At 64.2% G+C, this 56664-nt stretch carries 53 protein-coding genes and 1 riboswitch (2 of these 54 cut by a window edge); of the genes, 21 read left to right on the forward strand and 32 right to left on the reverse strand.

The genetic code is table 11. The features are described 5' to 3' along the window. Both ABT23_RS08925 and ABT23_RS08930 read right to left on the reverse strand, forming a co-directional pair. Window positions 1-390: the 5' portion of a response regulator transcription factor gene (locus tag ABT23_RS08925; RefSeq protein ID WP_296633871.1), read on the reverse strand. Its footprint begins 252 nt before the window's first position; only the first 390 of its 642 coding nucleotides appear in the window; its start codon is at window positions 388-390; its stop codon lies off the left edge, out of view. Between the two features lie 101 nt (window positions 391-491). Further along, window positions 492-983 carry a thioredoxin family protein gene (locus ABT23_RS08930; protein ID WP_296633874.1) on the reverse strand — a complete coding sequence of 164 codons (492 nt, stop codon included), beginning with the start codon at window positions 981-983 and terminating at the stop codon, window positions 492-494. 81 nt (window positions 984-1064) lie between these two features. On the opposite strand from ABT23_RS08930, the gene hemC reads away from it, so the two are divergent. The 5 genes from hemC (at window position 1065) to ABT23_RS08955 (ending at window position 5547) form a co-directional block, all read left to right on the forward strand. After that, window positions 1065-1988, forward strand: a complete 924-nt coding sequence (hemC, locus tag ABT23_RS08935) for a hydroxymethylbilane synthase (RefSeq protein ID WP_296633876.1) — start codon at window positions 1065-1067, stop codon at window positions 1986-1988. Beyond that, window positions 1985-2767, forward strand: a complete 783-nt coding sequence (locus tag ABT23_RS08940) for a uroporphyrinogen-III synthase (protein WP_296633878.1) — start codon at window positions 1985-1987, stop codon at window positions 2765-2767. Before hemC ends, ABT23_RS08940 begins: the two co-directional genes overlap by 4 nt. After that, entirely contained in the window at window positions 2760-3788 is a 1029-nt protein-coding gene (locus tag ABT23_RS08945) for a uroporphyrinogen-III C-methyltransferase (RefSeq protein WP_296633879.1), read from the forward strand. The genes ABT23_RS08940 and ABT23_RS08945 overlap by 8 nt, the downstream gene beginning before the upstream one ends. Further along, the gene (locus tag ABT23_RS08950) at window positions 3788-4939 is read left to right on the forward strand and encodes a heme biosynthesis HemY N-terminal domain-containing protein (protein WP_296633882.1); all 1152 of its coding nucleotides are present in this window, start codon (window positions 3788-3790) and stop codon (window positions 4937-4939) included. The genes ABT23_RS08945 and ABT23_RS08950 overlap by 1 nt, the downstream gene beginning before the upstream one ends. An 86-nt stretch (window positions 4940-5025) precedes the next feature. Then, complete coding sequence (locus ABT23_RS08955; RefSeq protein ID WP_296633886.1) at window positions 5026-5547, forward strand: DUF302 domain-containing protein; 522 nt, start codon at window positions 5026-5028, stop codon at window positions 5545-5547. A 78-nt stretch (window positions 5548-5625) separates the two neighbouring features. Here the strand turns inward: ABT23_RS08955 and ABT23_RS08960 are convergent, their stop codons facing one another. Further along, entirely contained in the window at window positions 5626-6663 is a 1038-nt protein-coding gene (locus ABT23_RS08960) for a CDP-6-deoxy-delta-3,4-glucoseen reductase (RefSeq protein ID WP_296633888.1), read from the reverse strand. Between the two features lie 94 nt (window positions 6664-6757). Here ABT23_RS08960 and ABT23_RS08965 point away from each other — a divergent pair, with 94 nt between their 5' ends. Beyond that, a complete protein-coding gene (locus tag ABT23_RS08965; protein ID WP_296633890.1) occupies window positions 6758-7681 on the forward strand; it encodes an SDR family oxidoreductase in 924 nt (307 codons plus the stop codon). A 10-nt stretch (window positions 7682-7691) separates the two neighbouring features. Here ABT23_RS08965 and ABT23_RS08970 read toward each other — a convergent pair whose 3' ends face one another. Next, window positions 7692-8099 (reverse strand): FxsA family protein, encoded by a 408-nt coding sequence (locus tag ABT23_RS08970; RefSeq protein WP_296633895.1) that lies wholly within the window; start codon window positions 8097-8099, stop codon window positions 7692-7694. A 3-nt stretch (window positions 8100-8102) separates the two neighbouring features. On the opposite strand from ABT23_RS08970, the gene cutA reads away from it, so the two are divergent. Together cutA and dsbD are read left to right on the forward strand one after the other, a co-directional pair. Then, on the forward strand, window positions 8103-8426 hold the full coding sequence (gene cutA / locus ABT23_RS08975) for a divalent-cation tolerance protein CutA (protein WP_296633897.1): 324 nt from the start codon (window positions 8103-8105) through the stop codon (window positions 8424-8426). Further along, window positions 8419-10755 (forward strand): protein-disulfide reductase DsbD, encoded by a 2337-nt coding sequence (gene dsbD / locus ABT23_RS08980; RefSeq protein WP_296633898.1) that lies wholly within the window; start codon window positions 8419-8421, stop codon window positions 10753-10755. The genes cutA and dsbD overlap by 8 nt, the downstream gene beginning before the upstream one ends. On the opposite strand, the gene ABT23_RS08985 is transcribed toward dsbD, so the two are convergent. From ABT23_RS08985 to ABT23_RS09000, 4 genes are read right to left on the reverse strand one after another with little or no spacing between them, the layout of a single operon-like run. Next, window positions 10727-11794, reverse strand: coding sequence for a hypothetical protein (locus tag ABT23_RS08985; protein ID WP_296633900.1), 1068 nt, complete (start codon window positions 11792-11794; stop codon window positions 10727-10729). The two genes, dsbD and ABT23_RS08985, sit on opposite strands and share 29 nt — an antisense overlap. Beyond that, complete coding sequence (gene hemL, locus ABT23_RS08990) at window positions 11791-13068, reverse strand: glutamate-1-semialdehyde 2,1-aminomutase (protein WP_296633902.1); 1278 nt, start codon at window positions 13066-13068, stop codon at window positions 11791-11793. Before hemL ends, ABT23_RS08985 begins: the two co-directional genes overlap by 4 nt. A gap of 23 nt (window positions 13069-13091) precedes the next feature. Further along, a complete protein-coding gene (gene thiE / locus ABT23_RS08995) occupies window positions 13092-13727 on the reverse strand; it encodes a thiamine phosphate synthase (protein WP_296633905.1) in 636 nt (211 codons plus the stop codon). Between the two features lie 8 nt (window positions 13728-13735). Further along, complete coding sequence (locus tag ABT23_RS09000) at window positions 13736-14578, reverse strand: hydroxymethylpyrimidine/phosphomethylpyrimidine kinase (protein WP_296633907.1); 843 nt, start codon at window positions 14576-14578, stop codon at window positions 13736-13738. Window positions 14579-14897: 319 nt separating this feature from the next. Here ABT23_RS09000 and ABT23_RS09005 point away from each other — a divergent pair, with 319 nt between their 5' ends. From ABT23_RS09005 to ABT23_RS09035, 7 genes are all read left to right on the forward strand, one after another. Continuing rightward, a complete protein-coding gene (locus ABT23_RS09005) occupies window positions 14898-15080 on the forward strand; it encodes a rubredoxin (RefSeq protein ID WP_296633910.1) in 183 nt (60 codons plus the stop codon). Between the two features lie 264 nt (window positions 15081-15344). Next, window positions 15345-16148, forward strand: coding sequence for a hypothetical protein (locus ABT23_RS09010; RefSeq protein WP_296633913.1), 804 nt, complete (start codon window positions 15345-15347; stop codon window positions 16146-16148). Window positions 16149-16296: 148 nt separating this feature from the next. Continuing rightward, on the forward strand, window positions 16297-16710 hold the full coding sequence (locus ABT23_RS09015) for a response regulator (RefSeq protein WP_018507284.1): 414 nt from the start codon (window positions 16297-16299) through the stop codon (window positions 16708-16710). A gap of 21 nt (window positions 16711-16731) precedes the next feature. Next, window positions 16732-17097 carry a response regulator gene (locus ABT23_RS09020; RefSeq protein WP_018507283.1) on the forward strand — a complete coding sequence of 122 codons (366 nt, stop codon included), beginning with the start codon at window positions 16732-16734 and terminating at the stop codon, window positions 17095-17097. A 10-nt stretch (window positions 17098-17107) separates the two neighbouring features. Then, on the forward strand, window positions 17108-17629 hold the full coding sequence (locus ABT23_RS09025; RefSeq protein WP_296633916.1) for a chemotaxis protein CheW: 522 nt from the start codon (window positions 17108-17110) through the stop codon (window positions 17627-17629). A gap of 59 nt (window positions 17630-17688) precedes the next feature. Beyond that, window positions 17689-19803: a methyl-accepting chemotaxis protein gene (locus ABT23_RS09030; protein WP_296633919.1), complete on the forward strand. Its 2115-nt coding sequence runs from the start codon at window positions 17689-17691 to the stop codon at window positions 19801-19803. 68 nt (window positions 19804-19871) lie between these two features. Beyond that, the gene (locus ABT23_RS09035) at window positions 19872-26012 is read left to right on the forward strand and encodes an Hpt domain-containing protein (RefSeq protein WP_296633922.1); all 6141 of its coding nucleotides are present in this window, start codon (window positions 19872-19874) and stop codon (window positions 26010-26012) included. Window positions 26013-26061: 49 nt separating this feature from the next. Here the strand turns inward: ABT23_RS09035 and ABT23_RS09040 are convergent, their stop codons facing one another. From ABT23_RS09040 to dksA, 15 genes are all read right to left on the reverse strand, one after another. Beyond that, window positions 26062-27114 (reverse strand): Sfum_1244 family protein, encoded by a 1053-nt coding sequence (locus ABT23_RS09040; protein WP_296633925.1) that lies wholly within the window; start codon window positions 27112-27114, stop codon window positions 26062-26064. Between the two features lie 121 nt (window positions 27115-27235). Then, complete coding sequence (locus ABT23_RS09045) at window positions 27236-29068, reverse strand: hypothetical protein (RefSeq protein ID WP_296633927.1); 1833 nt, start codon at window positions 29066-29068, stop codon at window positions 27236-27238. A gap of 129 nt (window positions 29069-29197) precedes the next feature. Beyond that, window positions 29198-29731, reverse strand: coding sequence for a TIGR00645 family protein (locus ABT23_RS09050; RefSeq protein ID WP_296633930.1), 534 nt, complete (start codon window positions 29729-29731; stop codon window positions 29198-29200). A gap of 53 nt (window positions 29732-29784) precedes the next feature. After that, a complete protein-coding gene (hslU, locus tag ABT23_RS09055; RefSeq protein WP_296633932.1) occupies window positions 29785-31110 on the reverse strand; it encodes an ATP-dependent protease ATPase subunit HslU in 1326 nt (441 codons plus the stop codon). Between the two features lie 43 nt (window positions 31111-31153). Next, window positions 31154-31687, reverse strand: coding sequence for an ATP-dependent protease subunit HslV (hslV, locus tag ABT23_RS09060; RefSeq protein ID WP_296633935.1), 534 nt, complete (start codon window positions 31685-31687; stop codon window positions 31154-31156). A 149-nt stretch (window positions 31688-31836) separates the two neighbouring features. After that, window positions 31837-32091: an STAS domain-containing protein gene (locus tag ABT23_RS09065; protein WP_296634207.1), complete on the reverse strand. Its 255-nt coding sequence runs from the start codon at window positions 32089-32091 to the stop codon at window positions 31837-31839. Next, the gene (locus ABT23_RS09070; RefSeq protein WP_296633937.1) at window positions 32013-32924 is read right to left on the reverse strand and encodes a hypothetical protein; all 912 of its coding nucleotides are present in this window, start codon (window positions 32922-32924) and stop codon (window positions 32013-32015) included. Before ABT23_RS09070 ends, ABT23_RS09065 begins: the two co-directional genes overlap by 79 nt. A 24-nt stretch (window positions 32925-32948) precedes the next feature. Next, the gene (locus ABT23_RS09075) at window positions 32949-33734 is read right to left on the reverse strand and encodes a metal ABC transporter permease (protein ID WP_296633940.1); all 786 of its coding nucleotides are present in this window, start codon (window positions 33732-33734) and stop codon (window positions 32949-32951) included. Beyond that, window positions 33731-34630, reverse strand: a complete 900-nt coding sequence (locus tag ABT23_RS09080; RefSeq protein ID WP_296633943.1) for a zinc ABC transporter substrate-binding protein — start codon at window positions 34628-34630, stop codon at window positions 33731-33733. Before ABT23_RS09080 ends, ABT23_RS09075 begins: the two co-directional genes overlap by 4 nt. An 11-nt stretch (window positions 34631-34641) precedes the next feature. After that, window positions 34642-35988: a TonB-dependent receptor gene (locus ABT23_RS09085; protein WP_296633946.1), complete on the reverse strand. Its 1347-nt coding sequence runs from the start codon at window positions 35986-35988 to the stop codon at window positions 34642-34644. A gap of 63 nt (window positions 35989-36051) precedes the next feature. Continuing rightward, window positions 36052-36318: a hypothetical protein gene (locus ABT23_RS09090; protein ID WP_296633948.1), complete on the reverse strand. Its 267-nt coding sequence runs from the start codon at window positions 36316-36318 to the stop codon at window positions 36052-36054. 40 nt (window positions 36319-36358) lie between these two features. Continuing rightward, entirely contained in the window at window positions 36359-36598 is a 240-nt protein-coding gene (gene yidD / locus ABT23_RS09095) for a membrane protein insertion efficiency factor YidD (RefSeq protein WP_296633951.1), read from the reverse strand. Further along, window positions 36595-37650 carry a GTP-binding protein gene (locus ABT23_RS09100; RefSeq protein ID WP_296633953.1) on the reverse strand — a complete coding sequence of 352 codons (1056 nt, stop codon included), beginning with the start codon at window positions 37648-37650 and terminating at the stop codon, window positions 36595-36597. The genes yidD and ABT23_RS09100 overlap by 4 nt, the downstream gene beginning before the upstream one ends. A gap of 311 nt (window positions 37651-37961) precedes the next feature. Then, the gene (locus ABT23_RS09105) at window positions 37962-38393 is read right to left on the reverse strand and encodes a transcriptional repressor (RefSeq protein WP_296633956.1); all 432 of its coding nucleotides are present in this window, start codon (window positions 38391-38393) and stop codon (window positions 37962-37964) included. Window positions 38394-38480: 87 nt separating this feature from the next. After that, window positions 38481-38900 (reverse strand): RNA polymerase-binding protein DksA, encoded by a 420-nt coding sequence (gene dksA, locus ABT23_RS09110; protein WP_296633961.1) that lies wholly within the window; start codon window positions 38898-38900, stop codon window positions 38481-38483. Between the two features lie 189 nt (window positions 38901-39089). On the opposite strand from dksA, the gene ABT23_RS09115 reads away from it, so the two are divergent. Genes ABT23_RS09115 through ABT23_RS09125 form a run of 3 tightly spaced genes read left to right on the forward strand, consistent with a single transcriptional unit; the run spans window position 39090 to window position 43803 of the window. Then, window positions 39090-40166, forward strand: a complete 1077-nt coding sequence (locus ABT23_RS09115; protein ID WP_296633964.1) for an efflux RND transporter periplasmic adaptor subunit — start codon at window positions 39090-39092, stop codon at window positions 40164-40166. Continuing rightward, window positions 40163-43231 (forward strand): efflux RND transporter permease subunit, encoded by a 3069-nt coding sequence (locus tag ABT23_RS09120; protein ID WP_296633967.1) that lies wholly within the window; start codon window positions 40163-40165, stop codon window positions 43229-43231. The genes ABT23_RS09115 and ABT23_RS09120 overlap by 4 nt, the downstream gene beginning before the upstream one ends. Before the next feature lie 26 nt (window positions 43232-43257). Then, the gene (locus ABT23_RS09125; RefSeq protein ID WP_296633970.1) at window positions 43258-43803 is read left to right on the forward strand and encodes a hypothetical protein; all 546 of its coding nucleotides are present in this window, start codon (window positions 43258-43260) and stop codon (window positions 43801-43803) included. Window positions 43804-43855: 52 nt separating this feature from the next. Here ABT23_RS09125 and ABT23_RS09130 read toward each other — a convergent pair whose 3' ends face one another. Genes ABT23_RS09130 through ABT23_RS09165 form a run of 8 tightly spaced genes read right to left on the reverse strand, consistent with a single transcriptional unit; the run spans window position 43856 to window position 51898 of the window. Then, a complete protein-coding gene (locus ABT23_RS09130) occupies window positions 43856-46714 on the reverse strand; it encodes an EAL domain-containing protein (protein WP_296633974.1) in 2859 nt (952 codons plus the stop codon). A 52-nt stretch (window positions 46715-46766) separates the two neighbouring features. Continuing rightward, window positions 46767-47657 (reverse strand): tyrosine recombinase XerC, encoded by an 891-nt coding sequence (xerC, locus tag ABT23_RS09135; RefSeq protein ID WP_296633976.1) that lies wholly within the window; start codon window positions 47655-47657, stop codon window positions 46767-46769. After that, window positions 47654-48331 (reverse strand): DUF484 family protein, encoded by a 678-nt coding sequence (locus ABT23_RS09140; RefSeq protein ID WP_296633977.1) that lies wholly within the window; start codon window positions 48329-48331, stop codon window positions 47654-47656. Before ABT23_RS09140 ends, xerC begins: the two co-directional genes overlap by 4 nt. Continuing rightward, window positions 48331-49167, reverse strand: coding sequence for a diaminopimelate epimerase (gene dapF / locus ABT23_RS09145; protein WP_296633979.1), 837 nt, complete (start codon window positions 49165-49167; stop codon window positions 48331-48333). Before dapF ends, ABT23_RS09140 begins: the two co-directional genes overlap by 1 nt. 23 nt (window positions 49168-49190) lie before the next feature. After that, complete coding sequence (locus ABT23_RS09150) at window positions 49191-49610, reverse strand: CoA-binding protein (RefSeq protein WP_296633984.1); 420 nt, start codon at window positions 49608-49610, stop codon at window positions 49191-49193. Then, window positions 49607-50104, reverse strand: a complete 498-nt coding sequence (locus tag ABT23_RS09155; protein ID WP_296633986.1) for a GNAT family N-acetyltransferase — start codon at window positions 50102-50104, stop codon at window positions 49607-49609. The genes ABT23_RS09150 and ABT23_RS09155 overlap by 4 nt, the downstream gene beginning before the upstream one ends. After that, entirely contained in the window at window positions 50097-51011 is a 915-nt protein-coding gene (locus tag ABT23_RS09160; RefSeq protein WP_296633988.1) for a lipid A biosynthesis acyltransferase, read from the reverse strand. Before ABT23_RS09160 ends, ABT23_RS09155 begins: the two co-directional genes overlap by 8 nt. Further along, window positions 51008-51898 (reverse strand): lysophospholipid acyltransferase family protein, encoded by an 891-nt coding sequence (locus ABT23_RS09165; protein WP_296633989.1) that lies wholly within the window; start codon window positions 51896-51898, stop codon window positions 51008-51010. The genes ABT23_RS09160 and ABT23_RS09165 overlap by 4 nt, the downstream gene beginning before the upstream one ends. A gap of 219 nt (window positions 51899-52117) precedes the next feature. Here ABT23_RS09165 and metK point away from each other — a divergent pair, with 219 nt between their 5' ends. After that, window positions 52118-53284, forward strand: a complete 1167-nt coding sequence (metK, locus tag ABT23_RS09170) for a methionine adenosyltransferase (protein WP_296633992.1) — start codon at window positions 52118-52120, stop codon at window positions 53282-53284. A 77-nt stretch (window positions 53285-53361) separates the two neighbouring features. Here metK and ABT23_RS09175 read toward each other — a convergent pair whose 3' ends face one another. Beyond that, window positions 53362-54654: a PEP-CTERM sorting domain-containing protein gene (locus ABT23_RS09175; protein ID WP_296633995.1), complete on the reverse strand. Its 1293-nt coding sequence runs from the start codon at window positions 54652-54654 to the stop codon at window positions 53362-53364. Between the two features lie 144 nt (window positions 54655-54798). Beyond that, window positions 54799-54869, forward strand: a riboswitch (S-adenosyl-L-homocysteine riboswitch). A 28-nt stretch (window positions 54870-54897) separates the two neighbouring features. Here ABT23_RS09175 and ahcY point away from each other — a divergent pair. Together ahcY and ABT23_RS09185 are read left to right on the forward strand one after the other, a co-directional pair. Beyond that, window positions 54898-56316: an adenosylhomocysteinase gene (gene ahcY, locus ABT23_RS09180; protein WP_296633997.1), complete on the forward strand. Its 1419-nt coding sequence runs from the start codon at window positions 54898-54900 to the stop codon at window positions 56314-56316. A gap of 27 nt (window positions 56317-56343) precedes the next feature. Then, window positions 56344-56664 carry the 5' portion of a phage holin family protein gene (locus tag ABT23_RS09185; RefSeq protein WP_018507252.1) on the forward strand. The gene runs 27 nt beyond the window's last position, so 321 of the gene's 348 nt are visible here — the first part of the coding sequence; the start codon lies at window positions 56344-56346; its stop codon lies beyond the right edge, outside the window.

Consider the following 56664-nt stretch of genomic DNA (forward strand, 5'->3'; position numbering starts at 1 on the left):
GCCCAGGCAGGCCGGCACGAAAATGTTGCCTGCCAGTACCTGCCGCAGCGCGGACAGCATCACCGCGGTGGACGCGGCCTTGGGAATGTAGCCGAGCGCGCCGGCTTCCAGCGCATTGCGGATGTCGTGCGGTGATTCGGAGGCGGACAGGACCACCAGGGGAATGTCGGGGAAGCGGCTGCGATATTGCGTGATCCCTTGCATGCCGACGAAACCGGGCATGTTCAGATCCACCAGCGCCAGGTCGAGATCGGTATGCAGCGCCGTCTGTGCGAACAGGCTGGGGTAATCGTGGGCGTCGATGATCTCGACCGGCGGCTCCAGTTGCGATAACACCTGTCGCACGCCCTCGCGCATCAGCGGATGATCGTCGGCCAGGAGGGTTTTCATGTCTGCGCGTCCTGCATGGCGGGATTCTAGCAGCCTGCCTGCTTGGAGAATCGATGCGCGCGGAGGAGGAGACCGCTCGGCGGGCCGAGTCGGCACCGCCGCTATTTGCCGCGTACTTTGCTCACGCCGGCGTCGATGGCGTTTTCCAGATAGCCGAAGTAGTAGTCGGGGATCAGCAGGCCGACGATGGGATCACCGACCCCGTTGCCCTGGGTGTCGAAGACTTGGACGGTGGGCACCATGAATACCTTGTGCGCGGCGGCAAACGCGCCTTCGGTGGTGGGCGTGCCGTCAAAGTCGGTCATGGGATCGGTGGTGCCGATGGTGACCTCGCGGATGATGACGCGCTTGCGGTAGGCCGGGTCCTTGTGCATGGGAATCAGATAGTCGTGCTTGACGCGTTCGCAATACGGGCAGTGCGGCGTGGTGAAGACGACCAGGACGGGCACCTGCCGTTTGGCGGCCGTGCGCGCGTCGGCCTGGAAATCCTTGGCGTGGACCAGGCTGTCCGCCGCGCGGGCAGTGCAGGACAGCCCCAGGCCCCATGCTAAAATCAGAGCCCAGGCTGCGATCTGTCGTGCGATTGTCGCCATTCCTGCGGGTGGTTTCGGGTACGTCATAATCGCCAGTATCGCGCCATCATTTGCCAAATCAAACAGTTTATTCCTACCGCCATGCATACCCTGACCATCGCTTCCCGTGAAAGTGCACTTGCCATGTGGCAGGCCGAGCATATTCGCGATCGCCTGCGCGCGCTGCACCCCGGCTGCACGGTGAATATCCTGGGCATGACCACGCGCGGCGACCAGATCCTCGACGTCACGCTGTCCAAAATCGGCGGCAAGGGCTTGTTCGTCAAGGAGCTCGAGGTTGCGCTGGAGGCCGGCGAGGCCGATCTGGCGGTGCATTCGATGAAGGACGTGCCGATGGAACTGCCGCCGGGCTTCGCACTTGCCGTGATCGGCGAGCGCGAGGACCCGCGCGACGCCTTCGTGTCGAACCGCTATGAACGCCTGTCCGAGCTGCCGCCCGGTAGCGTGGTCGGCACCTCCAGCCTGCGCCGCGAAGCCCAGTTGCGTGCCCGCTACCCGCACCTGGCGGTGAAGCCGCTGCGCGGCAACGTCGGCACCCGCCTGAAAAAACTCGACGAAGGCCAGTTCGACGCGATCCTGCTGGCTGCCGCCGGCCTCAAGCGGCTCGGGCTGGGCGATCGCATCAAGAGCCTGCTTACCGTGGAAGACAGCATTCCCGCCGCCGGCCAGGGCGCCCTCGGCATCGAGATCCGCAGCGGCAGCAACGAGGTGGCCGCCATGCTGACGGCATTGAACCATCCTGAAACCGCCGCTTGCGTGCGCGCCGAGCGCCAGGTCAGCCGCGTGCTCGGCGGCAGCTGCCAGGTGCCGCTGGGCGCACATGCGGTGCTGCAGGCGGGACGACTGGTGCTGAACGGCTTCGTGGCGAATCCGGACGGCAGCGGCTTCATCCAGGATCGTGCCGAAGGCGATGCGGCCGATCCCGAAGCGGTCGGCCAGATGCTGGCCGACAAGCTGCTGGCGCAAGGCGCGCGCGCCATCCTCGACGCCCTCCCGGCCGCATGACGCAACCTCTGGCCGGTCGCACCGTGTTGGTGACGCGGCCTGCCCATCAGGCGGCCGGCCTGGCGCAGAAGGTTAGGGCGGCGGGCGGGACGGCGTTCGTGTTTCCCGCGCTTGGCATCGAGCCGGTTGCGGCGGATCGGCTGGCGGAGGCGCTCGCGTATCTGGCCGGGGCTGACATCGCGATTTTCATCAGCCCCAATGCCGCACAGTTCGGCATGGCGGCGATCCGCGCACGCGGCGGCTTGCCCGACGCGCTCCGGGTTTTTGCGGTCGGGCCCGGCACTGCGCGCGCGTTGGCGGAACAGGGCGTCGAAGAGGTCGTCACGCCGGACGGACAGGACAGCGAGGCCGTGCTGGCGTTGCCGCAATTGCAGGCGGTGGCTGGCAGACAGGTGGTGATCGTGCGCGGGGTCGGCGGCCGCGCGCTGATGGCCGACACCCTGCGCGCACGCGGCGCCGAAGTGCATTTCATGGAGTGCTACCGGCGTACGTGTCCCCACGCCGACCCCGCGCCCCTGCTGGCGCGCTGGCAGGCGGGCGGCATCGATGCGGTGACGGTTGCCAGCGCGGAGACGCTGCACAATCTGGCGACGCTGCTGGGCGAGCCGGGTACGCCCCTGCTGGCGGCCACCCCGCTTTTCGTCCCGCATGAGAAAATCGCCGATGCGGCTCGCCGCTTCGGCATTGCGCACGTCGTCGCCACTCCGGGGGGCGACGCAGGCCTGCTGGATGGTCTGGTTAACTGGTTCAGGAATAAGACAGGCTCTAAATATGAATGACACGCCCGAAACCTCCTCCGCACCGCCTGTTGCCACGCCCGTGGCAACGCCGCAGCCGCGCATGCATGCGCTGCCGCTCGTTGCCATGCTGGTCTCCGTGCTGGCGCTGGCTGCGGCAGGGTGGTCGTGGTCCGACAGCCGCGAACGCATCCGCGACCTGAAGACCGAGTTGGGACGCCGTCTGGCCGAATCGGGCAAGGACGTGAGCGAATCCCGCCTGCTGGCGCGCAACGCTGACGACGCGATGCGCCAGGTCAGCGAAAAGGTCTCGCATATCGAAAGCCAGATGGCGACCTCGCAGCAACAGCAACTGGCGCTCGAGTCCCTGTACAAGGATCTGGCGCAGGGCCGGGACCAGTGGACGCTGGCCGAAATCGAACAGGTGTTGCTGACCGCCGCGCAGCAGCTGCAGCTGGCAGGCAATGTGAAGGCGGCGATCATCGCGCTGGAGGGCGCCGATACCCGCCTGCAGCGTCTGAACAAACCCCAGTTCACTGCGTTGCGCCGTGCCATTGCCTCGGATCTGGCCAATTTGCGTGCGGCGCCCTCGGTTGACGAGGTGGGGATGAGCGCACGCATCGAGGCCTTGGTGGCACATCATATGGACTGGCCGCTGGCCAGCGCGCAGGCCTCCGAAGCGGTGCCCGCGCCGCGCAGCGTGCGGGCGGCCAACTTCGGCCAGGAACTGTGGTCGGAACTGAAGCACCTGGTGCAGATCCGCCGCGTGGAAGGCAACGAAGCGGTGCTGCTCCCGCCCGACCAGGCCTACTTCCTGCGCGAGAACCTGCGCTTGCGCCTGCTGTCGGCGCGGTTGGCGCTGTTGTCGCAGGATCAGGCGGCATTCCGCGCGGACCTGCACGCGGTGCTGCTCATGCTTGAACGCTATTTCAATACGCGCGATGCCGGAGTCTCCGACGCCATCAAGGAGGTCAAGCGCCTCTCCAGCCTGCAGATCGCCATCAAGCTGCCCGGCATCGACGCCAGCCTGGCCGCCCTCGATGCCTACAAGGGGAATCCGTGATGCGCTGGCTGATCTCGCTGCTCATCGTTGCCGTGCTGGCGGTCGCCCTGGCGATGGCGGGGCGTTACGACCCGGGCTACGTGGTGCTGGTCTACCCGCCGTGGCGGATGGAAATATCCTTCATCGGATTCGTGCTGGCGGTGGTCGGGATGATAGTCGGCGGCATCGTGCTGCTGCGGTTGGCCATGCTCACGCTCAATCTGCCCAGCATCGTGCGCGAGCAACGCGAGCGCCGCGCTGCCCGCAAGCGCGACGAGAATTTCGTCGGCGGCCTGCGGGCGTATGCCGAATATCGCTACCAGGATGCCGAACAATCCCTGGGGCAGTGGCTGGGCGACGAAGCCCGGATCGGCTTGGCACGCGTGCTCGCGGCCCGCGCGGCACAGGAAATGCGCGCGGTCGCGCAGCGCGAGCGACATATCCAGGAAGCCACCGAACACGGCGCCGAACTCGCGGCGCAGCTGTTCGAGGCCGAGGCGCGCCTCGACGCCAAGGACGCCACGGCGGCGCTGGTGGCGATCAACCGGGCCAAGGAAATGGCTCCGCAGCACACCGCGCTGCTGCGGCTCGAACTCAAGGCGAGGCAGATGACGGGACAGTGGGACGAAGCCGAGCGCCTGCTCGACGCGCTGATCCGCAGCAATGCGCTGGAACCGGGCGTTGCCGCACAGAGCCGGCGCATGGTGTACGCCGAGAATCTCAAGCGCCGCGCGGAGGATGATCGCGGGCTGCTGGAATACTGGAAGAAAATCCCGGCGGATTTCAAGGCCGACCCCTGGGTGGCGCGTGCCGGCGCACGTGCCTTCATGCAGCGCGGTGGCCACGATACCGCGCTCGATGTGCTGGAAACCGCGCTCGGGCGCGAGTGGAACGAGGAACTGGTGGCCCTGTACGGCGAAGTGCGCGGCAGCAGCCCGACCCGACAGATCGAACAGGCCGAAAAGTGGCTGCATGCACAGCCACGCGATGCGCAGTTGTTGCTGACGCTGACGCAGCTGTGCAGCGTGCAGCAGCTATGGGGCAAGGCGCAGCCGCCAGTGCCGACGGCCATATCCGCATGGCCGAGCTCAAAACCCAGAGCGGCCAACCCGGCGAAGCCTGTCTGCATTATCAGAAAGCGCTGGCATTGTGCCGTGCGCAGTAGGGTTTAGAGTAGGCGCCTGGCACGTTTGTACGGGGTTGCCATCCTGTGCAGCGTGTACCATTAGACTTTTCTAATATTTGGAAGGAGTGTCCCATGCGTCGTACCTTTTTTGCCGTGTTCGGGATCGTGCTGGGCAGCCTGGTATTGTCTGCGCCCGCCAGTTGGGCTGCCGCGCCCAAGGCCCAACAGTCGGGCCAGACTGCCGGCGTCTACAAGGTGGCCATCGACTCAGGCGTCAGTCTTGACGATGCGGCCCAATCGATGCGCCTGCGAGCCAATGCGCTGAATCTGAAGCTGGTCGCGGAACTGCCGTTGTCCAAGCAGGTGGAAGCGGTGACGGGCAAGCCGCAGCGCACCATCACCATTTTCCAGTTCTGCGACGCGGTCACGGCCAAGGAACTGATCGACATGAGCATGGACTTCGCCATCTACATGCCGTGCCGCATCTCGATGATTGAGGATGCCGACGGTAAGGGCTGGCTGATCATGCCGGACATCAACGTCGATCTGGTGGCGAAGGAAAAGAATCTGCAACAGGAATTGACTACGCGCATCAAGAAAGTGCGCGAAGGGCTGATCGAGATCATGCAGGCGGGCGCCCACGGGGATTTGTAAACCGGTCCGCTTCGAGCGGAACGCCATCCTTCAATCGTAAGAGACTCGAATCGAGATGCCCGCGTCAAGCGGGCATTTTTATTGTGCGGCGGCCGTTTCCGTGTCGGCCGCGTAGACGAAGGCGTCGGCGAAGAATTCATCCTCGGGCAGCTTGCGGGTCTTCACGAAGCTGTCGCGCGCGTTGTCCACCATGACGGGCGCGCCGCAGGCATACACCTGGTAGCCCGACAGGTCGGCAAAATCGGCCAGCACGGCCTCGTGCACGTAGCCGGTGCGGCCCTGCCAGTGATCGCCGGGCTGGGGGTCCGACAGCACCGGGATGAAGCTGAAGTTCGGCCGCTCGGCCAGCCACTGCTGTGGCAGTTCGGCCATGTACAGATCCTTCAGCGAGCGCACTCCCCAGTACAGCACCAGTTCGCGGTCGGTGTGTTCGGCAAAGGCGTGCTCCAGCATGCCCTTGATCGGCGCAAAGCCGGTGCCGCCGGCGATGAAGATCATCGGCTTGTCGGAGTCCTCGCGGATGAAGAAGCTGCCGAGCGGGCCTTTCAGGCGCAGGATGTCGCGTTCCTTCAGGGTGGTGAAAACCTGGTCGCTGAAGAAGCCGCCCGGCACGTGGCGGATGTGCAGCTCCAGCAGCGCATCGTCGTGCGGCGGGTTGGCGAGCGAATAGCTGCGCGTCTTGCCGTCCTTCAACTGGAAGTCGATGTACTGTCCGGCGAGAAACTGCAGGCGTTCGTTGGCGGGCAGCTTGATCTTCACCACCATCACGTCGTCGGCCCGCTTCTCCAGCTTTTCCACCCGGCACGGCAGGGTTTTCACCATGATGTCCTTGGCAGCGCCGATTTCCTTGGCCTCGATGACCATGTCGCTCAGCGGTTTGGCGCGACAGAACAAGGCGCGGCCCTGCGTTTTCTCCTCGTCCTTCAGCGCGTTGGCCGAATGCACGCCGTAGTCGAGCTGGCCGGACAGCACCTTGCCCTTGCAGGCGCCACAGGCGCCGTTGCGGCAGCCATAAGGCAGCGAGAACCCCTCGCGCAGGGCGGCTTCGAGGATGGTTTCGTCGTCGTTGACGGTGAATTGGTGCCCACTGGGCTGGACGGTGACCTGGTACGGCATGATGTGCGCTTAAAATACGGGGATAAACCGGCGGATTATCGCCTGAGTGGACGGGGTTTTCACCCTTGCAGCGCAAGGGTTACAGGCGGAGGCAATGAAAAAGATCTTGATCGTAGGGTTTGGCGACGTCGCCGAGCGACTGGTGGCACGCTACGCCGGCCAAGCCGACTTCATCGGCATGATCCGCCGGCCCGAGCGTGCCGCCGCGTTGCGTGCGTTGGGGGTGACGCCCTATATCGGCGACCTCGATGCGCCTGCCACGCTGAAGCGCCTGCCGCGCGTCGATGGCGTATTCCATTTTGCGCCGCCGCCCAATGAAGGCACGACCGATCCGCGCACGGCCCGGCTACTGCACGCATTGGCCCGGCGCGGCAAGCCGGGCGCGTTGGTGTACATCAGCACCAGCGGTGTGTACGGCGATTGCGGCGGCAACTGGGTCAGCGAAACGCGTCCGGTGGCGCCGGTGAACGGCCGTGCCGTGCGGCGAGTGGACGCCGAACGGCAGCTGCGCAGCTGGGGCGAGGTCCTGGGGGTGCAGGTGAGCATTCTGCGCGCACCGGGCATCTATGCCGCCGACCGTTTGCCGCTCGAACGCATCAAGCGCGGCACGCCCGCGCTGATTGCCCGTGACGACAGCTATACCAACCATATCCACGCCGACGACCTGGCGCGTCTGGCGTGGGCGGCGTTGTTCCGGGGACGCGCGCAGCGCGTCTACCATGCGGTCGACGCGCATCCGTTGAAGATGGGGGACTGGTTCGACAGCTGCGCCGACGCCTTCGACCTGCCGCGGCCGCCCCGCGTGAACCGCGCCGAAGCGGAAAAGGTATTGTCCGAAGCGCTGCTGTCGTTCCTGCGCGAGTCGCGCCAGTTGTCGAACGCGCGCACCACGCGCGAGTTGCGGCTGAAATACCGTTATCCGACTTCGGACGACCTGCTGCGCGAAATCCGGCAGGCGTACCCTGAAGGGCACAAGCACCCTGAAGGGCATCAACGCGGCCAGATGAAGCTGTTTTGAACGATCCGGTTCAGCGCAGCAGGTCGTCCGGTTCCCGCTTGAACTCGCCTTCCAGCACATCGTCGTTTGCCGGGCGCATCGGGTCCGCCTTGCGGCCGGCCCAGGTGCCCGGGATCAGCAGCAGCACGAGTGCGATGGCATCGCTGATGAAGCCGGGGAAGACAAGCAGGCCGCCCGCGAGGAGAATACGGCCGCTGGCGAAGAGGGAGGCCAGGGGATGCGCGCCCGACTGCAGCGAAAACAGCAGGCGCGGCCCCCAGACGGCGCGTTCGATGCGAATCAGCATGATGCCGGCAACGGCTGCCAGCAGCAGCAATAGCAGCACCCAGCTGCCGATGGCATGGGCCACCCAGAAAATACCGATGGCCTCCAGAACCGGAAACGACAGGAGCAGTAGCACAATCCAACCAAAGCGCATGACATGGAACCTTTGTTAATCTTGACGAATGTACCCGATGTTGCGGATGCCGAGAAACTGGCGCACGCATTGATCGAAAGCCGCGCGGCGGCATGCGTGAACGTTTTGGCGGCGTGCCGCTCCATCTACCGTTGGCGGGGTGCGGTGGAAACGGCCGACGAAATCCCGCTGCTGATCAAAACCACCGCGGCACACTACCCGCTGGTCGAGTCGATCGTCCGCGCGCACCACCCCTACGACGTACCTGAACTGATTGCCGTACCGATAACACATGGCCTGCCCGCTTACCTCGACTGGGTGGCCAAGGAGACTGAAAAGCATGATTAAGTGGATTCGTTTGCTGAGCGCACTATTTGCACTTGGGGGTGCGCTTGGGCATTTTCCAGTGGCCCACGCCGAAGATTTTCTTGACCCCGAAGCGGCGTTCAAGTTCTCGGCACGTGCGCTGGACGCCAATACGCTGGAAGCGCGCTGGCAGATCGCCGACGGCTACTACATGTATCGCGACAAGTTCAAGTTCGAGGTCGACGGCGCCACCCTGGGCACGCCGCAACGGCCTGCCGGCAAGGTGAAGCACGACGATAACTTCGGCACGGTCGAAACCTACCGCAAGGATGTGCGGATCGCATTGCCGATCCAGCGTGCTGCGGGCGTCACGTCGGTGACCCTGAAAACAATGTCGCAGGGCTGCGCGGATGCCGGCCTCTGTTACACCCCGCAAAGCGAAAGCGTCACGATCAAGCTGCCCGCGGCCGTCGCCGCTGCGGTGGCCCTGCCTGCGGCCAGTGCGGCGGCTCCCGCGCCCTCCGCGCTGGATCGGTTGCGCAGCCTGGGCGGCGATACCGGCATGCCGCAACTCCTGCCGCCGGACGAGGCTTTCCTGGTCAAGGCGGCCATGCCGGACGCGCAGACGGTCAAGCTGGACTATGCGCCGACCGCCAACACCTACCTGTATCGCGACAAGCTCGCCTTCGTCGTCAAATCGCCGGCCGACATCAAGATCACGCGTGTCGACACGCCTGCGGGCGACATCAAGGACGACCCGAGTTTCGGCCGCACCGAGGTATATCACCATGATTTTTCCGCCAGCCTTGCGCTGTCGCGCGCGCTGGCCGGCAACGAAACCCTGGTGTTGGCCGCAACCTGGCAGGGCTGCAATGAGGCGGTCGGCGTCTGCTATCCGCCGATCAAGCACGACTTTTCCCTGACGGCGAGCGGGGCGGCTGCGCCCGTTGCGACGAGCGACCGGGCTGCCTCGCCGGCCGAACCCGTTGCGGCCGAATCCGATACCTCGAAGATCGAGCGGGTGCTGAAGGGTGGCAGCTTCTGGGCGGTCGTCGCCACCTTCTTCGGATTCGGGCTGCTGCTGGCGCTGACGCCGTGCGTGTTCCCGATGATCCCGATCCTCTCGGGCATCATCGCCGGACAGAACAAGGAACTGACCAAGGCCAGCGGCTTCCTGCTTTCGCTCGCCTATGTGCTGGGCATGGCCATCACCTACGCGCTGGCCGGCGTGGCGGCGGCCCTGTCCGGCACACTGCTGTCGAATGCCCTGCAGAACCCGTGGGCGCTCGGCATCGGCGCCGGCATCTTCGTGCTGCTGGCGCTGTCGATGTTCGGCTTCTTCGAGCTCCAGCTGCCGAGCTTCATCCAGAGCAAATTCTCCGACGCCTCCAACAAGATGAAGGGCGGCAACTTCGTCGGCGTCTTCGTCATGGGCGCGCTGTCGGCCGTGATCGTCGGCCCCTGCGTGGCGCCGCCGCTCGCCGCCGCGCTCGCCTTCATCGCGCAGACCGGCAACACGACGCTGGGTGGCGTCGCGCTGTTCGTGCTGGCACTGGGCATGGGCGTGCCTTTGCTGCTGGTGGGTCTGTCGGCGGGTGCGCTGCTGCCGCGTGCCGGCGGCTGGATGAACGCGGTGAAGTATTTCTTCGGCGTGATGATGCTGGCGATCGCCATTTATCTCATTTCGCCCATCATCCCCGCCTGGATCAACATGCTGCTGTGGGCCGTACTGCTGATCGCCTCCGCGATCTACCTGCACGCGCTCGACCCGCTGCCGGAGAAAGCTTCTGGCTGGAAGCGTTTGTGGAAGGGGCTCGGCGTGGTGCTGCTGGTCGGCGGGCTGTCGATCATTCTCGGCATGCTGGCGGGCAGTCGTGACCTGTTGCAGCCGCTGGAGATCTACAAGGGCAGCGTCTTCAAAGGAGGCGCAGGCGGCATTGCGATGGCAGCCGAGCAGGAGGGGCTGGCATTCGAGAGAGTGAAGAGTGTCGCGGAGCTCGATACCCGGCTGGCCGCGGCCAAGGCCGAGGGCCGGGCGGTCATGCTCGATTTTTATGCGGACTGGTGCGTGTCGTGCAAGGAAATGGAACACCTGACCTTCAGTGATCCCAAGGTGCAGGCTCGCCTGCACAAGATGGTCCTGCTGCAGGTCGACGTCACGGCCAACACCGATGCCGACAAGGCCTTGCTGAAACGCTTCAACCTGTTCGGGCCGCCCGGCCTACAAGGTGATCGGTTTCGAAAAGGCGGACAAGTTTCTCGCCAGCATCAACTCGGCGCTCGGCCAGTAAGCTTGCCCGCCCCTGAAGCCCTGCGAGCTTGCGCCCGCAGGGCTTTTCGTTTTATGGCTGGCGCCGCAATACCGCGATAGCGTCGAGCAAAGGGGTGACGACCGGCTGGATCTTGCGCCGCATCAGCGAGCCGATGGCCGTGGTCTTGAGGAAGATCGGTCGCACCGTGTCGGCATCCACCGCAGCCAGTGCGTCCAGCGCCGCGCAGTCCGTTTCGAATTGCGGCGCGGCAGCGAGCAATGCGGTACGTGCGGCGGCACGTGAGGCTTCATCCGCCTGGCGAAGCGGCGCGCACCAGCCGGCCAGTGCATTCAGCGTGTGGTTCACGACTTCCTGGATTTCCGGGCGGTCGAGAATGGTCGCGGTGGTGGCGAGGAAGGTTTGCCCTTGTCCGGACAAGGCCTTGTCGAGCATCGCGCCGTAGGAATTGCCGGCGAGCTGCGGCACGCTGGCGTGGTCGACCCGCGCAGGGCGCGGGTTGGGCAGGTCGTCCGGCTGCAGCTCGAGAAAAGCCACGTAATAGGAGTTGCGGCTGTTGCCGCGTTTCCAGATCGACAGCCGTTCGGCGTCGCTGAGTACGCCGGAGTACAGCATCACCGCGACGGTATCGAGAATGCCGACGTCGTCCTCGTGCAGGAAGGCGAGATGCTCGACAAGGAACTCGGCCAGCGTGCGTCCCATGCTGCCCTGGCACACGACATCGCGCATCAGCATCAGCCGTGCGTTCTCGATGGTCGGCATGCACCACCAGGCGTAACGCGCCAGCTCGTCGGTGAGTGCAGGCGAGTGCACCACCGCGACGACCGCTTCCTCTTCGGCGATCAGCAGCAACTGCGCCAGATGCTGGGTCGACAGTCCAGCCTGCGATTGCCGTGTCCAGCGCGTCAGATGCACCGGATAGCCGCCGGGCGAACCCAGGGCGTGGCCGGATAGCATCTCGCGCACGCGTTTCAGGTAGCGGTCGGAACGCTCGGTGGGTTTGAGCGGCACGCTGGCCTCGCCCTGCGGCGTCAACGCCCACAGCGTCATGTTCGACTCGTCGATGCGGACGGCTTTGAGTTCGGTGTTGAAGAGAACGTTGAGACGCAGTTCGTCTTCCGGGGACAGTTCGTCGTTCATAGCGTCTTGAATATTTCGCGCGCCGCGCTGATCGTGGCGTCGATGTCTGCGTCGCTGTGCGCGGCGGAGACGAAACCCGCCTCGAACGCCGACGGGGCGAGATAGATGCCGTGGTCGAGCATGGCGTGGAAGAAACGGTTGAACGTCTCCTTGTCGCATTGCATCACCTCGGCGAAGCTCGCCGGCGGCTTGGCAGCGAAATACAGGCCGAACATGCCGCCGACCGAATCAGCGCAGAAGGTGACACCGGCGCCTTTTGCGGCGGCGGAGAGGCCCTTCACCAGTTTTTCGGTGTGGGCGGCGAGTGTCGTGTAGAAACCTGGCACGGACACCGCTTCCAGTGTGGCGAGGCCAGCCGCAACAGCGACTGGATTGCCGGACAGCGTGCCGGCCTGGTACACCGGGCCGGTTGGTGCCAGCGCGTCCATCACGTCTGCGCGGCCGCCGAAGGCACCTACCGGCATGCCGCCGCCGATCACCTTGCCAAGCGTAGTCAGATCCGGCTGGATGCCGAGCAGTTTTTGCGCGCAGCCGAGATCGACGCGGAAGCCGGTCATCACCTCGTCGAAGATCAGCAGGGCGCCATGGGCATTGCATAGCCGGCGCATTGTGGCCATGAATTCGGCAGTCGGCTTCACCAGGTTCATGTTGCCCGCGAAAGGCTCGACGATGATGCAGGCGATCTCCTTGCCGATCTCGGCGAAAGTGCGCTCGAGCCCGGCGACGTCGTTGTAATCCAGCACGATCGTCTGTGCCGCAACTTCCGGTGGCACGCCGGCCGAAGTCGGGTTGCCGAAGGTGAGCGCGCCGGAGCCGGCCTTCACCAGCAGGAAGTCGGCGTGGCCGTGGTAGCAGCCCTCGAACTTGATGAACTTGGAGCGGCCGGTGAAGCCGCGCGCGAGACGGATCGCGCTCATGGTCGCTTCGGTGCCGGACGACACGAGACGTACCTTCTCGATGCTCGGCAGCAACTGCGTGATGCGGTTGGCGATGGTGAGTTCGGCCTCGGAGGGCGCGCCGAACGACAGGCCGTTGGCGGCAGCGTCCTGCACAGCCTTCACCGTACCGGGATGCGCGTGGCCAAGAATGGCCGGTCCCCAGGAGCCGACGTAGTCGATGTATTCCCGGCCGTCGGCGTCCCACACGCGCGAGCCCTTGGCGCGGCTGAAGAACACCGGGGTGCCGCCGACGCTCTTGAAGGCGCGCACCGGCGAGTTCACCCCGCCGGGGATGACTTTCTGCGACTGTTCGAATAGCTGTTCGTTGCGGGTCATGGCTGCTTTCATGGTTGGGCGTTTCACTCTTCGGATTCGGTTTCGAATAATTGATTCAGGTCGTGCGCAGCGGCTTGGATGTCGGGGGCGTCGAACAGGGCCGAGAGCACGGCCAGGCTGTCGGCACCGGCGTCGAGCAACAGCGGCGCGTTGGCCAGCGTGATGCCGCCGATGGCGACCAGCGGCACCTGGATGACTGCCGTGGCGTCGCGCAGCAGGTCGAGGCCGGCGCGCGGTGCGGCCGGCTTGGTGGGCGATGCAAAGAAACTGCCGAAGGCCACGTAGTCGGCGCCCGTGGCCTGGGCTGCCTGCGCCAGTTCGAGGTCCTGGTAGCACGACGCGCCGATGAGTTTGTCCTTGCCGAGGATGATGCGCGCTTCGCGCAGGCTGCCGTCATCGCGTCCCAGATGCACGCCGTCGGCGTCCGTCAGGTCAGCCAGCCGAAGGTCGTCGTTGACGATCAGCGGCACGCCGAAGCGGCGACACAGCGCGACCAGTTCGCTGGCCTGTTCGTGGCGGCGCGCGACGTCATCCGATTTGTCACGGTACTGCACTGCGGCAACGCCGCCGGCGAGCGCCGCCTCGACCTGCGTCAGCAGCTGCTCGGTGTCGGCGGTTTCGGCGGTGAGGGCGTAGATGCCGCCCGGGAATTCACGCATGGCAAGAATCAGGCATTGCCTTCGGCCTGCCCGTCCTGCGCCCAGAAGAAACGCTCGGGAATGTATTGGCCCATGCCGGGCCGGAACGCAGCCTTCAGGGATTCATAGGTGAAGTTCTGCGCGTCGCGTACCGCCTGGGGGACGTCCTGGCCGTAGGCCAGGGCGGCGGCGATGGCCGAGGCAAGCGTGCAGCCCGAACCGTGGTAGCTGCCGGGCAGGCGGTCCCAGGCGTCGGTCTGCACGTGGCCGTCGGCGTCGTACAGGCTGTTCAACACGCGCGGGGTGGCCTCGTGGGTGCCGGTGACGAGGACATACTCGCAGCCGAGATCGGTCAAATGCTTGGCGCAAGCGGCGAGGTCCATGTCGTCCTCGTCCGATTCGAACAGCGCCAGCCGCCGCGCCTCGTGGCTGTTCGGTGTGAGGATGCTGGTCTGCGGAATCAGCAGGTCGCGCATGGCGGCGATCATGTCGTCATTGGCGAGTTCGTCGCCGCGCCCGGAAGCCAATACCGGATCGAGGATGACCGGAATATCCGGATAGTCGGCCAGGATTTCGGCAATCACCGCGATCGATTCGGCGCTTCCCAGTATGCCGAGCTTGAACGCGGCCACCGGTACGTCTTCCAGCAGCATGCGTGCCTGATCGGCCACCCACTCGGCGTCGATCACCAGGATCTCGTCGACGCCGGCGGTATCCTGCACGGTGAGCGCGGTGATCACCGACAAGGGATGGCAGCCCATGCTGGCCAGCGTCAACAGGTCGGCCTGGATGCCTGCGCCGCCGGTCGGGTCGGACGCGGCGAAACTGAGCACCAGCGGCGGCGTGGGTTTGGGGGCGAAAATAGGCGGCATGGCGTCACTGCTTTAAAATCAATCTCCAATTTTAGCCGATTCCCCAAGAGCCTACTCCAGTAGAAATCATGCCCCGCGTTGAGCCCAGGACCGGATGGATGCAAGGCGCAGTGCGCCGGCAAGGGTCGTCCCTTGCCAAGCGCTGCAACGTCGCAGACGCCGATCCTGGTCTCAACCCGAAGGGCCGGTTGCCTGCGGGCGCATTGCCGCGTTGCGGGTGGCTCATGGAGAATGGCTACACTTCGCCCCCCGCGCCTTGCACTGCATCCCGCAGGCAACCGGCGCGGGGCATGATTTTTACTGGAATAGGCTTTACCCCATGTCCGAAACCCCTGAATACAAAAGCTGGATGTGCCTGATCTGCGGCTACATCTACCACGAGGAAAGCGGTGCGCCCGAGGATGGAATTCCGCCCGGCACGCGTTGGGAAGACGTGCCGATCAACTGGACATGCCCCGATTGCGGTGCGCGCAAGGAAGATTTCGAGATGGTGGCGTTTTAAAACTCGGATTCGTCATCTGCCCGCTCAAGTAAAGCATCGGAATGGGCGATAGTTACGTTGGCCTATCGAATCCCACTTCGAACAGAGTGGGATACTATATGGCGCCCCTGTCAATGGTACGGTAAGACAAGAAACGGGGTACATATAAATCAGGAGACGATAATGATGATGCGGTGGATGACAACGTGGGTTCTGTTTGTTTTCTCAACAAGCGTATGGGCGATTTCCCCTTATCTCCAAGGCGATTCGGTAAAGGGGGGGAACGTGCAGGCGGCAGCGACGGCTGTCGAGTCCAAGCTCAAGACCGGTGGTTTCAAGGTGGTCGGCAAGTATTTCCCCAAAACCCTGGCGGGGTATGGCGTAGTCATCGCCACGGATGAGGCCATGCTCGACGAAGTGGGGTCGGTCGGGGGGAATGCCATCCTGGGTGCGGCGATCCGCGTGGGCGTGACCGCGGACGGCAGTGTGGCGTACACCAATCCCGACTATTGGTATCGCGCCTATTTCCGCAAAGCTTTCGCCAAGAAGGAAGACGCAGTCAAGGCCCTGCAGGCGCGCCTGCAGGATGCGCTGGGCGCCGGCAAGGGCCTGGGCGGTGACGAATCGGCCAGCAGTCTGGCCAACTACCGCTACATGATCGGCATGGAGCGCCTCGATTCGCCGAAGAACAAGCTGGCCGAATATGGCAGCTTTGCAGAGGCGTTGAAAACCGTGCGCGACAATCTGGCCAAAGGCGTCGGCAAGACGGCCAAAATCTACGAAGTCGTGATGCCCAATCGCAAGCTGGCCGTATTTGGCGTGGCGATGAATGATGGCGAGAACAGCGACGGCGACTGGATCAAGAAAATCGACATGCAGAACAATATCGCCGGCCTGCCCTACGAGATTTATGTGGTCGACAAGGAGGTGGAGTCGCCACACGGCCGCTTCCGCATCGCACTGGCGTTCCCGGACGTCGGGATGGGGCAATTCATGCGGATTTCCTCCCTGCCCAATACCATTCTCGAAACCATGAGCGCGGTGGCCGGGGTTGAGAAGAAGTCCAGTGGGGAAGCCTGGCAGCAGTAACGTATTGATTCCAGGCCGGGAAAAGGGGCGTTGCGTTGCAACGCCCTTTTTGTTGCCCACCTGATCCTCGATGCGCATGCACTAAAGAAGCGCGGACCGGTGCCGTAATGTTTACCACACAGGGGGGGTGGCACGTGCCGTTCCCCCGATGACCCTGCTGGAGAAACGTGTGGACAATGAAGCATTGAAAGGCGTCAAGGTGATGGTCATCGATGACAGCAACACCATACGCCGCAGCGCAGAAATCTTCCTGAACCAGGCGGGCTGCGAAGTCATCCTGGCGCAGGACGGTTTCGACGCGCTGGCCAAGATCACCGACCACGAGCCGGACGTGGTGTTCGTCGACATCATGATGCCGCGACTCGACGGCTACCAGACCTGCTCGCTGATCAAGCGCAATGCCAAGTACCGCACCACGCCCGTCATCATGCTGTCGTCCAAGGACGGCCTGTTCGACCGGGCACGCGGCCGCATGGTGGGGTCCGATGAATACCTGACCAAGCCGTTCACCAAGGATACGTTGCTGACGGCGGTGCGCGAGCATACGTGCGCAGGCGCTTAATTTTCTTCTAGGAGCATAGATATGGCGATCAGCCGAATTCTGGTTGTGGATGATTCTCCCACCGAGCGCTTTTTCCTGTCCGAGTTGCTGGTCAAGAACGGCTATCTGGTCAGCATGGCCGAAAGCGGCGAAGAAGCTGTCGCCCAGGCCAAACAGACCCTGCCCGACCTGATCGTGATGGACGTCGTCATGCCCGGCATGAACGGCTACCAGGCGACCCGCATGATCACCAAGGAAGACGCGACCAAGCATATCCCGGTCATCATGTGCACCACCAAGGGCCAGGAAACCGACAAGGTATGGGGCATGCGCCAGGGCGCGAAAGCCTATCTGGTCAAGCCCGTGAAGCCGGAAGACCTGCTGTCGCAAATCAAGGCCTTGGGCTAAGCACACCGCCATGGCCAAGAAATTCAATCTGCGCGAATTTCAGACCCAACTTTCGCAGCAGTTGCAGGCGGCGGCCAGCCGCGACAACTCCGGTTCGCGACTGGGTTTTCGCGTGGGTGACGTGAACTGGCTGGTGAGCCTCTCCGATACGGAGGAGGTGATCCCGGTTCCGCCCATCGTCAAGGTGCCCGGTGCGTGCCGGTGGTTTCGCGGCGTCGCCAACATCCGCGGCAACCTGTTTGCAGTGAGCGACTTTGCGGATTTCATGGGGCAGGGCGTGACACCCGAACACGCCGATTGCCGCCTGTTGATCCCGCATCACGATTTCGGCGTCAATGCGGCCCTGCTGGTGCGCAATACCTTAGGCCTGAAGAACATCAACCGCTACCAGCCGAGCAGTGCACGCGCAGCGCACCCATGGGTTGCGCGCCACTATGCGGACGAGGCAGGCGTCGACTGGTGCGACATGGACTTCGGACAGCTGCTCGGCAATACCGAGTTCCTCAAGGTCGAAGCACAGATCGGCAATTGATTGATCATTAAAACCGGGCGCACAGGCGCCGATACAGTGGAAGGACTGGAGCGATGAACATGGCAATCACGATGAATGGCCTCAAAGGGCTGGCGGGCCGTATGACGGGCAAGGCTGCGGGCAAAGCGGGCACCGAACACACCACCCTGATCATGCAGACCGTGCGCAAGCTGGCGGACAAGGAACCTGGCAAGGCACCCTTGATCGGCAGCCTGCCCGTCGAAAAGCAATATCTCTATACCGGCGGTACCCTGATCATCTCCCTGTTGCTGGCAGCCGGTTTCACCATCTACAGTTCGCTCCAGCTCGACAACCGCACCGGTTATGAAACGCGCGCGGGCGAGCTGAAAGTGTTGTCGCAGCGCCTGCCGCTGACCGCCCAGCAGTCTGTCCTGGGTAATGCTGCGGCTTTCAAGAAACTGGCAGCGGGCAAGGCCTCGTTCGAGGCAACGCTGAAGGGCTTGACCGAAGGCGACGATACCGTGCCTGCGTCCACGGGTGCGGCGCGCGCGACGCTGGAGAAGATCGAGGCGCAATGGAAGACGTTCAATCCGCAGGTCACACAGATCCTGTCGCAGCAGAAAAACCTGGTGGCGACGAGCGTCAGCATCAAACGCATTAACGACCTGAGCGTCGACTTGCAGGAAGTGGCCGAGCAGCTCGCCAGCCAGCTGGCAGATTCCGGTGCCAGCGTGCGCGAAGTGTCGCGCGCCAACCATCTGGTCATGTTGAGCCAGCGTCTGCCGAAAAACGCCAACCTGCTGCTGTCGGCCGAGTTGATCGACCCTGCCGTGGTGATGCAGTTGGAGAAAGACACGACGTCGTTCCGCGATACTGTGCAGGCATTGATGGCGGGCGGGGCCAGCCGCAACGAGAACAGCATGGCGACGCTGGAAGACCTCGGTAGCAACATGGGCGACATGGTCGAGGTGGTCGGCTCCGTGTTGGCCAATACGCAGCCGCTGCTGCAGGCCAAGGTGTCGGCCAAGAACCTGTTCACCGGCAGCGACACGTTGTTGGCGAATACCGATCAGCTGTCGAAGGACTATCAGTCCGTCGGGGGTGCCGGCTATCTGCTGGCCGCACTGTTCGGCCTGCTGGCGATCGGTTCGTTGGTGATGCTGGGGTTGGTCAACATCAACGAGACCAAGTCGCGGGCGCGCAGAAGCGAAGAAGAGAACGGCCGCAACCAGGAGGCGATCCTGCGTCTGATGGACGAACTGGGCGAACTGGCCGAAGGCAACCTCACCATCAACGCCAGCGTGACCGAAGACATCACCGGCGCGGTGGCCGACTCGATCAACTACACGGTCGAGGAATTGCGTACCCTGGTGCGCGGGATCAACAATGCCGCGCAACAGATGGACCAGGCGGCCAGCCAGGCGGGCCAGGTGTCCGATTCGCTGCAGCAGGCGGCGCGCCGTCAAACTGTGGAAATCGAAGGGACCTCGGCTGCGGTGGTGAGCCTGGCGCAGTCGGTGCAACAGGTGTCGGGCAACGCCGCCGAGTCTGCCCGTGTGGCCGAACAGTCATTGGCTGCCGCCGAGAAGGGCCAGCAGGCGGTGGCCAACGCCATTGCCAGCATGAACGGCCTGCGCGAACAGATCCAGGAAACGTCGAAGCGAATCAAGCGCCTTGGCGAATCCTCGCAGGAAATCGGCGAAATCGTCGAACTGATTTCCGACATTACCGAACAGACCAACGTGCTGGCGCTCAACGCCGCCATCCAGGCGGCGTCTGCGGGCGAAGCCGGTCGTGGTTTCTCGGTGGTGGCGGAAGAAGTGCAGCGGCTGGCGGAACGCTCGGCCGATGCGACCAAGCAGATCGCCGCGATCGTGAAGACCATTCAGTCGGATACCCACGACACGGTGGCGGCGATGGAAGTGTCGACCCAGGGCGTGGTCGAGGGCGCCAAGCTGTCCGATGCCGCGGGCCAGACGCTGGCCGAGATCGGCGACGTGTCTAAGAAGCTGGCCGGGCTGATCGCCGACATTTCCTCGGCCACTCAGAGCCAGGCTGAATCGACCGCCAAGGTGGCCGAAACCATGCAGGACATCAAGTCCATTTCGGCGCAGACCAGCAGCGGTACGCAGCAGACCGCCGAGTCGATCGGCGGCATGAAGCAGCTGGCACAGGATCTGAAGAATTCGGTTGCAGGCTTCAAGCTCGCCTGATCGGACTGAACGCGTAGACAAGCGGTCAACGACCCCAGGCCAAGCATACAACGTCAGGAACACACACCATGAGCGCCTTACTCGATTACGATACCGGCCCGTTGAACTGGGTGCGCGGAGACATCGACGCCGCCCTGCAAGCCGCCCTCGGGCGCGTGCAGGCCTACAGCGTGGATGCCGATCTCACCAATGCCCTGCGCCTGGCAGCCGACGACGCGCACCAGGTGACCGGCGCGCTCCGCATGGTGGGCCTCGAAGGTGCGGCCACGCTGGCGAGTGCGCTCGAATCCGCGCTGGGCGACGTCAACGAAAATCGCCTGCAGGCGAACGACGAGGTGCTGCGCGCCTTGCGCAATGCCATCGAAGGCCTGCAGCGCTGGGTCAAAGACCTGGCTGACGGGCGCGGCAGTGGCGAACTGGCACTCTTCCCCCTCTACAAGCGTCTGCGCGAGTTGCAAGGCGCGGAGCGAGTATTCGAAGGCGAACTGTTTTTCCCTGACCTGCGCACGCGGGCGCATGCCAAGGCGGCCAACGATGCCATGACGCAAGAGATGCTGGCAGCGGAAGTCAAGACTGCGCGCGGCCTGTTCCAGCGCGGCCTGTTGGCCTTCCTGCGCAATGTCGAGGCCGAGCAGGGATTGAAGCGGATGCGCGATGCGCTGGCCGCGATCGAACGCATTGCACCGTCGCAAGCCTCGCAAACGTTCTGGTGGGCCTGCGTCGGTTTTGTCGACAGCCTGATCGCGCACGGGGTCGAGGCCGATTTCCATGTCAAACAGCTGCTGGCCCGCGTCGACCTGCAGATGCGTCGCCTCATGGAAGGCTCGCCGCAAGTCGCCGAGCGCCTGCTGCGCGACGCCCTGTTTTTCGTGGCAAAAAGCCAGACCCTGGATGGGCGCGCTGCCGAAGTCCGGGCGACGTTTGGCCTCGATCGCTACCTGCCCGGCCGTGGCATGCTCGATCCCGAGGCGCTGGCACGCATGCGCCCGGTTCTGGATGCCCTGCAGGCAAGTCTCAAGGCGGCACGCGATAGCTGGCACGCCTATGTGGAAAGCGACGCCGGCCAGTTGCCGCAGTTCCAGACACACCTCGAACGCATGCTGCCGCAGGCCCAGGCGTTGGAAGACAGCAAGCTGAAACCCCTGCTGGACGAATTGGCCGCCGCCGCTGCCGCACGGGCCGCGCGCGAGGGCGATGCACGCGAGCAGATGGATCTGGAGATCGCAGCCACGCTGCTGTTCATGCAGAACGCCGTCGATCAGGAAGACGTCCTGCACAGTGATTTTGCGGCTCGCGCGGAAGGCCAGCAGGCGCGTCTGCTGGCCTTGATCGAAGGTCGGGAGATGCCGGCTGTCGTCGTGGATGCCAATAGCCAGCGCGAAGCCGAGCGCGACATGCTGGTGCATATGGCGCAGGAAGTTGGTCAGAATCTGAAGCAGATGGAAGACGCACTGGACGCCTTCTTCCGCGACGCGGGCGAACGCGAGGCGCTGGCGGGCGTGCCCGCGCTGGCACAGCAGGCGCAGGGCGCGTTGACCATGCTGGAATTGCCCGACGCTGCAGGTCTGCTGGGTGCGGCGACCGCGACGGTACAAGCGTTTGCTGAGGAAGGCTACCCTGACGAAGCGACCCAGCAACGTCTGGCCGATGCATTCTCCAGCCTCGGTCTGTATATCGAATCCTACTGCGCCGGCCGTACCGACGCCGCCAGAATCCTGCGACCCGTGCTGATCGAGTTCGGCGTGATCGATCCCGGCAGCGTTGACGACAGCGCATTCGACGACACCGTCGAATCAGGCCTGCCCGCTCGCAAAACCGAAGTACAGGAAAATTATCTTGAGTGGCGCGATCAACCCGACGACGCCACAAAAAAAAAATTCCTTGATGCCCTGACCGAACTCAGCCGCGACGCCGAACTGATCGACGACGCCACGCTGAAACAGCAGACCCGTGCGGCGCTCGATGCCTGTCGCGATGCGATGGAAGCCCCGCTGGCACTCGATGCCGATGTGGCCGCCCTGACCGGCCTGCCGCTGCCCGAACGGGTTGCGATCGACATGTCAGTGGCGCTTGAAGACGAGACGGAAACGACACTGCCAGCGATTGATCTGCGTACGGATGAAGCGTTCGACAATGGCGTGCCGACTGAGGCGCAAGCCGACGAAGCCGCCGTGTCCGCATACGCTGTAATCATCGAAACGGTACAGCCGTCGGCCGTGGCTGCAGCCGAGTCAGCCTCAGTGGCGGAAACCGGTTCGCCTGGCGACGGTGCGCTCGGCGAAACCCTGCTTCACGTGACGATTCCCGAAGGATCCGAAGCGGAACTGCTGGAGATCTTCCTGGAGGAAGCCAACGAGGTGCTGGCGGCCATGGGCGAAGCCAGCGAAGCCTGCCAGGCCAACCCCGACGACCAGGCTGCCCTGACCGTCATCCGCCGTGGCTTCCACACATTGAAAGGCAGTGGGCGCATGGTGGGCCTGGACGAACTGGGCGAAACCGCGTGGCGTCACGAGCAGTTGATGAACGGCTGGCTGGCCGAGAACAAACCAGCCAGTGGCGACTTGTTGCGCCTGGTAGGACGTGCACGCGGGGTCTTCCAGGACTGGGTGAACGCCCTGCAGAACAATCAATCTGCGAGCTTGCCGGTTCCGGCCTTGCTGGCGGCGGTCGATCGTGTCGCACAGGGACAAGCTCTGGATGTGACGCCCGTTCCGGTTGCTGCGCCGCCCGAGCAGGTTGTCGGAACGCCGGCTGCGAATGCGCCGGACTGGCCTGAAACGGTTGCAGAAGCCGATCTGTTGGCTGAAACCGGGACGGTAGGGGAAACCGAAGAAGCGGCAGCCGTGCCGGAAGGCGAGGCGGCGGCCTCAATCGAGATGGACGTTGCGGCGGATGCCGAAGCGGAAAGCGATTGGCTGGCCTTGTCAGCGGTCGAGCAAGAGGACGCTGTCGCCGCACTGGAAAATGGTGCGACGGATGATGCCGGGGCCGCTACCGCTGACACGCCAGTCGAGTTGATCGAACAGGCCGGCTGCGAGGCGCGTGCCGATGCTGCACCGATCACGGTGGACGAAGTCCAGCCTGAAGCCGAAGTAGTCCGTGTTGAACTGCCTGCGCTGAACGTTGGCGCGATCATTGAATATGCGGTTGCCCCCGCAGTGGCGTACGACAGCGATCTGTCCATCCAGGAAGAAATGGCTTCGCCGGACGAAACCCTGGCAGAACCGCCTACCGTCGTACAAGAGCATTCCGCCCCGCTCGATGAGGCGCTCCCTGCGGAGCCGCCCATGCCGGACGAAATCTGCATCGGGCCGGTTTGCCTCTCCGCCGGGCTTTACGAAATTTTCATGACCGAAGCCCACCAGCGGCTGGCCGTGCTGACGGAAGAGGCCGAGCGTCACGCCGAAGCCGAACACAGTTCGGTCAGCGAGCATGCACGACGCGCGATCCACACGCTGGGTGGCATTGCAGGGACTGCCGGCATCACTGCCCTGTCGGATCTGTCGCATGCCTTCGAACAGTATTGGAACCGCTTCGTGCATGTGCCCATGCCAACTTCGCATCTCTCACTGGTCCAGGATACCGTTGCGCGCCTGCACGAGATGATCGCAAGCATCGAGAAGGGACACCTGCCCGATGCGGCAAACGACCTGATCGCAACGCTGGGCGAACTGGAGGATGAACAGACATCGTTGATGTCCGACGCGGTGTCCGCTCCAGCCCATGAGGAAACGGGCGAGGTGAACGTGCCGTCCGCCGAGAGCCAGGAACAGGACGTGCCGGCCGAGCCGGAGCGCGTTGCCGAGCCGGCCGCCGCCGTTCAAGCCGAAACGACGCCCGCTCTGCCGGATATCAGTGCGCTGGTCCCTGACATCAAGCCTACCGCACCGGCACCGGTATTCGAACGGCGCGAAGTGGCCGATGAAATCGACCAGCAGCTGCTGCCGATCTTCCTCGAGGAAGCCGATACGCTGGTGCCGGATACCAGCGCGCAACTCCGTGCGTGGAAAGAGACGCCCGCCGGCACAGGCCCGCGCGACGCGCTCCGCCGCAACCTGCATACCATCAAGGGCAGTGCGCGCATGGTCGGTGCGATGCGCCTGGGCGAACTGACCCACGTGATGGAATCGCGCGTGATCGCCGTGATCGAGGGCCATCTGGCAGCAAGCCACGACGTGTTCGATACGCTGGAAGCCCAGCTCGACCGGCTGGCCGATGCCGTGGAACACCTGAAACAGGGCGATCTTGCGCCGGCACTCGAGGACGCGTCCGCCCCGCTGGAAGCACCGGTCGAACCGGTGCTGGGTCGGGCCGATCCTGCGGCTGCCGCGACGGCCGACCCGCTTGCGCCTGCGACACCGGTCACGCGCGAAAGCAATGCCCTGACGCTGCGTGTGCGGGCCGACTGGGTCGACCGCATGGTCAACCAGGCTGGCGAAGTGGCGATCGCACGTTCCCGTATCGAAAGCGAAGTGTTTGCGTTCAAGCGTCACGTCAACGAATTGTCGGAAGCGCTGGTGCGCCTGCGCGGCCACATCCGCGAAGTCGAGATCCAGGCCGAGTCGCAGATGCAGGCGACGTTCCAGACGCAGGGCGCGGCCGAGGAGTTCGACCCGCTGGAGTTCGACCGCTTCACCCGTTTCCAGGAAGTCACCCGTTTCCTCGCCGAAAGCGTGAACGACATCTCCACGGTGCAACATATCCTTTTGGCCCGCCTGGGCGAGGCGGATGCCGCGCTGATCCAGCAGACGCGGCTGAACCGCGAACTGCAGCAGGATCTGCTGCGAGTCCGCATGGTGCCGCTGTATTCAGTGGCCGAGCGCCTGTATCGGACCGTGCGCCAGACCGCGCGCGACGTCGACAAGCGCGCCCAGCTTGACATCCAGGGCGGCGAACTCGAAATCGACCGCTCGGTGCTGGAGAAGGTGACCGCGCCGCTGGAGCACTTGCTGCGCAATGCGCTGGCGCACGGCATTGAAGATCCCGAGGTGCGTCGGGCGGCGGGCAAGGCCGAGTTTGGCGAGATCGTGTTGTCGGCGCGCCAGACCGGCAACGAAATGATGCTGACCGTGAAGGACGATGGCGCCGGCCTCAACTATGCGCGTATCCGCGAAAAGGCGGAGGCCAACGGCTTGCTGTTGCCGGGGGTCGAGCCGACTGAGTCGCTGCTGGCGCAGATGATTTTTGCCGCCGGCTTCTCCACCGCCGAAACCGTCAGCCAGGTTGCCGGGCGCGGCGTCGGCATGGACGTCGTCAAGAGCGAAATCTCCGCGCTGGGCGGCCGTATCGACATCACCTCCACGCCCGGCGCGGGCACCGCTTTCAACATCTATCTGCCGCTCACCCTGGCGATGACGCAGGCGGTGATGATCCAGGCCGCCAAGCACGATTACGCACTGCCGGCCCCCTTGGTGCAGCAGGTGCTGGAACTCAAGCCGCATGATCTGGAGCAGGCCATGGCAGCCGGCGAACTGACGTGGCGCGGTGCGCGTTATCCGTTCTCCTATCTGCCGCATCTGCTGGGCGATACCGAGGCGGTGCACGAGGTGCAGCGCTACAACCCGGTGGTGCTGCTGAAAAGCGGCTCCAGCCAGGCAGCCGTGCTGCTCGACGCGATCGAAGGCACGCGCGAAATCGTGGTCAAGAACATTGGCCCGCAGATGGCGCGCATTACCGGTGTCGCGGGCGCTACCGTACGCGGCGACGGACGCGTGATCCTGATCCTCAACCCGGTGCCGCTGGCATTGCGTTGGGCCAGTTTGCCGCGCAGCGCAGTGGAACGCACGGCGCCAGCCGAGGCTGTGGAAGTCAGCACCGCCCTGCAGCCGCCGCTGGTGCTGGTGGTCGACGATTCGCTCACCGTGCGCAAGATCACCACGCGCCTCCTCACCCGCGAAGGCTTCCGCGTCGACAGCGCGAAGGATGGCGTCGATGCACTGGAAAAGATGCACGACCTGATCCCTGACGTGGTCCTGCTCGACGTCGAGATGCCGCGCATGGACGGTTTCGAGCTGGCGCGCGTCATGCGCAGCGATGCACGCCTGAAGTCGGTGCCGATCATCATGATCACCTCGCGCACGGCGGACAAGCACCGCAACCGTGCGATGGAAATCGGCGTCAACGTGTACCTGGGCAAACCGTATCAGGAGCAGCAGTTGCTCGACTCCATTGCCGAGCAGCTTGGCCAGGAAGCCGCTGTGCCGGCATAACAGCGGGATGCTAGAAAACGGGCGCGCCTGGCGCCCGTTTTTTTTTCGCCTAGAGGCGGAGGCCGGTGAGATCGCCGCTGGCCAGCGCGTTGAGCTGCGCGTTGCCTTGCGCCGGATCGTGATGGTAGGTCGTCGTTAGCAGGCGGGCGGCATCCAGCCAGTGGGATTCAGCCGCCTTCACCATTGAGGTCAGACGGGCGGTGTCGCCGCTGCCGAGCCAGGCTTCGTATGCCTGCGGGAGTGCCGGGAACAGGGCGCGGCGCAGCCCGGACAGGTTCGCCAGGTAGAAATGCAGCGAACCGATGGCTTCGCGTTCGAGCAGCGTCGGCAGCGTGATCAGGCAGTCGGCCAGATGGTCGCGCACCGCACGCGCCAGCAGTTCGGCATGCCGGGAATTGAGGTGGCCGAGCATCGCATTCCAGTCCTCGCCCAGCAGTGATTCCGCGCGTGCCTCGCCGATCTCGTGGAGAATCATCGCCTCGCTCTCCGCTTCGGCCATGCGATCGAGGCCGCGCTCGGTGTCGCGTTCGAAGTCGTAGTGGGCAAACGCGCGGCCCAGCGCCGTGTCCTTTTCCTTCCACTGCCATTCTTCGTACTTGTTCCACAGCAGGCGGCGTACTGCGTCCATGCGCAGGAAGATCGCGCCGCCTCGCATGGCGGCAGGCGGGGCGATCAGGTCGCGCGCATATTCGCAGCCGGCGACCAGTACCTGCACGCCGTCACGCATTTCGGCGCGCTTGAGCTCGGCCAGCACGAAGTGCGGTTTGCGGAAGTGTCCCAGTCCGCTGCTGTAGACCAGCCCTTGCGGGATCAGTGCACGGTTGATGTCATCGGCCTCGAAAGGGTCGATGCCGGCTTCGTTCAGCGGCAGGGGGGCGAAATCCTCTTCTTCCACCGTATCCCACAGGCTTTCGCGTGCGTTCAGCCAGTCGCCGAGTTCGTCCTTGGGCAGGCGCGCGCCATAGGGGATTTCCATTTCCCAGCGATAGTACTCGCGCATTTCCAGCAGAAAAGTACACATCGTCATGTCGCGCGCGTGGCGGGCGTCGGCGATGGTGCAATTTTTCTGCACCGTGTCGATAAGAGCAGAAAGTTCAAGCATGACGCACTCCTGAAGACAGCTTTATCTGGAGTGTACAAATAAAAACAGCCCATGTAACCGGGCTGTTTTCAGGGGTATTGCAGGCGGCCAGCATGACCAGGCCCACCGGCCGGCCGGCGGACTAGTGGCGGCGGGTGACGCCGAAGAAATTCAGGTCGGCACGCGAACGGCGGGAAAGCTCGAAGCGCGCGGCATCGGTGCCGCTGAATTGTCCCGCAAGCTGGCCATACACCTCGGTTGCCCAGGCCTTGTCGTTGAGTGCGTCGGCAATGCCTTCGGCCCAGCGCAGCTTGTCGGCAGGCTTGCTCAAGTGGGCACCGCATTGGGCATACCATTTTTTCAGCGTCTCGGCCGGGAGTGCGAATCCCTTCAGGCGATCGATGAACTGAATGCAGGCGTCGCCATTCGGGCAGGCGGCCGCAGCGGCTGCATAGAGTTCATCGGCCCGGGCGCTGTTGCCCATGGATGCATACAAGCGGCCGATGTGGGTGAGCGCGAAGTGATCCTTGGCTTGCGCGCGCGCGGTCTCGAGCAGGCGGCCTGCCTCGGTTGCATCCTGCGTCGCGGCGAAGCTTGCCTCGGCAAGTTTGGCGGTATCGTAGACCGTGGCATTCGGGTCCGCCGCCAGTGCAGTTTCGCGCGCGGCGAGGTAGGCGCGTGCCTTGGAGACGCCCAGTTCGCGGTGATGCAGATGCGCGGCGGTGACTACCAAATCCTTGAACGCGATGAAGTCGGTGGCGTTTTCCGCGGCGCGGTCGAGCAGGCGGGAGAGCCAGTCGGTGTCGTCCAGATTCTTGTCTACCGCCAGCATGATGGGCTTGTAGCGCGAGAACTGGTAGCCGGTCCCGTCGAGCAGGGTCTCGGCTGCCTCGATCAGCTTGGCGGCGTAGAACGGGTCTTCCAGTTCCAGCCGGACGCGGTCGGCCAGGGCGAGGAATTGCTTGACGCTGGCGGCTTCCTTTTCCAGCTGCTGGAACTCCATATAGCGTGCGTGGTTGGCCTGGCGCTTCTCCAGCTTGATTTTCACGCGGGCGAGGCGTTCGGCATCGTCGGCCAGATGCGCTTCCACCGCGGCCACCAGTTTCTGCATTTCGTCCAGCCCGGCCACGGCGTCTTCGGCCTTGTCGAGCAGGGCCGCAGCACCCGGCTTATCGCCCACGCCGGCCAAACCTTCGGCGAGCTCGATGTAGTCGCCGGTGGCGTTCGCCAAGTCCCCCGCCTTTTTCAGGGCAGACTGCATGAATGCCGTGTCGCCCGCCTGCTTGGCCGACTCGATCAGCGTCTTGGCGGCGCCGAAGTCGGTGGCGCCAGCCAGGGCGCGCTCGTACAAGGCCTTGGCGCGCGCCGGGTCGCCCAGTGTCTTGGTGACCTCGCCGGCCAGCGACAGCAGGTCGGGCACGCTGGAAAGTTTCTCGCCGGCCTTGTTGAAGATCGCCGCGGCGTAATCCTTGTCGAGCAGATGCTCGGCCGAGGCCGCCGCCAGTTTGCTGTATTCGACCGCGCGGGAAATTTTTGCTTCAGCCTTTTCCAGTATCTTCTTGGCAAACGCGCCGTCGGCGATGACGCTCATCACGTTCTTCGCCAGGTCGATCAGCGGGTCGAGGTTGTTGGTTTCTTTCAGCGCCTTCTCATACGCGCCCACCGCGGCCGCCTTGTCGCCCAGCACCTTGAACTTGGCCTCGGCCAGCGCGATCTGCTCCTCGCCGCTCATGCAGTAGTCCTCGGCAGTCTGCAGCAGCTCCTCGGCGCGGCTTTGTTCGCCCAGTGCCTTGTAGACGATGGCGCAGGCCGCCAGGTCCTTGGTGAACTGGCAGTCATCCGCCACGCGGTCCATCAGCTCCTTGGCGTAGGCCGCGTCTGCGGGTTCCTGCAGGGCTTCCAGTGCGAGCGCCGCGTAATCGGCTCCGCCGCTGCATTGGGCTTCTTTGGGGGTGAGGGTGTCGCGGGTGGCCATGGGAGTCTCCAGATAAACGTAACTTAACCGGGCGATTTTCCGCCTGCGGGGGTGGACAGCCAAATAAGTAATGTCGATGGAGGCATTAGCGGCGGCATCAGGTCCTGTTGGCGCCGCTCCTTCCGGTGGTCAATGCCTTGCCGTCTGCGGCATCAGTTTGTCGATATAGGCGATCGACACCGCCGACACGATGAATGCCATGTGAATGACCGTCTGCCATAGCAGCACCTTGTCATCCAGGTTGGGGGCATTGATGAAGGTCTTCAACAGATGGATCGACGAGATGCCGATGATGGCAGTGGCGAGCTTGACCTTGAGCACGTTGGCGTTGACGTGCGACAGCCACTCGGGCTCGTCGGGATGGCCTTCGAGGTTGAGGCGCGAGACGAAGGTCTCGTAGCCGCCGACGATGACCATGATGAGCAAGTTGGAGATCATCACCACGTCGATCAGTCCCAGCACGATGAGCATGATCTTCTCCTCGGTGAGCGTGAAGGTGCCGACGACGAGATGCTCCAGTTCGACCATGAAATGCACGACGTAGACGAGCTGCGCGCCGATCAGGCCGAGATAGAGGGGAACCTGCAGCCAGCGGCTGCCGAACAGGATGGTGGAGAGAAGCTTGTTGCGCGTGGCAACGGGCTGGCGGTCTTCGGGATTCATGTATTCAGGGTGTTAACAGGGTTGCAAAATGCAGGGTGTGCCTGGGCCACGCGTTACAGGACGTAGCGCGCGAGGTCCTCGCGGGCGGCCAGTGCGGCGAGACGCGTGGTGACGGCCTCGGCGTCGACCACGTATTCGCCGGTGGTGCTGCCGGCGTCGAAGGAGATGTCTTCCAGCAGCTTTTCCATCACCGTGTGCAGGCGGCGCGCGCCGATATTCTCGGTGCGCTCGTTGACCTCGAAGGCGATCTCGGCGATGCGGCGGATGCCGTCGTCGGTGAACCTGAGCGTGACGCCTTCGGTCGCCAGCAGCGCTTCGTACTGGCGTGTGAGGCAGGCGTCGGTGGCGGTCAGGATGCGCTCGAAATCCTCCACCGACAGCGCCTGCAGCTCGACGCGGATCGGCAGCCGGCCCTGCAACTCGGGGATGAGGTCGGACGGCTTGGACAGGTGGAAGGCGCCGCTGGCGATGAACAGGATGTGATCGGTCTTCACCATGCCGTACTTGGTCGACACGGTGGTGCCCTCGATCAGCGGCAGCAGGTCGCGCTGCACGCCCTGGCGCGACACGTCGCTGCCGTGGGCGTCCGAGCGGGTGGCGATCTTGTCTATTTCATCCAAAAACACGATGCCGTGCTGCTCGACCGCTTCGAGCGCCTGCTGCTTGGTTTCCTCGTCGTTGACCAGCCGTCCGGCCTCTTCTTCGGTCAGCAGCTTCATCGCTTCGCGCACTTTCAGCTTGCGGTTCTGCCGGCGGCCTTGCCCGAGGTTCTGGAACATGCCCTGCAGTTGCTGCGACAGGTCTTCCATCCCCGGCGGGGTGAAGATTTCCATGCTGGGATTGGCTACGGCGACTTCGATCTCGATTTCCTTGTCGTCGAGCTGGCCTTCGCGCAGCATTTTGCGGAAGCGTTGGCGCGCCGTGCCTTCCTCGCGTTGCGGCTGCTCGGCCTCGCCGAAGCCGACGCTGCGGGGCGGCGGCAAGAGCGCGTCGAGGATGCGTTCCTCGGCCGCCTCTTCGGCGCGGAACTGCACCTTGGACGTGGCCTGTTCGCGCATCTGCTTGACTGCGGTTTCCATCAGGTCGCGGATGATGGTGTCGACATCGCGGCCGACATAGCCGACTTCGGTGAACTTGGTCGCCTCGATCTTGATGAAGGGCGCGTTGGCGAGCCGCGCCAGGCGGCGCGCGATCTCGGTCTTGCCGACGCCGGTCGGGCCGATCATGAGGATGTTCTTCGGCGTGATTTCCTGGCGCAGCGGTTCGTCGACCTGCTGGCGCCGCCAGCGGTTGCGAAGCGCGACTGCGACCGCGCGCTTGGCGGCGGCCTGGCCGACGATGTGCTTGTCGAGTTCGTGGACGATTTCTTTGGGGGTCATGAAAGGTGAGCGGTTAGCGGTGAACGGTGAGCGGAAATCGGGCTCACAGGGTCTCAATCACGTGATTCTGGTTCGAATAAATGCAGATGTCGCCCGCTATGGTGAGGCTCTTTTTGACGATTTCAAGCGGGGGCAGGTCGGTGTTCTGCAGCAGCGCCACTGCGGCGGACTGGGCGAAGGCGCCGCCGGAACCGATGGCGGCGATGCCGAGTTCGGGCTCCAGCACGTCGCCGTTGCCGGTGATGATGAGCGAGTGCTCGCGGTCGGCCACCGCCAGCATGGCCTCCAGCCGGCGCAGCATGCGGTCGGTGCGCCAGTCCTTGGCGAGCTCGACCGCACTGCGCAGCAGGTGCCCGGAATGCTTGTCGAGCTTGGCCTCGAAACGCTCGAAGAGGGTGAAGGCATCGGCGGTGCCGCCGGCGAACCCGGCCAGGACTTTGTCCTGGTATAGCCGCCGTATCTTGCGTGCGGTGGATTTGATGACGATGTTGCCAAGCGTGACCTGGCCGTCGCCACCGAGGGCGACGTCGGCGCCCCGGCGAACGGAGAGGATGGTGGTGCCGCGATACTGTTCCATGTGCGGGAAGCTTCCTGAAAAAGACGGTGAACCGAGGAAGACGCAAGCGGATGGATAGGGCTGTCCGGGATGGCGTCTTTCGCGGCTCGGTTCAAGTGTCGGAAATTATACGTGGGCAGGGGTCGACAGCCTGCACCGGCGGAAGGGGGTCAGTCCGGATGGTGCGGAATCAGTTGCGCCAGCTGATCGATGCCCATGACGCGGAAAAGTTCATGGATGAGTGCATTGTGGCCGCGCAAGGTGATGGCCTTGCCGCTGCCCAGGCATTGCATCAGCACGCTGATGAACTGGCTGACGCTGCCGTAGTCGACCCGGGTCACCTGGGTCAGGTCGACCAGCACGTCGTTATGCGTGGCGGCATAGCTGCCGAACTGCTGCAGGGCGCTGTCGTTGGCCGGGGTGATCTCGCCGGTTCGGCGGGTTTGGTCTGGACCACCTCGGCTGCCTGTACTTCGCTCCAGGAGGGCGGCGAGACCTCGAAGCGGACGGCGTAGTCGACGGCCAGGTCTTCGAAATTGTCCTGCTGGCCGAGTATCTGGTAGAGCTCGAGCAGCAGCAGCCAGTGCACGGCGCGGCTGTGGGTGGCGCGATTGAGATCCTGCAGCAGGGCGATCAGGCGGTCGACGCCGCTGACCTGGAGTTTGCGCTTGGCTTTGCGGGCCGCGCTCAATATCTTGGCGCATTCGTCCGCCCCGTTTTCGTCGACCATCTCGATGCGGGAGAAATCGATCCGCACCACGGCTTTCTTGTCGGTCCCGGCGATGCCTTCGCGCAGGCTGGCCGCAGCTTTCTTGTCGAGCAGTCCCGGCAACTCCAGGCTGGCCGCCTCGGCCTGCTGAGGCGCGCCGGCGCCGCCGTTGCTCCCCATTTTCTGCCAGACAGGGGGTGAGGTTTCGAAGCGCATCGCATAATCGAGCGCCAGTTGTTCGAATTCCTTCTCGCGGCGCTGGATGCAATAAAGATCGAACAGCATGTGCCAGGCGCGGCGATCGCCGCCGCCCAGGATGTCCTTCAGCAGACGCTCCGCCATGTCGGTCTGGCCGCTGGCATACATGATGGCCGCTTCGTCTACCGCCGACTGGGGCGCACCGCTGGATTCCTCCACCACGATGCCGCTGGCCCCCATGTCCATGGTCAGCAAGGTTTCGGTGGGAAGGGATTCGACAGGTGCGGAGACAGGCGCCTGCTTGGGCGGGGGCGCCTTGTCCTTGCCTTTTTTGAAAAACGGAAGAGCCACAGAGTATGCGTGCGCGGGTCAGAGTCAGTGATGGATACTAGCGCTGTCGCCCCGTCCCGGCAACCGCAATAACCCGCCGCCAAGCAAGGCAACCGCGGCAAGTGCCATGACGATCGCCGGACCGGCAGGCCAGTCGAAGAGCGCCGACGCCGCCAGTCCGGCTGCGTAGGCCAGCGCGCCGAGTCCCCAGCCGATCAGCAATCCCGCCCGCGGCGGCCAGCCGCGTACTGCCAGCGCGGGCAGGATCAGGCTGGCAAATACCAGGTAGACACCGACGAGCTGTACCGAGGCGGTGATGGCGAGCGCAAAGATCAGGTAAAAGCCCATCCGTCCGAGTCGGATGCCCCGCAGCCGCCAGAAACCGAGCAGCAACGCGTAGACCACCGCGATCTGGGCCAGCTGGGACGGCCCGACCCAGAGGATCTGTCCGGCCAGCAGCTCGTTCAGGTGCTCTCCGCCATGCGGATCGCCCGACAGCAGCAGCACGGCCAGGCTCGCCGCGACGGCGAAAGATGAGCCGATCAGCGCTTCCTGGATATCGGGCCAGCGCGATTCGCACCACGCCAGAAACGCGGCGCCGGCCAGTGCCGCCGCCGCCGCCGCCAGCTGGGTCTGCCAGCCCTGGGTTTCCCAGCCCAGGGTATGGGCGGCAATGACACCGAGCACGGCGATCTGGGCAATGGCGAGATCGAGGAAGATGATTCCGCGCGCCAGGACCCGCCGCCCCAGCGGGACATGCGTGGCAAGAACGAGCAGACCGGCGACGAACGGCCAGCCGAGCAGCCCCGGGTCGAGTGCGGCCCAGTTCATCGTGCGACCTTCAGCAATTGCGCGACGCTGTCGTCGAACAGGCCAAAGAGATCCTTGGCCCGGTCCGATCCGCCGACGGTGAACGGCATCGCGACGGCCGGGATGCCGGCGTGCTCGGCCAGCCATTCCGACGGGCGCGGGTCCTGGTAGGCGGCCCGGATGACGACCTTGGCGGGCGTGGTTTTCAGTTGCGCGACGATTTCGGCCAGATGGCCGATCGACGGTGCGACACCAGGTTTGGGTTCCAGTACGGCCACTTGTTTCAGCCCCAGCCAGTTCTCCAGATAGGGGAAGCCCTCGTGCTGCACGGCGATGGGCATGCCCTTCAGCGGGGCAGCCTGCGCCTGCCAGCGGGCCATTGCCGCATTCCAGCGCGTGTTGAAATCCGCCAGCCGCGTCTTGTACGCGGCGGCGTGGGCCGGATCGATCTCGGCCAGGCGTGTACCGAGCACCTGCGCCACGCGTGCGATGTTGCGCGGATCGGTCTGGATATGCGGATTGCCCGCAGCGTGGATGTCGCCCTGGGCGCGGTCGAGGACGGCCGGCTTTTCCAGCAGCGCGACCTGTCGCGCCGCCTCGAAATAGCCCGGCTGGCCCGGCTGGATCGCGGCGTTGCCGGCCTGCCGCAGCAGCACTGGCAGCCAGCCGATCTCGAGTTCGGCACCCGTACAGACCGCCAGATCGGCGCGCCGCATCTGCGCGATCAGGCTGGGGCGCGCCTCGATGTGGTGCGGGTCCTGGAAGGCCGTGGTGGCGGTATAGACCTTGACGGCGTCGCCGCCGAGTTCGGTGGCCAGTGCGCCCCATTCAGGCTCGCAGGCAAAGACATTGAGCGCGGCATGGGCGAAGATCGGCCAGGCCGCGACGAGGAAGACGAATAAACGGAATGCTTTCATCGGGAGTTCCTTTAAAAAGAGTGCGCGCCATGCGTGCCGAGGCTGAAGATGTACTGCACGTACCACTGGTTCTCGTCCTGTCCTTCGGTGGCCTTGTCTTTCGTGTACTGCAGGCGGAAGCGCGAAAATTCCGAGGGCGAGTAGTCGACCATCAGCGAATGACGGGTGGGTTTGTAATTGCTGCGAGGCAGGTTGGCGTTGTTGAGGCCGAAGTCCCGCGAACCGGGATCGAGCAGGTCGTAGCGGTAGCCGGCGCGCCAGCGCGGCATGAACTGGTATACGCCTTGCGCGTAGCCGCCGTACTGGGTGGCCTGGTACGCGCCAAGACTGGTCCCGCACATACCCCCCGTACAGTCCAGGCTGCCGCTTTCTTCACGCCGGAACGCCTCGGCGGCGAACTTGAAGTTATGGACGGTGGTGTTGCCCAGCGGTGCCCATTTCCAGACGAAGTCCGCCAGCCAGGTCTTGCTGTCGCCGGTGAAGGCGGTGGCCACGTCGTTGCCGGCGAAGTCGGCGAGCGTGCCACTGCGATCGACTGCGCGCGTCGACAGATACGACACGCCGCCGCGCCAGCTGTGGGAATCGCCCACATCGCCGCCGATGTGGCCATACAGCGCGTAGTTGCCGATGCCGTTCGTATTGCGGTCGGTGCCGGGGAAGTTTGCCCCGCGCCCGATTTCGGCGCCCAGTTCGGTGAAGAGGTCGGTCGGCGCCACCCACCGAAGCTGCAGGCCGTCGTTGCCGTAGCCTTCGCCGAACAGCGCTTCATACATCAGGTTATTGGTGGCGAAATCCCAGGCGTGCGGGTGCTGCTCGTTCTGGTAGCCGATGCCGGAACGGAAGCGGCCGCCCTTCACGGTCAGGCCCTGGCCCAGCGCCAGGGTCTGGAACCAGGCTTCTTCCACGCCGACGCTGCCGTCGTTCAGCGTGGCATTGAAATAGCCCCGGAAATACGGATCGATATCGGAGGCCAGGACCAGTTCGCTGTCGTCGACCGAGAAGCCGCGCGAGGGACCGGGCGCCGTGCCGTCAGGCAGGAAGCCCGTGATGCGGCGTGCGGGAAGGTCCTTCAGGTGGGCATAGCCGCCCTGCAGGATGAGCGAAGTTTCGGGATTGAAGGCACCTGGATTGCTGGGTGCCGAACTGGCCGTGTCTTGCACAGGCACGGCGGGCTGAGCAGCAGGGGCGGCGGCAGTCGCTTCGGCACGGGCGAGCCGCGCTTCCAGCGTCTGGATGCGGGTTTCGTAATCGGTTTTCATTTTCTGGACTTCGGCGCGCAGGGCGGCGAGATCGGCATCGTCGGCATGGGCCGGACAGGCGGCCGCCAGCGCGGCCGCCAGGAGGGCGGGACGTAACATGTTTGACTCCGTCAACGTGAGATGAACGCCTGCGCACAGGGTTGGCGCAGGCTTCGAAAAGACTCAGGCGTTGGGCGGAGCGGGGGGCGCGCGGGCGCACGCAGGGCGGGGGGCAAGATCGGCGCACTGGAATGTAGCGCCGGACGCATATGTGTACGTGCCCGGCGGCGTCGCCATGACGACCAGACTTGGGGGCAGGGCGGTGCCCAGTTGGGCCTGCGCGAGGCAGACTTCGCAGACCTTGTCGGGCAGGCCCGTGTCGTGCGTACGCAAATGGGTCAGCGCATGCGCGAACGCGGCCGCCTGACCGAACAGAAGGGTCAGGGCCAAGAGCCAGGAGAGCAGGCGGCGCGACGGCATGGGGCGAATTCTAACGTCTCGGCGGATCGACGGGCGGGACCGGGTCGTAACCGTGATCGCAGCCGGGGCGGCAGCGGCCGATGCGTTTCGCGGCCAGCCAGCTGCCTTTGAGCGCGCCGTGTTTTTCGATGGCTTCCTTGCCGTATTCCGAGCAGGTGGGCAGGTAACGGCATTGCCGCCCCAGCCAGGGCGAAAGTGCCAGCTGGTAGACGCGAATCGCGCCGACGAGGAATTTTTGCGCGAGATTCACAGTTGTGCCCCGGCATGGCTGGACGCCGCGCCCGAGAAATCGGCCAGGAGCCTGGCGACGAATTCGGGTTCGAGGTCGCGCACGATGAACACGAAGCGGCTGCGATGGTCGTCATCCGGCCAGGTGTCGAGCCGGACCTCGGGATACAGCACGTGCTGCACGCCATGCAGCACCACCGGCAGCGGTTCATCCTTCAGGTTCACGATGGCCTTGAAGCGCAGCAGATTCTCGGCGCGAAACGAGGCGAGCATGCCGAGGGCCGATTGCAGCCCAAAACGATCGAGCGGGGTGTCGATCACCACCGAAAACGCCTGGATGCGCGCATCGTGCAATTCGGGGTGCGCCTTTCCGGCAAGCGGGCTGGCGCTGGCAGGCCGATAGCGCTGCGGCTTCAGCCAGCGCATGACTTCCAGCGAGCGGGTCTCGGCGTTCCACAGTCCCAGGTTCTGGATCGCGGCGGGGTCGAGCTCGCCATGCGTCACGATCACGATGTCGGCCGCCGGGTTGAGCGTTGCAAGACGTTCGCGCAGGGCGACGACCGTGTCGGCGGGCGCGAGGTCGGTCTTGGTGAGCAGCAGCCGGTCAGCCACCGCCACCTGTTTGACGGCCTCGAAGTGTTCGTCCAGCTGGCCCATGCCGAACAGCGCGTCGACCGTGGTCACCACGCCGTCGAGACGAAAGCGTGCGCGAACCCAGTTGTCGTGCAGCAGATTGTCAAGCACGGGGGCCGGGTCGGCGATGCCGGTGGTTTCGATGATGACGCGTTCGAATGCCGGAATGTCGCCCTTCTGCCGGGCCATCCACAAGTTTTTCAGCGTCGGCGACAGGCTGCCGGAAATCGTGCAGCACACGCAGCCGCCCGACAGCAGTGCCATCGGCCCGTCCATTTCTTGCAGCAACTGGTGATCGAGCGCGACTTCGCCGAACTCGTTCATGAGAATGGCCGTGCGCGGCAGCGTGCGCACCAGATGATTCAGCACCGTGGTCTTGCCGCTGCCCAGAAAACCGGTGAGCAGCGTGATTGGGACGGGGGACTCGGGCGTCGCGATCACACGGATGTCCTCACGGGAGTGAGCGCAGGTTTCGGTACAGGCTCATGTCGGCGTAGCCGACGTGAAGCCGCGCAGCGGCGGCCGAAGCCAAAACCGGTGAGCGGCGTGACGGGAAGCGGTGTGTCAGGCTTCATGGCGGCACTGACCCTGGCAACGGATGAGCAACAGGTTTCGGTACAGGCTCATGTCGGCGCAGACGACGTGAAGCCGCGCAGCGGCGGCCGGAGCCAAAACCGGTGAGCGGCGTGATCGGCAGAAGGGAATCAGACGCGAGCATGGCGACGACTAAAGCCAGGAAACGGTTGCATGATTCAGGCGCTTGCTTGTAAGCATTCCGCGCAGCGGCCGTGTACGGTAACGTCGATATGGCGCGCCTCGAATCCGGGCGGGGTTCGAGGTTGTGTGCTCGGGCAGTCCGCCAGGCAGAAGAGGCGCCCACAGGCGTCGCATTCGAAATGCGCATGACCGTGGTGGACGTGCGCGACGCCGAAGCGGCGTACACGATCCTGGCCGGTCACGCTGTGCGCCAGGCCTCGCGCGACCAGCCAGTCGAGCACGCGATACAAGGTGACCTTGTCGAGCGGTTGTGCTTCGTTCGTGGCCGCCTGCATCAGGGCCTGGTGGGATGCTGTCGTGTTGGCCGCCAGAAGCAATTGCAGCACCTGGATGCGGGCAGCCGTTGCGCTTGCGCCGCATTCCTTGATCAGCTGGACGGCTTTATCGTGGTGCGAACCGGAATTCATGGGGCGATTCTAGGAGACGCAGGGCCCGAATGCAACCAAGTTGCATTCGGGCCCTTGAAAAACCCCTTCGCACAGGAAGGGGGTGGATCAGGCGTGCAGCCGTTCCTTCTTCTCGTGGCGTTCCTGCGCTTCGATCGAGTATTCGGCGGTAGGACGGGCCAGCAGGCGGGGCAGCCCGATGGGGTCGCCGGTTTCCAGACACCAGCCATATTCACCGCTGTCGATGCGTGCCAGGGCGGAATTGATCTTTTTCAGCAGCTTGCGCTCACGGTCGCGCACGCGCTGTTCCAGCATGTGCTCTTCTTCCACGGTGGCGCGGTCGTTGGGATCGGCAAAATTCTCGTTTTCCTTCAGATGCTCGCCGGTGTCGGCCGCATTGCTGAGCATCTCGTCGCGCAGCGTTTCGAGGCGGGTGCGAAAAAACGTGAGTTGGGCCGCGTTCATGTAGGCGGAAGCCGGCATCTTCAGCAGGGCGGCTTCGGTAAGGGGTTTGGACGAGGCGGTCATCGGAACTCCAGGCGTCTAGGATGGTTGAAAAATGCGGCCGGGCATGCGCCCGGGCAGTCGAAATGGAACCGGCCGTGGCAGATGCGCGACCCGCATCATAACTCCGTCATGGCTGCCGGTGTCATCGGGTGGTCTCGGGCGATGGGGACCGGACAGGTCGAACCCGTGACGATGGGTGATAATCCGGGCATGAAAGCCTTTCTCCCTTTGACGGTCCTTGTGCTCCTGCTGGCTGCGTGCGGACGCGATGCGCCGCCTGTGGCGCCCGAGGATATTCGTCCGGTACGCGCGGAGCAGGTGGGGATGCACACCGCCCAGCAAGGCACGCGCTACGCGGGGGAGGTGCGGGCGCGCTACGAGACCGATCTGGCGTTTCGCGTGGCGGGACGGGTTGACGCCCGCAAGGTGGACGTCGGCAGCCAGGTCCGGGCGGGCCAGGTCATCGCCACGCTCGACCCCAACGACTATGTGCTGGCGTCGCATGCGGCACACGCACAGCTGACGGCCGCCGAGGCCGAGGCCCGGCTGGCGCGCCAGGACTTGCAGCGCTTTACCGAGCTGCGCGCACAGAATTTCATTTCCCAGGCCGAACTGGATCGGCGCCGGACCACTGCCGAGGCAGCCGCGGCGCAGATGCGCCAGTTGCGCGCGGAGGCGGCCCGCCAGGACAACCAGCAGGCCTATACCCGGCTGACTGCGCCGCATGCCGGCGTGGTGACAGCCATTTCGCTCGAGGCGGGGCAGGTGGTGGCGGCCGGCCAACCGGTGGCGCAGCTGGCGCGCGACGGTGAGCGCGAAGTTCGCATCGACGTGCCGGAAAATGCGCTCGATGCATTGCGTACCGCGCACAACCTGCGCATCCGCCTGTGGTCGGTACCAGGGCGGGACTATGCCGGCCGCCTGCGCGAAGTGTCGCCGGTGGCCGATGCGGGCAGCCGTACCTACAGCGCCCGCGTCAGCCTGCTGCATCCCGATGCGGCCGTGAAACTGGGCATGACGGCTACGGTCGAGGTCGACAGTGAACTGCGACCGAGCCTGTCGGTGGCGCAATCGGCCTTATTCAGGATCGACGGCAAGCCGCAGGTGTGGGTGGTGAATCCCCAGACCCGCAAAGTGGCGGCGCGCACCGTGCAGATCGGCGAATTGAATGGCGAACGCGCGGCTATCGTGTCGGGGCTGGCTGCCGGCGAGTGGGTGGTGACGGCAGGCGTGCACAAGCTGGCGCCCGGCCAGCAGGTGCGTCTGGCCGACCCCGGCCGCCCATGAACGACGCCCCGCGTTTCGTGCCCGCGCGCGGCAACCTGTCGCGCTGGGCGATCGAGCATCCGGCACTGGTGCGCTTCTTCATCGTGCTGATCCTGCTGGTCGGTGTGCGGTCCTATTTTCAGTTGGGGCAGGCCGAAGATCCGCCGTTCACCTTCAAGACCATGCTGATCCAGGCGCAATGGCCAGGGGCGACCGCGCAGGAAGTGTCGGAACAGCTGACCGAACGGATCGAGAAGAAGCTGCAGGAAATGCCCGAGCTCGATTACGTGCAGAGCTACGCCAAGGCGGGCGAGACGGCACTTTTCGTCAATCTCAAGGAAACGGTGCGCGGGCGCGACGTGGCCGCGGCCTGGTATCAGGTCCGCAAGAAGATCGGCGATCTGAAGACAGCGCTACCGGCTGGTGTGCAGGGGCCCTTCTTCAATGACGAGTTCGGTGACACCTTCGGCTCGATCTATGCCTTCACCGGCGACGGCTTCAGCCGGTCCGATCTGCGCCGCGTCGCCGAGGATGCGCAGCGCGAAGTCCGCCGCCTGCCCAATGTGGGCAAGGTCGAGCTGTTCGGCATCGTCCCGGAAAAAATCTACGTCGAGATTCCTGCGCAAAAGCTCGCCACGCTTGGCCTCACGCCGCAGCAGATCATGCAGGCTGTGCAGGAGCAGAATGGCGTGGTGGCGAATGGGCGGATCGAAAACCAGGCCCTGTCGATCCCGCTGCGCGTGTCGGGGCCTTATTCCGACGTCGAGGGCGTGCGCGAAACGATCATCCGGATCGGCACGCGCAGCATCCGGCTGGGCGATATCGCCAGCGTGACGCGGCGCTACGAAGATCCGCCTGTCGCCGAAATCCGTTCGCAGGGCGAGCCGGCGGTGCTGCTCGGGGTGTCGCTGGCCGACGGCGGCGACGTGGTGGCGATGGGACGTGCCGTGGCGGCGGCCATGGCGGACTTGCAGAAGACGCTGCCGGTGGGCATGGAGATCCAGCGGATCCATGATCAGCCCAGCATTGTCAGCCACGCGGTCCGGCTCTTCATGCAGAGTTTCTTCGAAGCCGTTGCCATTGTGCTGGCGGTGACCTTCCTTGCGCTCAAGTGGCGTGCCGGCCTGGTGGTGACGCTGTCCATCCCGGTGGTGCTGGCGATCACCTTCACCACGATGTGGCTGTTCGACATCGACCTGCATCGCATCTCCACCGGGGCGCTCATCATCGCCCTTGGCCTGCTGGTGGATGACGCCATCATCGCAGTGGAAATGATGGCGCACAAGCTGGAGGCCGGCTGGAACCGCTTCGAAGCGGCCACCTACGCCTTCCATTCGACCGCGTTTCCCATGCTGACCGGTACCTTGTTGACCGCCACCGCATTCCTGCCGATCGCGCTGGCCAAGTCGATGGTCGGCGAATACACCTTCGCCATTTTCGCGGTGACGACGATCGCGTTGCTGTCCTCCTGGCTGGTGGCGGTCGTGGTGACGCCTTACCTGGGGCACGTCCTGCTGAAACCGGCTCGCCACGTGACGGACGAGAATGCGGCGTATCTCACGCCGTTCTACCGGCGTTTCCGCGCCATGGTGAACGGGTGCCTCACCCATCGGCGCAGCGTGATTGCGCTGACGGTGGTGGCGCTGGTCGTCGGACTCGTCGCGATGCAGCGGGTCGAGAAACAGTTCTTCCCGCAGTCCGACCGGCTGGAAATCCTGGTCGAAATGTGGCTGCCGGAAGGCGCATCCATCGAGGCCACGCGCGCCCAGGCGATCAGGCTCGAAACCCTGCTGCGGCAGGACAAGGATGTCACCCACGTGCTCGACTACATCGGCCAGGGCGCGCCGCGTTTCGTGCTGGCGCTGGACCAGCGGCTGGCCAACCGCAATTTCGCGCAGCTGGTGGTGATCGCGAAGGACGTGCCGGCGCGGGAGCGCGAACTTGCGCGTATCCGTCGGCTGTTCGAGACCGACTTCCCCAATGTGCGCGGACGTGCCGTGCGTTTCGAATATGGACCGCCCGCCGGCTACCCTGTGCAGTACCGATTGTCCGGCGCCGACATCCCGAGGCTCAAGATCGAAGCCGAGAAACTGCGCAGGATCGTCGCGGCCCAGCCGCAGGTGACGGCCGTGAACCTGGACTGGAACGAGCAGTCGCTGGCGATCAAGGTCCAGCTCGACCAGGACAAGATCAAGGCGCTCGGCCTCAGCTCGGATGCAGTCGGGCGCCTGTTGGCGCTGGAGTTGTCGGGGACGACGATTACCCAGTTCCGGGAAGACGATCAGTTGATCGACGTCGAATTGCGCATTCCGCGCAAGGAACATCGCGACGTCGATGTGCTGAAATCGCTGCCGGTCGGCAGCTTCGACGGACAAAGCGTGACCCTGGGGCAGATCGCCACCTTCCGTCCGGTGTTCGAGGACGGCGTGATCTGGCGGCGCGACCGCCTGCCGACGATCTCGGTGCGCGGCGATCCGGTGGGTAACACGCAGCCGGCGACGATCATCGAATCGATTGCGCCGCAGGTGGCCCGATTCAAGGCGCAGCTGCCGCCCGGTTTCCGGCTGGAAATAGGGGGACCGGTGGAAAGCAGTGCCAAGGCCAATGCCGCCATCGCCGCCTCGTGGCCGTTGATCGTGGTCACCACGCTGACACTGCTGATGCTGCAACTCGGCAATTTCGCGCGCGCCTTGCTGGTGGTGCTTACGGCGCCGCTCGGCATCATCGGCGTGGCGGTCGCGCTGCTGGTGACCGGCCAGCCGATGGGCTTCGTGGCCTTGCTGGGCATCATCTCGCTGTCCGGCATGATCATGCGCAATTCGGTGATCCTGGTCGACCAGATCCAGCAGGACGTGGCTCGCGGCCTGTCGCAGTGGGATGCGATCGTCGAATCCACAGTGCGGCGCATGCGGCCGATCAGCCTCACCGCCGCCGCCGCGGTGCTGGCGATGATCCCGCTGTCGCGCTCGATTTTCTGGGGTCCCATGGCCGTATCGGTCATGGGGGGGCTGATCGCGGCGACCTTCCTCACGCTGTTTTTTCTGCCTGCCCTGTATGCGGCTTGGTTTAGGGTAAAACCGGGCTAAGGTACAAAACATGCAAGGAGACCAGCATGAAAATGATCGTATTCGCATTGCTGCTGGCGGGGTGTGCCAGCCTTGAATCGCCCGACCCGGCTTCGCCCTACTATGCCTATCCCCCAGGATGGTTGGCGCAGCTCAACCATTCCCTGACGATTCCACCCGGCTCGGCCACGGTGCGTCTGCAGTATGGCCAGGTCGTGCCGCGCAACGGCGTACAGGAGTTCGATCCGTATTGCGTGGTGGAACTGAATACGGTGCGCGACACGCCGCAGACGCTCAAGCCGGGGCGTTTCCAGATATGGCGGGTGACGCGCAATGTGGATTTCTATGCAGCGGCGAAGTCGCCGCTGATGAAGGCCCGGTATGTGGACGATGACGGCGACGTGACGCCCCTCTATTACAAGACGGAGTTCCGGCTGCGCGATCCCGCGCAGCCGAATCTGCGTGGCATGACCTGTGCGTGGAACCAGATGGTCCCCGGCAACCCGCTGTTGATGCGGCACCTCAGGTTGAGTGAAATCCGGGCGGCGCTGGGCGACTGGATCACCCTGATCCCGCCGAAGGCGATGCTGTAACGACGAAGCCTCCGCGATCGATTGTTGCGCCGTGCGTGCCGGCCGCGCGGTCCTATTTGATCAGCGTCAGATGGGGGGGGCGTACGGCATGTCCGCCTGTGGCCGTCAGCGTGTTGGTGACCGGCTGCCAGTAAGGAAAGGCCTCCGGACGGTGGATGTGGTAGCCCTGCAGATAATCCACACCCATGTCTTCGAGCAGCGCCGCCATATTGGCATCTTCCACTTGCTCGGCCACCGAATGCATGCCGAAATCGCTTGCCAGCTGGGCGATCGAGCGGACGATGGCCTGGTCGCGCCGGTCGTCCAGCATGCCGCGCACGAAGGCGCCGTCGATCTTGAGGAAGTCGGCGGGCAGATGCTTGAGATAGAAGAAGGAAGAGGCGTCGCGCCCGAAATCGTCCAGTGCGAACTGGCAACCGCGTTCGCGCAGGCCGTGGATCAGACGCTGCGCGTCGCCGAGATTGACCACCGCGGCGGTTTCCGTCACTTCGAAGCCGAGGCGCGAGCCTTCCACGCCATAATGATCGAGCATGTGGCAGACCACGCCGAGGAAGGACTCGTCGGCGACGGTCTTGCCCGAGAGATTGATGAAATAGACCGCATTGTCGTCGGGCTGCGCCGCCAGGTAGGACACCACCGCTTCCAGCATCCAGCGGTCGAGGATGGGCGCCTGTCCGTAGCGCTCGAGGGCCGGCAGCAGCTTGGCCGGCCCTTCGACCACGCCATCGCGCTGCCAGCGGATCAGCACTTCATAGTGTGGCTGGCCGCCGCGCGAGGTCGGCCGGATCAACTGGCGATAGGGCAGGAACTGGTTGGCTTCCAGTGCCTGGGCGAAATCGGCTGCCCAGCCCATTTCCGTTTCCAGGCGACGGAATCCGACCTCGTCCGCCTCGTACAGCATGACGCGTCCGCTCCCCTCCGACTTGGCGCGATAGCACGCCATGTCGGCCTGGATCATGAGGTCGCCGGCCGTGGTCGCGGCCTGGGTGATCGGGGCGACGCCGGCGCAGGCACCCAGCGTGAAGCGTCGTCCCTTGTGTTCGAAGCGGAAGTCGCGGATGCGCTGCACCAGCTGCCGACAGATCCGGTTGGCCTCGTCGGGCCGGGTATCGAACAGGATGAGGCCGAATTCGTCTCCACCCAGACGGCCCAGATAGGCGTGCGCGGGCAGGGCGGCTTTCATGGTCTGGGCAATGTCCATCAGCAGGGAATCGCCCACCGAATGGCCGCAGGTGTCGTTTACCAGCTTGAACTGGTCGAGATCGATGTAGCAGAACGCATGCTGCTGACCGTGATCACGCGCAGTACGCAGCGCCCGGGCCAGGCGTCCTTCCACCGCACGCCGATTGGGCAAGGTGGTCAGCGTGTCGTGGAAGGCCATCTCGCGCAGGTTGTCGAGCAGTTCTTTCTTTTCGGTTTCGTCGCGCAGCACGTAGACAGCGCCCAGGCCGTCCTGGTCGGTCAGTGGCGCGCAACTGTAGCTGATGGCCAGGTGCTGGCCATAGCGGGTGTGCAATTCGGCCGATCCGGTCTGGCCATGCAATGCTGCCGTCGACGACAGGAAGCAGGCCGGCGCATCCTCGTCGCCGTTCACCCGGTCGAACTGGATCATCTCGCTTAACAAATTCAACTGCGCATCCTCGAGGGCGATACCCAGCAGACTTTCTGCGGCCGGGTTGAGGTAGGTCACCTGGTTGTGCGGGTTGGTGACGATGACGGCATCGTTGATCGATTGCAGCGTGACCTGCCAGCGCTCTTTCTCGTTGCTGAGCGCCGCCTCGTCGATCTTGCGCTGCGTGATGTCGAAGCGGATCGACAGGTACTTCTGCGGCAGACCGTCGTCGCCCTTGATCGGGATGATGGTGGTGGCAGTCCAGAATAACCGTCCATCCTTGGCACGGTTGCAGATCTCCCCGCGCCAGGTCCGGCCGTTCGTGATGGTTTTCCACAGACGGGTAAAAAATGCGGGAGCGTGGCAGCCCGAATTGAGGATGCGGTGATTCTGGCCGATCAGTTCTTCGCGCGTGTAGCCGCTGAGGATGCAGAACAGGTCGTTGGCGAGCGTGATGTTGCCGGCGAGATCCGATTCGGACACGCTGGCCGCGCTGTCGAGCGCTTTCTGTTGTTCGCCGAGATCCGTAAGCAGCCGTTCCAGGGCCGCGCTCATGTAATTGAAGGCGCGTGTGGATTCCTGCAGCTCGGGCGGACTGCTGGTGCGGACGGGGAGACGCACGCTGTAGTCCCCGGACTCGATCTGGTGGGCGGTTGCGCTCAATCGGGTCAGGTCCTTCAGGTTGATCCGCAGCATGGCATGGATCAGCCAGCCGAGCAGACCCATCGCGAAACTGAACAGAATGAACAGTCGGGTCCCGAGATGCCACAGGAAATCTTCATACGCGTGGGCGGAAGGCTGGATGCGCAGATGACCGTAGTAGGTACCTTGGATGATTAGGTCTTCCTGCATGACGGGGAGGGCCAGGCGGGTCAGCCGGGCGAACCAGTCGGGGCGGTCGACTGTGGGCGGGCTGGCTTGTTCGCGGATGACGCGGCCATCCGGCGCGACGTATTCCACATGCTGCAAATTCCCCTGGTCGATCGGAATCCGCAATCGCGTTCGCACCGCAAGGTAATCCTGCCAGATGGCCGGATCCGCGACGGCCTGCGACAGTGCAGCGAGCTGTGCGGTGGCCTGTACACGCAAGGCGGCATCGGCGTCCTGGCGGACGATATACAGCGCCTGTTGCCCGGCCAGCACGAACACCGTCAGCATGACGAGCAGGGCCGCCCCCAGCACGCGACCTTGTGTGCTGAGGCGGGCCGGACGCAAGGCGTGCGCGAAGCGGGCGAGCGGAGGCGAGAGGTGGCGAGACATACGGAAGGAATCGGCCGCCAGTCTGCTTTCTGAAGCCATTCAGGCACATATGCTTCAGAGTAAGTGGATACTTACATGCGGGGCGAGGGGATCAGTTTTTCCTGCGCGCGCGGGGATGTGCCTGGTCGTAGACCTTGGCCAGGTGCTGCCAGTCGAGATGGGTGTAGACCTGAGTGGTGCTGATGTTGGCGTGCCCAAGCATTTCCTGCACGGCGCGCAGGTCGCCCGACGATTGCAGCACATGGGTGGCAAATGCGTGGCGCAGCAGGTGCGGGTGGATGTGCTGGCTCAGGCCGGCCTGTCGTGCCCAGCGGTTGAGCCGCAGCTGCACGCTGCGGGGCGTCAGGCGGGTGCCGCGCCGGTTGATGAACAGGGCGGCAGTGTCGGCCTGCGCCAGGGGCTGCCGGTGCGGAAGCCAGGCGGCAATGGCGACCAGGGCCTGCTGCCCCACCGGCACGACGCGGGTTTTGTTGCCCTTGCCGGTGACCTGCGCCTCACCTGCGTGCAGATTGACATCGTGGAGATCGAGCCCGACCAGTTCCGACAGGCGCAGCCCGGACGAATAGAACAACTCGAACATGGCGCGGTCGCGTGCCAGCAAGGCATCGTCGGACTCGGCGGGCAGGCCGCCGTCGAGCAGTTGCGTGCAGGCGTCGGGCGACAGGATCTCGGGCAGGGCCTTGGCCGCTTTGGGCGGGCGCAGGCCGGTGCAGGGGTTGTTCGCATAGCCGAGCCGGCGGCAGGCGAAGGTATAGAAGCCGCGCCAGCTGGACAGCTGGCGCGCCACGCTGGTGGCGGCCAGGTTCTGGCTACGCAGCTTGACGATGGCGCCGCGGATATCGCTTACCTCGAGCGTTTCAAGCGGCTTGCCGTCGGTCAGGCTGGAAAGATTCGCCAGGTCGCGTTGATAAGCTGCGACCGTATGCGGAGACAGCCGCCGTTCGGCGGCAAGGGATTGCAGATAGGCGGCGACTGCGTTCAATCCTGCATCCGCACCAGGGCGGCGCCGACCAGCTGGCCCAGCCGTTCGAGGTAGAGCGTGCCCATGCCGGCGTAGAAACGCTTGGCTTCCTCGGAAGCCAGCACGAGCAGCCCGATGGGGGCGGCCGCCGCAACTGGCCGCAGCGGAATGCAGGCAAACGCACGCAGATGCGGCGAGATCTCGCCGAACCAGTCGCTGGCGTCGTCGACCGCAAGCGGGCCGCAGACCGGTTGACCCATCGATTCAATACCTGCGCGCGCGGCGTCCGATACCGGATCGGTGAGGCCAGGCGCGGCGTCGGCCGGCAGGTTCCATACGCGCACCGCATGGTGCGGTACCGCGAAGCCTTCCCGCAGGTGCAGGTTCAAGGCTGCGAGGACGTCCTGCGGCGCACGCGCCGCCAGCAGGGCAAGGGTGAGTGCGTGGAGCTTGTCGGAGATGCCGTCGTTCTCCTCGCCGAATTGAATCAGTTCGGCGAGCTTGTTTTCCAGCATCCGCACCTTGTCGCGCATCGCGATCAGCTGGCGTTCACTCATCGACACGGCGTGGGTGCCATGCGGATGCGGGATGTGGAGGTCCGCCAGCAGGGTGGGGAAGTCGTTGAAGAAATTCGGATGCCGGGTCAGGAATTCGGCGATAGCCTGAGCGTTCAGGTCGGTGGGCTGCATGTCCATTAAAGTTCGATCTCCCCTTCAAATACTGTTTCGGCCGGGCCGGTCATGGTGACCGGCTGGCCCTGTCCCGCCCATTCGATGATGAGGTCGCCGCCGCGGGTATGCACGCTGACCGGGCTTTTCAGCCAGTCCTGGCGGATTCCCGCGACGGCCGCGGCGCAGGCGCCGGTGCCGCAGGCCAGCGTCTCGCCGGCGCCGCGTTCATATACGCGCAGGCGGATGTCGTGCGGGGTCAGCACCTGCATGAAGCCGGCGTTGACGCGCTGCGGAAAGCGCGAATGCGATTCGATGGCGGCGCCGAGGATGTCCACTGGCGCGCTGTCGAGATCGTTCACCCGCAGCACCGCGTGCGGGTTGCCCATCGACAGGGCGGCGACCTCGATGACGTGCTGGCCGACCTTGAGCGCATACGTCATCGCCTCGGTGTCGGCGGCAAACGGAATGTCGGCGGGCGCGAAGCGCGGCGCGCCCATGTCGACCGTGACCTGGCCATTGGCCAACAGGCGCGGCTCGATCACGCCGGACGCGGTTTCCACGCGGATCGCCGTCTTGTCGGTCAGCCCCTTGTCGTGCACGAAGCGCACGAAGCAGCGCGCGCCGTTGCCGCATTGCTCCACCTCGCCGCCGTCGGCATTGAAGATACGGTAGCGGAAATCGACGTCGTCGCGCGTGGGTTTCTCGACCAGCAGGATCTGGTCGCAGCCGATGCCGAAGTGGCGGTCGGCAATGCGGCGACATTGCTCGGTGGTGAGCGCGACGATCTGGCCGATGCCGTCGAAGACGACGAAGTCGTTGCCGAGGCCATGCATTTTGGTGAATTTCAGTCGTGTGCCCATTTGGGTACTTGTGCCTGTGGTATTCATTCGGTTTTGAGTCTGACGTATTCCTTGAGCAGGCAGCGGTCCATGACCACGTTCATGCCGCCCGCCTGCGCGCGCAATGCGGCGGCGTCATGAACGATCCCTTCCTGGAACCATATAGCGGGCAAGTGTAGCGCCAGGCACTGTTCGACGATAGCGGGCACATGCTCGGCGGCGCGAAACACGTCGACCAGGTCGACCGTGAACGGGATGTCGGCAAGGCGGGCATACGCCTTTTCGCCCAGTACCTCCTCGACCAGCGGTCGCACCGGGACGATGCGGTAGCCGTAACGCTGCATCGCCTGCGCCACCCGGTAGCTCGGACGTGCGGGCTGTGGCGACAAACCGACGACCGCGATGGTCCTGACGTGGTCGAGCAGGGTGCGCAAGTTGGCGTCGTCGGGGTTGGCAAAGTTCATAAAGGCAACTCCATGACGTGATCGTCCATCACGAAGCCATGCCCGATGTCGAACACGCGCGACTCGGTGATCCCGAACCCGTATTTAAGATAAGCGGCGACGGCCTGCGTGTTGCCGCGATTCACCTGCAGCCACAGACGGCGCCCCTGCCCCTGGCGTGCCCATTCCCGGACGGCCAGCAGCAGCGTCGCTCCGACGCCTTGGCGCTGGTGGTCGGGATCCACGTACAGCTTGTCGAGTTTGCAGCGCACGCCGTCGCGCACTGCGTGGGCGAATCCCACGGTTGCCTGGCCTTGTCGTGCAACCCACCAGGCGTGATCCGGGTCGTCGAGTTGAGAACGTATGCGGTCGGCGGCGTAGCGGTCGGCCAGCATGGCATCGATCTGGGCTTGCGAGATCAGCGCCGGGTAGGTGGCCTGCCAGACCGTGCGTGCCAGCGCACAGACGGCGTCGATCTCCTGCGGCGTCAGGCGGTGCAGGCGCGTGTCATCCATACAGGCTGGTCTCGCCTTCAGGGCGCGTCTTGAAGCGGCGGTGCAGCCACAGATATTGCGGCGGCATTTCGCGGATGCGTTCCTCGATGAAGGCATTCATGCGCGCGACGTCGGCTTCCAGGTCGTCGCTCGGGAAGTTGTCCCACGGCGGGTAGCAATGCAGACGGTAGCCCGCCCCGCCGGGCAACTGGCGGGTGATGACGGGCACGATCTGTGCGCCCGTGAGCTTGGCCAGCCGCGGCAGTGCCGAGAGGGTGGCGGTCTGGATGCCGAAGAATGGGACGAATACCGCATTGAGGCGGCCCTGATCCTGATCCGGCAGGTAATAGAACGGGAGGTGGGCCTTCAGCGCCTTCAATACCGGCTTGATGCCGTCCGACTTGGCGATCAGCACCGGCGCATGGAAACGCGAGCGCCCGCGCAGCATCAGCCAGTCCGAGGCGGGGTTCTTCGAGGGGGCGTACATCGAGGCGACCTGGCGGTCCATGCTGAGTCGCACGCCCCCCATGTCCAGCCCGACGAAATGTGGCGCCAGCCAGATCACGGGTCGTTTGCCATCGCCCAGTACGGCGTCGGGGTTATCGATGCGGACCAGCCGTCGCAGACGTGCTTCACTCCCCCACCACAAGAGGCCGTGCTCGAGCACGGCGCGCATGGAGGCCTGATAGGTCTGCCGTAGCCAGCGATCACGTTCCCGTTTGGGGGTGTCGGGGAAACACAGGGCGAGGTTGGTGGCGACGACGTGCCGGCGCTTGCCCGGCAGTAGCGCCAGCAGCCCGCCCAGGATGTTGCCGAGCGCGACCTGCAGCGGCAGCGGCAGCCAGTGCAGCAGCCACAGCAGGCCGACGCTGAACCAGACCGGCAGCAATGACGGGCGCCACAGGGTATCGGACGCGGCGGCGCTCATGCGGCGGTGGGGTCAAAGGGGTCGGGTGCGCCGCCCGGACGCTTGTGGCGGTTGTAGCTCCACAGATACTGTGCCGGAAAGCGTCGCACGATGTCTTCCACGCCCCGGTTGATCAGGGTGGCAGCAGCGGTCTTGTCTTCAGGCAGCGGGGTGTCCAGTGGAAAGACGTGGATATGGTAGCCGCGTCCCCAGCTCAGGCGCTCGGCCGCAACGAAGAACGCTGCTGCGCTGGTCTTGCGCTGCAGGCTGGCGACCAGCGTGGGCGTATAGGCCGGGCGCCCGAAGAAGGGCGCCCACACGCCATCGCCTCCGGTGGCGACCTGGTCGGGCAGGATGCCGATCGCCTCACGGCGCTTCAGCGCCGCCAGCTGGGCACGTACGCCCGACAGGTCGGTCGGCACCAGCGTCGCCTGGCCGCGCTGGCGGCCGGCCAGCATCAGGGCTGCCAGCACCGGCTTGCGTGGCGGCTTGTACATGGCCGTGAACGGATGCAGCGACGCGTAATACAGGTTGATGATTTCGAAACAGCCGACATGCGGGCCGATCAGGATGATGCCCTTGCCCGCTGCGCGGGCGTCGTCGATATGCGCCCAGCCGCTGGTTCCCCTGACCAGTTTCACGACCTTGTCGTACGGGCGCAGCCATACCGGCAGCAGTTCGACGATGGCCTTGCCGGACTCGCCGATGGTCTGGCGCAGCAAGCGCCTGCAGTCGCGTCCAGGCGCGCAGAGTCCGCTGTCGAACAGGTTGTTGCGCATACGTCCGGAATGGCGCCCCGGCGCCCAGTAGACGAGCCAGCCCAGGGCGATGCCCAACGCGTGCAGCAACGGCAGCGGCAGGCGGGCCAGCAGCTTGAACAGGAACATCATGCGGACATGCGATCCCACACGGACTTCCATCCTAAAGGGTGCAAGAGCCCATAGGGGATCGGGGTATTGCAGGGGGAATTGACGCTGAAGGACGGTGCGGGGCACAATGCATCTGTTCGAGCCGCCGCGTTAATCTTGACAACTTGCGGGCGGGATACAAATACAGCTAAAGCGTCGCCGCTTCGTTTGTCCCCCGAGCCGGTTACGCAGTCGGTAACCGGGACAACAGGAGCTGTCATGCAGAAGGATTTCATTTTTACGTCTGAGTCGGTGTCTGAAGGGCATCCGGACAAGATGGCGGATCAAGTGTCGGATGCGGTACTCGACGCGATTCTAACCCAGGACAAACATGCGCGCGTGGCGTGCGAGACGCTGCTGACCACCGGCCTGTGCGTCATCGCCGGCGAAATCACCACCTCGGCGGTCATCGACTACAACCAGATCGCGCGCCAGACCATCAAGCGCATCGGCTACGACTCGTCCGACATCGGCTTCGACTACAACACCTGCTCGGTGCTGGTCACCGTCGGCAAACAGTCGCCCGACATCGCGCAGGGCGTGGATCGCGCGCACGACGATTATCTCGACCAGGGCGCCGGCGACCAGGGCCTGATGTTCGGCTACGCCTGCAGCGAAACGCCGGTCCTGATGCCGATGCCGATCTACCTCGCGCACCGTCTCACCGAGCGCCAGTCCGAACTGCGCAAGGATGGCCGCCTGCCGTGGTTGCGCCCGGACGCCAAATCGCAGGTGTCGATCCGCTACGTCGACGGCAAGCCTCACTCCATCGATACCGTCGTGCTGTCGACCCAGCATCACCCCGAAGTCTCGCACGCCCAACTGTCCGAAGCCGTCATCGAGGAAGTCATCAAGCCGGTGCTGCCGAAGGAGATGCTCTCCGCCGACACGCGCTATCTGGTCAACCCGACCGGCCGTTTCGTCGTCGGCGGCCCGATGGGCGACGCCGGCCTCACCGGCCGCAAGATCATCGTCGACACCTACGGCGGTGCGGCCCCGCACGGTGGCGGCGCCTTTTCCGGCAAGGATCCGTCCAAGGTCGATCGCTCCGCCGCCTACGCCGGGCGCTACGTGGCGAAGAACATCGTTGCCGCCGGCTTGGCTGACAAGTGCATGGTGCAGGTGAGCTACGCGATTGGTGTGGCCAAGCCCACCTCGCTGATGGTCGACACCTTCGGCACCGGCAAGATCCCGGAAGCGAAGATCGTCGAACTGATCCATGCCCACTTCGACCTGCGTCCCAAGGGTATCGTCGCCATGCTCGACCTGCTGCGTCCGATTTACACGCGCACCGCGAGCTACGGCCACTTCGGTCGCGACGAGCCGGATTTCACCTGGGAGGTGACGGACAAGGCGGCGGCGTTGAAGGCAGCTGCGGGGATTTGAGCGGTTCGTTACGCTGCGCGATTCGGAAACGAAAAAAGCCGGTTTGACCGGCTCTTTTCGTTGATGCGGGTTGCAGGTTAAACCAGTTTGCGGCGGCGATATGCCATCAAGCCGACCAGCCCTAGGCCGGTTAGCATCATCGCGTAGGTTTCAGCCTCGGGAACAGCAGTTATCAGGACGCCTTCCAGGTGCCAGAATGTGTTCAGGTTTGCGTACTGGCTGTTTTCATCGGATGTGATCAGGTGCGACCAGTCGATCGTGTAGAAATAGTGGTTCTCATCAATTTCCTCGACAGCGGTCACCAGGGTGCCTGCGTCGGGCGGCAGGACGAACTGAGTCCCCTTCCAGTCGAGCCCCCAGCCCGATAAATCAATCTCAAGTTGCGTTCCGTCCTTGACGGTGCCCATAGGCGCGCCGTAACGGGTATTTGGCAGTGCTGCACTGCCAGAAAGCATGCCGCCAAGCGTAAAGTCTCCGACATCTTGGGTAGCGCCCATCAGAATTTGACCATCAGCGCTACCCGCGCTCACAAAGCTATAAGGCGTGCCAGTCTGTGTACCCAAATAAGCATTTCCACCCCCAGTGTGAAGTGCCGAGTTGCTGAATCCGCCAGACCGATCTCCAATCTCTTCAATGGACATACCGATAATTGTCTTGTTACCGGGCGTTATGGTGGGAACGAGGCTGGCTACCCCTTCCATGTGCATCTGCCATGTGTAGCCATTTGCCTGCGGAATTACGGTGCCGTTGCTCAGCGAGCTCACGTCGTTGTTGGCAACGTGTGTCCAGTCTGCCGTGTAGAAATATCGGTTTGCACTGATTCTTGAAACACTGGTCGCCAGACTTTGCGGGGCCGCATTGATTGACATACCTTGAGCCTCAATCGTCATCCCGGGCATGCTGAGCGACATGACGCCGCCATCGATCGCGCCCGACGGAGCGCTAGGCAGTGTGTTTAGGTTGTAACCGCTGATTGTTGCGACAGCAAATGCATTATTAGCTTGTTGTACACCCATGAGCAGTGCGCCATCGGCGCTGCCTGCGCTATAAAAATGCTGGTTGGCGCTTAACATGGGATTGCCTGCTAGGTCAGTGCCATTAAACCAGCCCGCTCCGTACGCCATGCCGCCTATTACAATCGCGTCATCTGCAGAAGTTCCAATTCCCCCTGACATGGTGCTAATTTCCTGGATGGTCATACTCTGGATTTCTGCCGCCCGCACCACGCTATTTGCCATGCAGAAACTCAAAGCAATCCCTGCCAGCGTTCTTGTGATGTATTTCATATTTCCCCTCGTTTGTTTTTCTCGATTTGTCCGGCCGAAGCGCTCGCGTTGGCCTGCAAACGCGACCTTGGCGCTGGTACGCAATATATGTTCCTGTTGATGCAGCCATCCATTGTCGATTAATAAAAACAATGGCTTGGGCTGTCGATGCGTAAGTACAAGCAAGTTGGATGTAAAGAATGCCGACATATTCCGCGTTTGGCGCTTCCCGAGTTAGAATGCCGCCTCGGTTCTGAGGAGCGCTGCGACGGTTCACCCGCCAGGCTCAGGACGCTTCCTTTCAACGGCGCTCACGTTTTCTTTTTTGTGAACAGAAAGGAGGGCGTGATGAACGCCGCACTCGATTCCACCGCCGACTATGTAATTGCTGACTTGGGGCTCGCCGACTGGGGCCGCAAGGAAATTCGCATCGCCGAAACCGAAATGCCGGGCCTGATGGCCATCCGCGAGGAGTTTTCCGCTGCCCAGCCGCTCAAGGGCGCGCGCATCACCGGTTCGCTGCACATGACCATCCAGACCGCCGTGCTGATCGAGACGCTGACCGCGCTCGGCGCCGAAGTGCGCTGGGCGTCGTGCAACATCTTCTCGACCCAGGATCACGCCGCCGCCGCCATCGCCGCCGACGGCATCCCGGTGTTCGCGGTCAAGGGCGAATCGCTGACCGACTACTGGGACTACACCCATCGCATCTTCGAGTGGACCGACGGCGGCTACTCGAACATGATCCTCGACGACGGCGGTGACGCGACGCTGCTGCTGCATCTGGGTGCGCGTGCTGAAAAAGACATCTCGGTGATCGCCAAGCCGACCAGCGAGGAAGAACAGGTGCTCTACGCCGCGATCAAGGCCAAACTGGCGACCGATCCCACCTGGTATTCGGTGCGCCTCGCTGCCGTGAAGGGGGTCACCGAGGAGACCACCACCGGCGTGCACCGCCTGTACCAGATGCACGCGCGCGGCGAACTCAAGTTCCCGGCGATCAACGTCAACGATTCGGTCACCAAGTCGAAGTTCGACAACCTGTACGGTTGCCGCGAATCGCTGGTCGACGGCATCAAGCGCGCGACTGACGTGATGGTGGCGGGCAAGGTCGCGCTGGTCGCCGGCTACGGCGACGTCGGCAAGGGCAGCGCGCAGGCGCTGCGCGCACTTTCCGCCCAGGTATGGGTGACCGAGATCGACCCGATCTGCGCGCTGCAGGCGGCGATGGAAGGCTACCGCGTGGTGACCATGGAATACGCCGCCGACAAGGCCGACATCTTCGTCACCGCCACCGGCAACTTCCACGTCATCAACCACGATCACATGGCGAAGATGAAGGACCAGGCCATCGTCTGTAACATCGGGCATTTCGATAATGAAATTGACGTCGCCTCGATCGAGAAATACCAGTGGGAAGAAATCAAGCCGCAGGTCGACCACGTGATCTTCCCGGACGGCAAGCGCATCATCTTGCTGGCCAAGGGCCGCCTGGTGAACCTCGGCTGCGCCACCGGCCATCCTTCGTATGTGATGTCGTCGTCGTTCGCCAACCAGACCATCGCTCAGATCGAGCTGTGGCAGGAACGCGACTCCGGAAAATACCCGGTCGGCGTCTACACCCTGCCCAAGCACCTCGACGAGAAGGTCGCGCGCCTGCAGCTGAAGAAGCTCAACGCGCAGCTGACCGAACTGACCGACCAGCAGGCGGACTACATCGGCGTGCCCAAGACTGGTCCCTACAAGGCCGAGCACTACCGCTACTGATCGGTTTCGCCTGAAAAGGAGGGCGCCATGCGTCTGCTGCTGCTGTGGATCCTGAACGCCGTCGCCCTGTTGGCGGTGACGTATCTGCTGCCCACCATCCAGGTGGCGGGCTTCGGCTCGGCACTGGCCGCTGCGCTGGTGCTGGGTTTCATCAATACGCTGGTGCGGCCAGTGCTGGCGTTGCTCACGCTGCCGATCACCGTGCTGACGCTGGGAATCTTCTATCTGATCCTGAACGGCCTGTTGTTCTGGCTTGCCAGTGCACTGCTGCCCGGCTTTCACGTGCAGGGTTTCGTTTCGGCGATGGTCGGCGCCATCCTGTATGGCGTGATCGCCTGGGCGCTGTCC

Origin of the sequence: Thiobacillus sp. SCN 63-57, assembly GCF_001725555.1 — a bacterium.
In the GTDB taxonomy this organism is placed as follows: Bacteria; Pseudomonadota; Gammaproteobacteria; order Burkholderiales; family Thiobacillaceae; genus Thiobacillus.

Bases quoted from the DNA above. Each gene is read 5' to 3' on its own strand.
- hemL (WP_296633902.1), bottom strand. From the start codon at position 13,068: ATGACCCGCAACGAACAGCTATTCGAACAGTCGCAGAAAGTCATCCCC.
- hslV (WP_296633935.1), bottom strand. From the start codon at position 31,687: ATGGAACAGTATCGCGGCACCACCATCCTCTCCGTTCGCCGGGGCGCC.
- ABT23_RS09025 (WP_296633916.1), top strand. From the start codon at position 17,108: ATGGCCAAGAAATTCAATCTGCGCGAATTTCAGACCCAACTTTCGCAG.
- ABT23_RS09030 (WP_296633919.1), top strand. From the start codon at position 17,689: ATGGCAATCACGATGAATGGCCTCAAAGGGCTGGCGGGCCGTATGACG.
- ABT23_RS09020 (WP_018507283.1), top strand. From the start codon at position 16,732: ATGGCGATCAGCCGAATTCTGGTTGTGGATGATTCTCCCACCGAGCGC.
- ABT23_RS09040 (WP_296633925.1), bottom strand. From the start codon at position 27,114: ATGCTTGAACTTTCTGCTCTTATCGACACGGTGCAGAAAAATTGCACC.
- cutA (WP_296633897.1), top strand. From the start codon at position 8,103: ATGGAACCTTTGTTAATCTTGACGAATGTACCCGATGTTGCGGATGCC.
- ABT23_RS09120 (WP_296633967.1), top strand. From the start codon at position 40,163: ATGAACGACGCCCCGCGTTTCGTGCCCGCGCGCGGCAACCTGTCGCGC.
- hemC (WP_296633876.1), top strand. From the start codon at position 1,065: ATGCATACCCTGACCATCGCTTCCCGTGAAAGTGCACTTGCCATGTGG.
- metK (WP_296633992.1), top strand. From the start codon at position 52,118: ATGCAGAAGGATTTCATTTTTACGTCTGAGTCGGTGTCTGAAGGGCAT.
- ABT23_RS09085 (WP_296633946.1), bottom strand. From the start codon at position 35,988: ATGTTACGTCCCGCCCTCCTGGCGGCCGCGCTGGCGGCCGCCTGTCCG.
- ahcY (WP_296633997.1), top strand. From the start codon at position 54,898: ATGAACGCCGCACTCGATTCCACCGCCGACTATGTAATTGCTGACTTG.
- ABT23_RS09005 (WP_296633910.1), top strand. From the start codon at position 14,898: ATGTCCGAAACCCCTGAATACAAAAGCTGGATGTGCCTGATCTGCGGC.
- ABT23_RS09130 (WP_296633974.1), bottom strand. From the start codon at position 46,714: ATGGCTTCAGAAAGCAGACTGGCGGCCGATTCCTTCCGTATGTCTCGC.
- ABT23_RS08970 (WP_296633895.1), bottom strand. From the start codon at position 8,099: ATGCGCTTTGGTTGGATTGTGCTACTGCTCCTGTCGTTTCCGGTTCTG.
- ABT23_RS08960 (WP_296633888.1), bottom strand. From the start codon at position 6,663: ATGCCGTACCAGGTCACCGTCCAGCCCAGTGGGCACCAATTCACCGTC.
- ABT23_RS09125 (WP_296633970.1), top strand. From the start codon at position 43,258: ATGAAAATGATCGTATTCGCATTGCTGCTGGCGGGGTGTGCCAGCCTT.
- ABT23_RS09150 (WP_296633984.1), bottom strand. From the start codon at position 49,610: ATGAACTTTGCCAACCCCGACGACGCCAACTTGCGCACCCTGCTCGAC.
- dksA (WP_296633961.1), bottom strand. From the start codon at position 38,900: ATGACCGCCTCGTCCAAACCCCTTACCGAAGCCGCCCTGCTGAAGATG.
- ABT23_RS09015 (WP_018507284.1), top strand. From the start codon at position 16,297: ATGACCCTGCTGGAGAAACGTGTGGACAATGAAGCATTGAAAGGCGTC.
- ABT23_RS08965 (WP_296633890.1), top strand. From the start codon at position 6,758: ATGAAAAAGATCTTGATCGTAGGGTTTGGCGACGTCGCCGAGCGACTG.
- thiE (WP_296633905.1), bottom strand. From the start codon at position 13,727: ATGCGTGAATTCCCGGGCGGCATCTACGCCCTCACCGCCGAAACCGCC.
- ABT23_RS09045 (WP_296633927.1), bottom strand. From the start codon at position 29,068: ATGGCCACCCGCGACACCCTCACCCCCAAAGAAGCCCAATGCAGCGGC.
- ABT23_RS09115 (WP_296633964.1), top strand. From the start codon at position 39,090: ATGAAAGCCTTTCTCCCTTTGACGGTCCTTGTGCTCCTGCTGGCTGCG.
- ABT23_RS09140 (WP_296633977.1), bottom strand. From the start codon at position 48,331: ATGGACATGCAGCCCACCGACCTGAACGCTCAGGCTATCGCCGAATTC.
- ABT23_RS08930 (WP_296633874.1), bottom strand. From the start codon at position 983: ATGGCGACAATCGCACGACAGATCGCAGCCTGGGCTCTGATTTTAGCA.
- ABT23_RS09075 (WP_296633940.1), bottom strand. From the start codon at position 33,734: ATGAACTGGGCCGCACTCGACCCGGGGCTGCTCGGCTGGCCGTTCGTC.
- ABT23_RS09155 (WP_296633986.1), bottom strand. From the start codon at position 50,104: ATGGATGACACGCGCCTGCACCGCCTGACGCCGCAGGAGATCGACGCC.
- ABT23_RS09080 (WP_296633943.1), bottom strand. From the start codon at position 34,630: ATGAAAGCATTCCGTTTATTCGTCTTCCTCGTCGCGGCCTGGCCGATC.
- ABT23_RS09035 (WP_296633922.1), top strand. From the start codon at position 19,872: ATGAGCGCCTTACTCGATTACGATACCGGCCCGTTGAACTGGGTGCGC.
- ABT23_RS09000 (WP_296633907.1), bottom strand. From the start codon at position 14,578: ATGCCGCCTATTTTCGCCCCCAAACCCACGCCGCCGCTGGTGCTCAGT.
- ABT23_RS08950 (WP_296633882.1), top strand. From the start codon at position 3,788: ATGCGCTGGCTGATCTCGCTGCTCATCGTTGCCGTGCTGGCGGTCGCC.
- ABT23_RS08985 (WP_296633900.1), bottom strand. From the start codon at position 11,794: ATGAACGACGAACTGTCCCCGGAAGACGAACTGCGTCTCAACGTTCTC.
- ABT23_RS09160 (WP_296633988.1), bottom strand. From the start codon at position 51,011: ATGAGCGCCGCCGCGTCCGATACCCTGTGGCGCCCGTCATTGCTGCCG.
- ABT23_RS08955 (WP_296633886.1), top strand. From the start codon at position 5,026: ATGCGTCGTACCTTTTTTGCCGTGTTCGGGATCGTGCTGGGCAGCCTG.
- ABT23_RS08945 (WP_296633879.1), top strand. From the start codon at position 2,760: ATGAATGACACGCCCGAAACCTCCTCCGCACCGCCTGTTGCCACGCCC.
- hslU (WP_296633932.1), bottom strand. From the start codon at position 31,110: ATGACCCCCAAAGAAATCGTCCACGAACTCGACAAGCACATCGTCGGC.
- ABT23_RS09105 (WP_296633956.1), bottom strand. From the start codon at position 38,393: ATGAATTCCGGTTCGCACCACGATAAAGCCGTCCAGCTGATCAAGGAA.
- ABT23_RS08940 (WP_296633878.1), top strand. From the start codon at position 1,985: ATGACGCAACCTCTGGCCGGTCGCACCGTGTTGGTGACGCGGCCTGCC.
- ABT23_RS09050 (WP_296633930.1), bottom strand. From the start codon at position 29,731: ATGAATCCCGAAGACCGCCAGCCCGTTGCCACGCGCAACAAGCTTCTC.
- dapF (WP_296633979.1), bottom strand. From the start codon at position 49,167: ATGGGCACACGACTGAAATTCACCAAAATGCATGGCCTCGGCAACGAC.
- dsbD (WP_296633898.1), top strand. From the start codon at position 8,419: ATGATTAAGTGGATTCGTTTGCTGAGCGCACTATTTGCACTTGGGGGT.